General features: G+C 66.6%; 62 protein-coding genes, 1 tRNA gene and 1 other RNA gene (1 of these 64 running past the window's edge). 28 read left to right on the top strand and 36 right to left on the bottom strand.

All coding sequences use genetic code 11. The annotated features are described in order from the left end of the window. The 23 genes from VOI27_RS07005 to VOI27_RS06895 all read right to left on the bottom strand — a co-directional run. Window positions 1–1,522: the 5' portion of a hypothetical protein gene (locus VOI27_RS07005; protein WP_323764601.1), read on the bottom strand. 296 nt of this gene lie to the left of the window's left edge; 1,522 of the gene's 1,818 nt are visible here — the first part of the coding sequence; the start codon lies at window positions 1,520–1,522; its stop codon lies beyond the left edge, outside the window. Between the two features lie 14 nt (window positions 1,523–1,536). After that, complete coding sequence (locus VOI27_RS07000; RefSeq protein WP_323764600.1) at window positions 1,537–3,789, bottom strand: hypothetical protein; 2,253 nt, start codon at window positions 3,787–3,789, stop codon at window positions 1,537–1,539. Beyond that, window positions 3,767–4,201 (bottom strand): DUF6950 family protein, encoded by a 435-nt coding sequence (locus VOI27_RS06995; RefSeq protein WP_323764599.1) that lies wholly within the window; start codon window positions 4,199–4,201, stop codon window positions 3,767–3,769. Before VOI27_RS06995 ends, VOI27_RS07000 begins: the two co-directional genes overlap by 23 nt. Continuing rightward, on the bottom strand, window positions 4,198–4,788 hold the full coding sequence (locus VOI27_RS06990) for a hypothetical protein (protein ID WP_323764598.1): 591 nt from the start codon (window positions 4,786–4,788) through the stop codon (window positions 4,198–4,200). The genes VOI27_RS06995 and VOI27_RS06990 overlap by 4 nt, the downstream gene beginning before the upstream one ends. Beyond that, window positions 4,785–5,474 (bottom strand): hypothetical protein, encoded by a 690-nt coding sequence (locus VOI27_RS06985; protein WP_323764597.1) that lies wholly within the window; start codon window positions 5,472–5,474, stop codon window positions 4,785–4,787. The genes VOI27_RS06990 and VOI27_RS06985 overlap by 4 nt, the downstream gene beginning before the upstream one ends. Beyond that, window positions 5,474–7,834, bottom strand: a complete 2,361-nt coding sequence (locus tag VOI27_RS06980; RefSeq protein ID WP_323764596.1) for a hypothetical protein — start codon at window positions 7,832–7,834, stop codon at window positions 5,474–5,476. The genes VOI27_RS06985 and VOI27_RS06980 overlap by 1 nt, the downstream gene beginning before the upstream one ends. Window positions 7,835–7,975: 141 nt before the next feature. Further along, window positions 7,976–8,470: a hypothetical protein gene (locus VOI27_RS06975; RefSeq protein ID WP_323764595.1), complete on the bottom strand. Its 495-nt coding sequence runs from the start codon at window positions 8,468–8,470 to the stop codon at window positions 7,976–7,978. Beyond that, the gene (locus VOI27_RS06970; protein WP_323764594.1) at window positions 8,467–8,859 is read right to left on the bottom strand and encodes a hypothetical protein; all 393 of its coding nucleotides are present in this window, start codon (window positions 8,857–8,859) and stop codon (window positions 8,467–8,469) included. The genes VOI27_RS06975 and VOI27_RS06970 overlap by 4 nt, the downstream gene beginning before the upstream one ends. Window positions 8,860–8,891: 32 nt before the next feature. Then, complete coding sequence (locus tag VOI27_RS06965) at window positions 8,892–9,311, bottom strand: hypothetical protein (RefSeq protein WP_323764593.1); 420 nt, start codon at window positions 9,309–9,311, stop codon at window positions 8,892–8,894. Next, a complete protein-coding gene (locus VOI27_RS06960) occupies window positions 9,283–9,480 on the bottom strand; it encodes a hypothetical protein (protein WP_323764592.1) in 198 nt (65 codons plus the stop codon). Before VOI27_RS06960 ends, VOI27_RS06965 begins: the two co-directional genes overlap by 29 nt. After that, entirely contained in the window at window positions 9,480–9,812 is a 333-nt protein-coding gene (locus VOI27_RS06955; RefSeq protein WP_323764591.1) for a hypothetical protein, read from the bottom strand. The genes VOI27_RS06960 and VOI27_RS06955 overlap by 1 nt, the downstream gene beginning before the upstream one ends. Further along, window positions 9,812–10,138 (bottom strand): DUF2190 family protein, encoded by a 327-nt coding sequence (locus tag VOI27_RS06950; RefSeq protein ID WP_323764590.1) that lies wholly within the window; start codon window positions 10,136–10,138, stop codon window positions 9,812–9,814. Before VOI27_RS06950 ends, VOI27_RS06955 begins: the two co-directional genes overlap by 1 nt. Before the next feature lie 95 nt (window positions 10,139–10,233). Then, complete coding sequence (locus VOI27_RS06945) at window positions 10,234–12,357, bottom strand: head maturation protease, ClpP-related (RefSeq protein ID WP_323764589.1); 2,124 nt, start codon at window positions 12,355–12,357, stop codon at window positions 10,234–10,236. Next, on the bottom strand, window positions 12,344–13,807 hold the full coding sequence (locus VOI27_RS06940) for a phage portal protein (RefSeq protein WP_323764588.1): 1,464 nt from the start codon (window positions 13,805–13,807) through the stop codon (window positions 12,344–12,346). The genes VOI27_RS06945 and VOI27_RS06940 overlap by 14 nt, the downstream gene beginning before the upstream one ends. Window positions 13,808–13,812: 5 nt before the next feature. Next, window positions 13,813–14,016 (bottom strand): phage head-tail joining protein, encoded by a 204-nt coding sequence (locus VOI27_RS06935; RefSeq protein WP_323764587.1) that lies wholly within the window; start codon window positions 14,014–14,016, stop codon window positions 13,813–13,815. A 10-nt stretch (window positions 14,017–14,026) separates the two neighbouring features. Then, window positions 14,027–16,168: a terminase gpA endonuclease subunit gene (locus VOI27_RS06930; protein WP_323764586.1), complete on the bottom strand. Its 2,142-nt coding sequence runs from the start codon at window positions 16,166–16,168 to the stop codon at window positions 14,027–14,029. Window positions 16,169–16,172: 4 nt separating this feature from the next. Next, window positions 16,173–16,826, bottom strand: coding sequence for a terminase small subunit (locus tag VOI27_RS06925; protein ID WP_323764585.1), 654 nt, complete (start codon window positions 16,824–16,826; stop codon window positions 16,173–16,175). Window positions 16,827–16,952: 126 nt separating this feature from the next. Then, window positions 16,953–17,567, bottom strand: coding sequence for a hypothetical protein (locus VOI27_RS06920; RefSeq protein ID WP_323764584.1), 615 nt, complete (start codon window positions 17,565–17,567; stop codon window positions 16,953–16,955). Between the two features lie 127 nt (window positions 17,568–17,694). Next, window positions 17,695–18,348 carry a hypothetical protein gene (locus VOI27_RS06915; protein WP_323764583.1) on the bottom strand — a complete coding sequence of 218 codons (654 nt, stop codon included), beginning with the start codon at window positions 18,346–18,348 and terminating at the stop codon, window positions 17,695–17,697. Beyond that, window positions 18,345–18,935, bottom strand: coding sequence for a hypothetical protein (locus VOI27_RS06910; protein ID WP_323764582.1), 591 nt, complete (start codon window positions 18,933–18,935; stop codon window positions 18,345–18,347). The genes VOI27_RS06915 and VOI27_RS06910 overlap by 4 nt, the downstream gene beginning before the upstream one ends. Continuing rightward, window positions 18,928–19,680, bottom strand: a complete 753-nt coding sequence (locus tag VOI27_RS06905; RefSeq protein ID WP_323764581.1) for a hypothetical protein — start codon at window positions 19,678–19,680, stop codon at window positions 18,928–18,930. The genes VOI27_RS06910 and VOI27_RS06905 overlap by 8 nt, the downstream gene beginning before the upstream one ends. Window positions 19,681–19,786: 106 nt before the next feature. After that, window positions 19,787–19,927, bottom strand: a complete 141-nt coding sequence (locus VOI27_RS06900) for a hypothetical protein (RefSeq protein WP_323764580.1) — start codon at window positions 19,925–19,927, stop codon at window positions 19,787–19,789. Further along, the gene (locus tag VOI27_RS06895; protein WP_323764579.1) at window positions 19,924–20,259 is read right to left on the bottom strand and encodes a hypothetical protein; all 336 of its coding nucleotides are present in this window, start codon (window positions 20,257–20,259) and stop codon (window positions 19,924–19,926) included. The genes VOI27_RS06900 and VOI27_RS06895 overlap by 4 nt, the downstream gene beginning before the upstream one ends. A gap of 436 nt (window positions 20,260–20,695) precedes the next feature. On the opposite strand from VOI27_RS06895, the gene VOI27_RS06890 reads away from it, so the two are divergent. The 6 genes from VOI27_RS06890 to VOI27_RS06865 all read left to right on the top strand — a co-directional run bounded on the left by VOI27_RS06890 (window position 20,696) and on the right by VOI27_RS06865 (window position 23,580). After that, window positions 20,696–21,052, top strand: coding sequence for a helix-turn-helix transcriptional regulator (locus tag VOI27_RS06890; RefSeq protein ID WP_323764578.1), 357 nt, complete (start codon window positions 20,696–20,698; stop codon window positions 21,050–21,052). A gap of 210 nt (window positions 21,053–21,262) precedes the next feature. Then, window positions 21,263–21,505 carry a hypothetical protein gene (locus VOI27_RS06885; RefSeq protein WP_323764577.1) on the top strand — a complete coding sequence of 81 codons (243 nt, stop codon included), beginning with the start codon at window positions 21,263–21,265 and terminating at the stop codon, window positions 21,503–21,505. Beyond that, the gene (locus VOI27_RS06880; protein WP_323764576.1) at window positions 21,502–22,089 is read left to right on the top strand and encodes a hypothetical protein; all 588 of its coding nucleotides are present in this window, start codon (window positions 21,502–21,504) and stop codon (window positions 22,087–22,089) included. Before VOI27_RS06885 ends, VOI27_RS06880 begins: the two co-directional genes overlap by 4 nt. Further along, on the top strand, window positions 22,086–22,325 hold the full coding sequence (locus VOI27_RS06875) for a hypothetical protein (protein WP_323764575.1): 240 nt from the start codon (window positions 22,086–22,088) through the stop codon (window positions 22,323–22,325). The genes VOI27_RS06880 and VOI27_RS06875 overlap by 4 nt, the downstream gene beginning before the upstream one ends. A 2-nt stretch (window positions 22,326–22,327) precedes the next feature. Beyond that, window positions 22,328–22,540 carry a helix-turn-helix domain-containing protein gene (locus tag VOI27_RS06870; protein WP_323764574.1) on the top strand — a complete coding sequence of 71 codons (213 nt, stop codon included), beginning with the start codon at window positions 22,328–22,330 and terminating at the stop codon, window positions 22,538–22,540. Beyond that, the gene (locus tag VOI27_RS06865) at window positions 22,537–23,580 is read left to right on the top strand and encodes a tyrosine-type recombinase/integrase (RefSeq protein WP_323764573.1); all 1,044 of its coding nucleotides are present in this window, start codon (window positions 22,537–22,539) and stop codon (window positions 23,578–23,580) included. The genes VOI27_RS06870 and VOI27_RS06865 overlap by 4 nt, the downstream gene beginning before the upstream one ends. 93 nt (window positions 23,581–23,673) lie before the next feature. Here VOI27_RS06865 and VOI27_RS06860 read toward each other — a convergent pair. Then, window positions 23,674–23,759, bottom strand: a tRNA-Leu gene (locus VOI27_RS06860). A 100-nt stretch (window positions 23,760–23,859) separates the two neighbouring features. Here VOI27_RS06860 and VOI27_RS06855 point away from each other — a divergent pair. Together VOI27_RS06855 and VOI27_RS06850 are read left to right on the top strand one after the other, a co-directional pair. After that, window positions 23,860–24,438, top strand: coding sequence for a YqaA family protein (locus VOI27_RS06855; protein WP_323764572.1), 579 nt, complete (start codon window positions 23,860–23,862; stop codon window positions 24,436–24,438). Then, entirely contained in the window at window positions 24,435–24,911 is a 477-nt protein-coding gene (locus VOI27_RS06850; RefSeq protein ID WP_323764571.1) for a disulfide bond formation protein B, read from the top strand. The genes VOI27_RS06855 and VOI27_RS06850 overlap by 4 nt, the downstream gene beginning before the upstream one ends. Here the strand turns inward: VOI27_RS06850 and VOI27_RS06845 are convergent. Then, window positions 24,908–25,333: an Lrp/AsnC family transcriptional regulator gene (locus VOI27_RS06845; RefSeq protein WP_323764570.1), complete on the bottom strand. Its 426-nt coding sequence runs from the start codon at window positions 25,331–25,333 to the stop codon at window positions 24,908–24,910. The genes VOI27_RS06850 and VOI27_RS06845 overlap by 4 nt on opposite strands. Window positions 25,334–25,451: 118 nt before the next feature. On the opposite strand from VOI27_RS06845, the gene rocF reads away from it, so the two are divergent. Both rocF and VOI27_RS06835 read left to right on the top strand, forming a co-directional pair. Next, complete coding sequence (rocF, locus tag VOI27_RS06840; protein WP_323764569.1) at window positions 25,452–26,378, top strand: arginase; 927 nt, start codon at window positions 25,452–25,454, stop codon at window positions 26,376–26,378. Further along, window positions 26,378–27,454: an ornithine cyclodeaminase gene (locus tag VOI27_RS06835; protein ID WP_323764568.1), complete on the top strand. Its 1,077-nt coding sequence runs from the start codon at window positions 26,378–26,380 to the stop codon at window positions 27,452–27,454. Before rocF ends, VOI27_RS06835 begins: the two co-directional genes overlap by 1 nt. A gap of 79 nt (window positions 27,455–27,533) precedes the next feature. Here the strand turns inward: VOI27_RS06835 and VOI27_RS06830 are convergent, their stop codons facing one another. From VOI27_RS06830 to purC, 7 genes are all read right to left on the bottom strand, one after another. After that, the gene (locus tag VOI27_RS06830) at window positions 27,534–28,313 is read right to left on the bottom strand and encodes an aminotransferase class IV (RefSeq protein ID WP_323764567.1); all 780 of its coding nucleotides are present in this window, start codon (window positions 28,311–28,313) and stop codon (window positions 27,534–27,536) included. Beyond that, window positions 28,271–29,392 carry an aminodeoxychorismate synthase component I gene (locus VOI27_RS06825; RefSeq protein ID WP_323764566.1) on the bottom strand — a complete coding sequence of 374 codons (1,122 nt, stop codon included), beginning with the start codon at window positions 29,390–29,392 and terminating at the stop codon, window positions 28,271–28,273. The genes VOI27_RS06830 and VOI27_RS06825 overlap by 43 nt, the downstream gene beginning before the upstream one ends. 54 nt (window positions 29,393–29,446) lie before the next feature. Then, window positions 29,447–30,784 (bottom strand): sigma-54 dependent transcriptional regulator, encoded by a 1,338-nt coding sequence (locus VOI27_RS06820; protein ID WP_323764565.1) that lies wholly within the window; start codon window positions 30,782–30,784, stop codon window positions 29,447–29,449. Between the two features lie 25 nt (window positions 30,785–30,809). Then, a complete protein-coding gene (locus VOI27_RS06815; RefSeq protein ID WP_416374648.1) occupies window positions 30,810–32,594 on the bottom strand; it encodes a sensor histidine kinase in 1,785 nt (594 codons plus the stop codon). Between the two features lie 52 nt (window positions 32,595–32,646). Beyond that, window positions 32,647–33,321 carry a phosphoribosylformylglycinamidine synthase subunit PurQ gene (gene purQ / locus VOI27_RS06810; protein WP_323764564.1) on the bottom strand — a complete coding sequence of 225 codons (675 nt, stop codon included), beginning with the start codon at window positions 33,319–33,321 and terminating at the stop codon, window positions 32,647–32,649. Between the two features lie 45 nt (window positions 33,322–33,366). Next, window positions 33,367–33,597 carry a phosphoribosylformylglycinamidine synthase subunit PurS gene (purS, locus tag VOI27_RS06805; protein ID WP_323764563.1) on the bottom strand — a complete coding sequence of 77 codons (231 nt, stop codon included), beginning with the start codon at window positions 33,595–33,597 and terminating at the stop codon, window positions 33,367–33,369. 75 nt (window positions 33,598–33,672) lie between these two features. Next, window positions 33,673–34,434 carry a phosphoribosylaminoimidazolesuccinocarboxamide synthase gene (gene purC, locus VOI27_RS06800; RefSeq protein ID WP_323764562.1) on the bottom strand — a complete coding sequence of 254 codons (762 nt, stop codon included), beginning with the start codon at window positions 34,432–34,434 and terminating at the stop codon, window positions 33,673–33,675. 161 nt (window positions 34,435–34,595) lie between these two features. Here purC and VOI27_RS06795 point away from each other — a divergent pair, with 161 nt between their 5' ends. Both VOI27_RS06795 and bmt read left to right on the top strand, forming a co-directional pair. Further along, window positions 34,596–34,910, top strand: a complete 315-nt coding sequence (locus VOI27_RS06795; protein ID WP_323764561.1) for a DUF1476 domain-containing protein — start codon at window positions 34,596–34,598, stop codon at window positions 34,908–34,910. A 220-nt stretch (window positions 34,911–35,130) separates the two neighbouring features. Then, window positions 35,131–36,147: a betaine--homocysteine S-methyltransferase gene (bmt, locus tag VOI27_RS06790; RefSeq protein ID WP_323764560.1), complete on the top strand. Its 1,017-nt coding sequence runs from the start codon at window positions 35,131–35,133 to the stop codon at window positions 36,145–36,147. A gap of 92 nt (window positions 36,148–36,239) precedes the next feature. Here the strand turns inward: bmt and VOI27_RS06785 are convergent, their stop codons facing one another. After that, window positions 36,240–37,316: a PA0069 family radical SAM protein gene (locus VOI27_RS06785; protein ID WP_416374650.1), complete on the bottom strand. Its 1,077-nt coding sequence runs from the start codon at window positions 37,314–37,316 to the stop codon at window positions 36,240–36,242. A gap of 187 nt (window positions 37,317–37,503) precedes the next feature. On the opposite strand from VOI27_RS06785, the gene VOI27_RS06780 reads away from it, so the two are divergent. After that, window positions 37,504–38,205: a B12-binding domain-containing protein gene (locus VOI27_RS06780; protein ID WP_323764559.1), complete on the top strand. Its 702-nt coding sequence runs from the start codon at window positions 37,504–37,506 to the stop codon at window positions 38,203–38,205. Then, window positions 38,202–38,840: a DUF1638 domain-containing protein gene (locus VOI27_RS06775; RefSeq protein WP_323764558.1), complete on the top strand. Its 639-nt coding sequence runs from the start codon at window positions 38,202–38,204 to the stop codon at window positions 38,838–38,840. The genes VOI27_RS06780 and VOI27_RS06775 overlap by 4 nt, the downstream gene beginning before the upstream one ends. 224 nt (window positions 38,841–39,064) lie before the next feature. Here the strand turns inward: VOI27_RS06775 and aroB are convergent, their stop codons facing one another. After that, complete coding sequence (aroB, locus tag VOI27_RS06770) at window positions 39,065–40,177, bottom strand: 3-dehydroquinate synthase (RefSeq protein WP_323764557.1); 1,113 nt, start codon at window positions 40,175–40,177, stop codon at window positions 39,065–39,067. Then, a complete protein-coding gene (locus tag VOI27_RS06765) occupies window positions 40,177–40,722 on the bottom strand; it encodes a shikimate kinase (protein WP_323764556.1) in 546 nt (181 codons plus the stop codon). Before VOI27_RS06765 ends, aroB begins: the two co-directional genes overlap by 1 nt. A gap of 143 nt (window positions 40,723–40,865) precedes the next feature. Between VOI27_RS06765 and VOI27_RS06760 the strand changes: the two genes are divergently transcribed. The 8 genes from VOI27_RS06760 (at window position 40,866) to VOI27_RS06725 (ending at window position 47,123) form a co-directional block, all read left to right on the top strand. Then, on the top strand, window positions 40,866–41,015 hold the full coding sequence (locus VOI27_RS06760) for a hypothetical protein (RefSeq protein WP_323764555.1): 150 nt from the start codon (window positions 40,866–40,868) through the stop codon (window positions 41,013–41,015). Beyond that, the gene (locus tag VOI27_RS06755) at window positions 41,005–42,561 is read left to right on the top strand and encodes a hypothetical protein (protein WP_323764554.1); all 1,557 of its coding nucleotides are present in this window, start codon (window positions 41,005–41,007) and stop codon (window positions 42,559–42,561) included. The genes VOI27_RS06760 and VOI27_RS06755 overlap by 11 nt, the downstream gene beginning before the upstream one ends. Before the next feature lie 5 nt (window positions 42,562–42,566). After that, entirely contained in the window at window positions 42,567–43,490 is a 924-nt protein-coding gene (locus VOI27_RS06750; RefSeq protein ID WP_323764553.1) for a site-specific tyrosine recombinase XerD, read from the top strand. 96 nt (window positions 43,491–43,586) lie between these two features. Continuing rightward, the gene (locus VOI27_RS06745) at window positions 43,587–44,897 is read left to right on the top strand and encodes an HlyC/CorC family transporter (protein WP_323764552.1); all 1,311 of its coding nucleotides are present in this window, start codon (window positions 43,587–43,589) and stop codon (window positions 44,895–44,897) included. A 90-nt stretch (window positions 44,898–44,987) separates the two neighbouring features. Then, complete coding sequence (locus tag VOI27_RS06740) at window positions 44,988–45,242, top strand: hypothetical protein (protein WP_323764551.1); 255 nt, start codon at window positions 44,988–44,990, stop codon at window positions 45,240–45,242. A 292-nt stretch (window positions 45,243–45,534) separates the two neighbouring features. After that, complete coding sequence (locus VOI27_RS06735; protein WP_323764550.1) at window positions 45,535–46,062, top strand: phage tail protein; 528 nt, start codon at window positions 45,535–45,537, stop codon at window positions 46,060–46,062. A 39-nt stretch (window positions 46,063–46,101) separates the two neighbouring features. Further along, window positions 46,102–46,563, top strand: coding sequence for a hypothetical protein (locus VOI27_RS06730; RefSeq protein ID WP_323764549.1), 462 nt, complete (start codon window positions 46,102–46,104; stop codon window positions 46,561–46,563). A gap of 56 nt (window positions 46,564–46,619) precedes the next feature. Then, window positions 46,620–47,123 carry a GNAT family N-acetyltransferase gene (locus tag VOI27_RS06725; protein WP_323764548.1) on the top strand — a complete coding sequence of 168 codons (504 nt, stop codon included), beginning with the start codon at window positions 46,620–46,622 and terminating at the stop codon, window positions 47,121–47,123. 7 nt (window positions 47,124–47,130) lie between these two features. Here the strand turns inward: VOI27_RS06725 and VOI27_RS06720 are convergent, their stop codons facing one another. Beyond that, window positions 47,131–47,463: a DUF6916 family protein gene (locus VOI27_RS06720; RefSeq protein ID WP_323764547.1), complete on the bottom strand. Its 333-nt coding sequence runs from the start codon at window positions 47,461–47,463 to the stop codon at window positions 47,131–47,133. Window positions 47,464–47,894: 431 nt separating this feature from the next. Here VOI27_RS06720 and VOI27_RS06715 point away from each other — a divergent pair, with 431 nt between their 5' ends. From VOI27_RS06715 to VOI27_RS06690, 6 genes are all read left to right on the top strand, one after another. Then, on the top strand, window positions 47,895–48,563 hold the full coding sequence (locus VOI27_RS06715) for a Hint domain-containing protein (RefSeq protein ID WP_323764546.1): 669 nt from the start codon (window positions 47,895–47,897) through the stop codon (window positions 48,561–48,563). 106 nt (window positions 48,564–48,669) lie between these two features. Further along, the gene (locus VOI27_RS06710; RefSeq protein WP_323764545.1) at window positions 48,670–49,551 is read left to right on the top strand and encodes a DMT family transporter; all 882 of its coding nucleotides are present in this window, start codon (window positions 48,670–48,672) and stop codon (window positions 49,549–49,551) included. Continuing rightward, window positions 49,544–49,894: a transfer-messenger RNA gene (ssrA, locus tag VOI27_RS06705) on the top strand. The genes VOI27_RS06710 and ssrA overlap by 8 nt, the downstream gene beginning before the upstream one ends. Before the next feature lie 432 nt (window positions 49,895–50,326). Next, entirely contained in the window at window positions 50,327–51,157 is an 831-nt protein-coding gene (locus VOI27_RS06700; protein WP_323764544.1) for a sulfurtransferase/chromate resistance protein, read from the top strand. After that, entirely contained in the window at window positions 51,154–52,410 is a 1,257-nt protein-coding gene (gene chrA / locus VOI27_RS06695; RefSeq protein WP_323764543.1) for a chromate efflux transporter, read from the top strand. The genes VOI27_RS06700 and chrA overlap by 4 nt, the downstream gene beginning before the upstream one ends. A 73-nt stretch (window positions 52,411–52,483) precedes the next feature. Then, window positions 52,484–52,951, top strand: coding sequence for an SspB family protein (locus tag VOI27_RS06690; RefSeq protein ID WP_323764542.1), 468 nt, complete (start codon window positions 52,484–52,486; stop codon window positions 52,949–52,951). The last annotated feature ends 112 nt before the right edge of the window (window positions 52,952–53,063 follow it).

Here is a 53,063-nt window from a genome sequence, read left to right as displayed (position 1 = left end):
GGGTGAAATCCGCCGCGGTGCCGGGCATCCAGACCACCACGTGCTTGTTCGGATAGCTGGCGAACCAGCGCCGGAAGACCAGGCTGTACTCGTCGAAGAAGTGAGCGCGGATCACGTCGATGCCACAGTCGCGGATGTCGTTGGTGCCGTAGCCGATCACCAGCATGTCGGGCGTGGCCAGGCCGTGGCGGGAAACATAGTTGGCGAAGTCCAGCACGTAGCCGTTGCGCTGATCCGCCGCTGGCTCGCCCGAAGCCGCCCGGATCATCGTGTTGTAGAGCCGCTTGTTGTCGACGGTCTCGCTGTCGTAGGTGGCCTCCGACCCCGGTGCCAGAGGCGAGACCCGCCCGGTGAAGAGATAGGTCAGGTCGGCCAGGGCATGGCCGGGCTTGCCCTCGCCGGAGGTGGCCGCCAGCGCCGTGACACCATCGGTCGGATCGGTTTCGGCTTCGCCGGTCAGCGTGCCGATGAAGCTCGGCACATAGCCCCATGCGTCGAGCCAGTAATCGAGCATCGCCCCGGCCCCCCGGTGGGTAATGCTGTCGCCCACCAGAAGCACCGCCGGGGCGTTGCCGGTGCCGGGCGACTGCGGCGCGGTATGGACGGTGACGCTCTGCTCGCCGTAGCGGGCGGCGCAGGTGGTCGCGCGCAGGCTCACGGTCGCCGAGACGCCCAGACCGGAGAGATCGCAGCGCAGCATCTCCTGGCCCTCCAGCTGCAGGCCGGTGGCGCCGTTGAGCAGCATCCGGGCCTCGGTGTCGCGGTCCTCGAGCAGCCCGTCGCGGTGCAGCCCGAACTCCACCCCGGTGACCCCGAAGAGGCGCTGCGGCAGCAGCGGGGCGGCCAGTCCGGGCGCCGGCGTCCGGTCGTCGTACTGGAACCCGCGCAGGTCGGTGATCAGGGTGCGGTCACCACCGCGCTCAGCCACCATCCCCGCCCCGACGATCCGGTCCTCGTTGGCGCGGAAGAAGGCAAAGCCGTTCTCGTCGGAAGCGATCAACTCGGCCTTGCCGCTGGCATCGTCCTCGACCTGTTCCATTGCAGTGATCTCGAGTGCAGCGCGCTGCGCGGCCGCATCGGCGGCCAGAAGCAGCGCCCGGCCGGCGGCGCTGCTGTCGTCGATGTCGGCAGCTTCAAGCGTAACCGGTCCGGACTTGCCGCCGATCGACAGGACACCGACATCGATCCGGATGCGGTTCCAGGTACTCCCGTCGGAGACCACGTAATCGCCGACCGCCCAACCGCTGATGCCGTCGAGCGCGGTACTGCCCGCGGTCCCGACCCAGTAGAGGTGACCGCTGTTGCCGACCGCGGCCGCCGGAATGGCCGGGCTGTTGGCGGCGGCATCCCAAACGCCCTGCCAGTCAAGTGCGCCGGTGACCAGGCTCAGGTCGGCGGTGCTGGCGGCAAGGGCCAGGATCTCCTCAAGCAGGGCCACGATCCGCTCGGGGTCCGGCTGATGGTCGGATTGCACGGGGTTGCCGCGCCACACCGCGCGCGGTGTTTCGGTGGTTTCCAGCATCTCTCTGCCTCTTCCTAAACTGTGTCGATTGTCTCTGGCCCCGAGACCGGCCCGGCCACGCCGGAGGCGTTGATCGGCACGATCCAGTAGGCGTGATGGCCCGCCGTGACGGTGCTGTCTTCCCAGCTGTCGACCTGCCCGGGCAGCCCGTATTCCAACCGCACCAGGCTGGCATCGGCGACGTCGTAGGAGCCGGGCGCGCTGGCATAATCGGCGCGCAGGATCCGCGTCGCGTAGTAAGGCGCATCGTTCGGCGCCTCGAAGCTGACGGTGACATCGCCACCGGTCTCGCTCAGGGCAAAGCTGCCGAAAACATGCGCGCCCGGCGGCATGGTGTCGGCGATGGCCACCACCTCGACCGGCGTCAGCGGCCGCCATTCTCCGACCCTGTTGGAGCGGTGCCGGCACCGGATTTCCGCTTGGTAGGTGGCGCCGTCGATCAACCCGGTCTGCAGGAAGCTGCCGGTGCCAGAGGGCAGCGTGACCAGCTGCCAGTCGCCGCCCTGCTCGCGCAGGCGCAGATCCGGGCTCAGGCTGCTGTCCGGCGCGGTCCAGGACCAGTTGATCTGCGCCACGCCACCGGTGCCGCTGACCGCGGTGCCGGTGAGATCGTCGATCGTGTCGATCGGATCATCGCCCTCGACGTCGGCCGCATTGTAGCTCGGCCGCGCCGGCTCTTCCGTGGCCGACACGAACTGACGATCTTCCGAGGCGATCGAGATCAGCTCGACCGTGAAGCTGTTGCCGCCGGCCAGGCGCTCGACCTTGGCCACCTCGCAGACCACCGCCTCGCCCAGCACCGGGTGTGAAACGGTGACGAAGCGATGCGCCAACCCGGCGGTGCCGCCGGCGTCATTCTCGCGGCCGCCGATCAGCTCATAACCGATCAGCCCGATGGTGCCCGAGATCTTGAACCGCGCCCGCTCGGCCCGGGCCAGAGGCTTGAGCACCCGAAGCACCTGGTTGTGGCTGTCGATCGGGTAGAGCGCCAGCTGCTGGGCATTGCGCGCCGCCTCGGCATCGACCACCCAACCCGCCGAGGGTGTCTCGCGATAGCCGTTGTCGGGCTCTCGGTACTCGGCGAAGTACTCGGTCCTGGGGTTGAGGCCATGGTTGCCGTCGACCACCTGGCAGCTGAAGAAGTCGCGCGCCTCGAGCGCCAGGGTCGGAGCCATCCAGCGCCCGGCGTAGAAATCGACCTTTCCGTCGGGCCGCTGCCAGAGATAGCCATCGGCTGCGCCGAGAAATTGCGCGATGACGGTCTGGAAGTCTTGATCGTCGGTGAAGACGTGATTGAAGGTCCAGCGCTTCTGCGTTCCGCCGTCGCCATTGGTGACCAGCGCGTCGCAGATGTCCGCTTCGACCGCCACCCGGTCCCAGTCGACATCCAGCCCCCAGACATTCACCAGCTCATGCGCGAGGCAGAGCGCCCAGTTCTGCGACCAGCCGGCCTCGTCGCTGCGCGGATCGTAGATCGCGTTCCAGCCGCGCCAGATGCCGGTGTAGACCGCCTCGCGCCCGGAGGGGTAGACCTCGAGGAAATCCTCCTGCGGCACCTCGCGGCAATAGTAGGCCACGCCGCTGTGACCGGCAAAGTCATGCGCCGCGGTGAACTCGGTGAAGGTCGAGACGAGGATCGGATCGGCCACCTGCCCCGGCCCGCCAGTGAAGGGCCGGATGCTGACCCGGCTGCGCGGCGGATCGTCGAACTTGTAAGGCTTGGTGATGACCTCGTGATCCAGCATCACGCCATCGAAGGCCGACCCCTTGGCCAAGGTCACCTCGCGCAGGTCGAGGAAGTGGGTCTGCGGCCCTTCGCAGGGATGCGCGGCGACTGTGATCACCATGTGCTTAAGCTTGTCGCGGATGCCTGAGCGGAAGGCCATCACGCCGCCCTTCTTGACCTCGCCATAGACCCGCTCGAAGGGCGCGATCGGCTGCACGTAGTTGGCGAACTGCGACGACGGGCGCGGGATTTCCGGCTGCGGCGTGAGCAGGTTGACCACCGCCGAGAGCGCCAGGGACAGCAACACCCGCCCTGCGAGCGAACCAAAGAGGAACCCGCCCACCGCGGCACCGGCCGCCGCGGCCCCGCCGAGCGCCGTTGCCACCGCACCACCGGCGGCCCCGTAAAAGCCGGCGGCCGCGAGGAAGCCCTGGAAGAACATCGTGACGGGCTCGGCCGCGGCTTGGGTGGGCGTGGTGAGCGCCGTGGTGCAGACCAGCGCCATCGCCAGGGCGCGTTTACGCAACCGCTTGATCGGCATAGCCAACTCCCCATGCTGCCATCACGTTGGCCGGACGCGCCGCCAGAACGCCGGGATCGGCGCGGCAGGCAAAGAGATGCGGCGCGACACAGATGCCGGCGGTGGGCAGGATGCGCCCGCCCTGCCCCGGATGTTTGAACAGCGCCACGTCGCCCCGCCCCGGCACGGCCACCCGCGACAGCCCGGCGCGGCGCTCTAGGTAGTCCACGGCCAGCGGCAGCGGATCGGTGAAGAAGCGATAGGCCTTCTGCGCGCTGGTGAAATCCTCGTAGGTCAGGCGCAGGTCGGCGGCGAGATCGGGACCGCCCAGCACCGCGCTCACCCAGTCGAGCGGCGCCAGGATGCAATCGTCCTGCCCCCAGACATGCGGCCGCGCGGCCCAGCGCTGCAACGTCAGGCTCAGCAGGTTCATGATCCAAAGACCTTTTCTTCGCGCGGCTCGGTCGGGATGAACTCGTAGCTCGGGTTCGGCGCGCCCAGTTGCCGGCCGTGATCGGTGGTGTTGTAGACCCGCCGGGCCGCGCCACCGCGCACCCGGAAGGCGCCCTCGAGATGCAGGGTGATCGAGCGGTTGAGCGCGTCGGGTGCATTGAAGGTCAGGTGATCCATCACCTCTTCGGCCACCTGCTGCGGCGCGAACTGCGGCGCGTAGAGCTCGGAGATCGCGTTGAGCGGCTGCACGTAACGGCGCAGCGCGTAGCCTTTGACATAATCTGCACCCAGCTCGCGCAGCTTGCCGATCAGGTCGACATCATCTGGCGGGTCCTCGACATAGCCCAGCGTAATGCTCGAGGCCTTGGCGGTGCCTCCGAGACCGAAGCCCAGCGCCTCGTCGCGCACCATTTCGGAGCCGATCCACTGATTGCCGTCGACGTCGGTAAAGATGCCCTCGCTGTGCAGCAGGAAACGGTGAGTGCCGTCGGGCGTCTCGGCCTCGACCAGGTGCAGCAGTCCGGCGACGGGTTCGCGGGGGTCATAGCCGTCAGGAAAGAAGCTCATCGGCCGAGGTACTCCCGGAACGAGAGGCGCACCCGCGAGACAAGGTCGAGACCATAGCTCGGGTTGCCCATCTGCTGTTCTGCCGCCTCGAAGATGCCCCTTGCCTGCATCTGCACCAGCCCGCCCTCAGGCAGATCAGTGCGCAGCGGCAGCTGGATGCGGATCGTGCATTCGGTGCCTGAGGTGGTCAGGATCGCTGTCACCAAGAACGGTCTGTCGTCATGGCTGAGGATCTGGCCGACGCGGGGAAGGGCACCGGCCGAAGCCGTGTCGATCGTGATCTCGGGCGCGCCCGCCGCGAAATCTGCCGTTGCCTGCGCCACCGGGTCATAGGCAAAGCCGTGGCCATGGGAGAAGGACTCGCCGGTCGAAAAAGGCACGCCGGCAGGGGCGATGCCGGCGTCCTCGACCGCCTGGCGATAGTCATAGCCCACCGGGTCGACCATCGGCACACGATAAAGCCCGACCAGCCCCTGCGCCTCGGCGCGGATCGCGCGCCAGGCGCGCAGCCGATCGCCCTCCAGGACAACACGGGGGCTGCCAATCCAGCGCGGAAACCGGTTGATCACCGCGGTCGAGACGCCATCGGCGCTGTCACGCAGGCCTTGCCCCCGCCAGTCGATGTCCCAGTCGACCTCGAGCAGACGCAGAAGCCCGCGCGGCACGTCGACGATCTCGCGCTGCATCAGGAGGTGCCCCGCAGCTGCTGTTCGGACAGGTTCGCCCCCATGGTCGCCTGCTGCTGCTGCGCCGCCACCCCGGTGATCTGCACCGACTGGCGCGCCGAGGTCTGCAGGATGGTCCCGACCAGGTGCTCGCCGAGGTCGACCCGAATCCGGCCCGGCCGGGCCTCGGCCGCGGGCCGGCGAGTCTCGACCGCGCGCACCCCGAGCACGCCGCCGGGCCCGCGCTTTAGCGGCAGGATCGCCTCGGGGCCCCGCTCGCCCATGACGCCCAGCTGGTTGCGAGCCATGCCGAAGGCTGTCGGATTGCCGACAACGCCGCCCTTTGCAAAGGCCGTGATCTGACGGCCGCCAGCGAAAGCACCGCCCTTGGCGAAGCCGAAGAAACTGGCCACGACCCCGCCCAGCCCGCCGCTGCCACCGCGCGAACCGCCAGAGAAGATCATGTCGAAGAGCCGCTTGATATTTGCATCGAGCGCCATGCCGACCAGTTGCTTGGCCAGGTCACCGAGCGCCTGCTTGGCCGATTTGGTACCGTCCAGAATGGATTTGAACGCGCCCGAGAACACCGGCGCGAACTTCTGCGACGCCTGCTCGCCAACGCTCACCATCGCACCGGCCACCCCACGCACCGCGGCGGTGGCCTTGTCGCCACTATGCTCGATCCCGAGCGCCAGGCCGTCGACGATGTCCGAACCGATGCCCATGAAGACCCGCGACGGCGAATGGCTGTCCACCGCCTCGCGCGTGCCTCTGGCCGCCCGGCGCCCGAGGTTGCGCCCGGCGCTGGCCGCTTTCTCGCTGTCGCCGAGGATGCCGCTGACCAACCCGCTGACGATGTCCTTGCCGTATTGCACCATCCGCCCCGGCCAGGCGCTGACCTCGGTCTTGATCGCCTCCCAGATCGTGACGAAAGCATCGGTCACCTCGCCCGAGAGCGACGAAAACCACGCGCCGATGCCGGACCAGGCATCCTTGATCAGGGCATCGACGCCATAGGTGGTCTGCAGGAGCGTCTTGATCTGCTCCCATTTGAGCGTGATCGAACCCAGGACCGCATTCCACTGGGTGGTGAACCAGGTGCCGACGTTGTGCCAGAGCGAATGCAGGATCGTCGCCGCGGAATACCCCGAAAAGGTCTGCCTGATCCGATCCCAGTGCTCTGTCACCCCGCTCTTGATCGCACCCCATTTCTGCGCGAACCAGCCGGTGATGCCCTCCCAGTGGCTGTAGATCAGGCCGAGCGGGGTGTAGCGGAGGAATACCGATTTGATTGCCTCCCAGGCACCGGTCAGTGTCGCGCGCACCGCGGCCCACTTCCCGGCGAACCAGGCCGAAATGCCCTCCCAGTTTCGATAGATGAGATAGGCGCCGCCCGCGATCACGGCGATCGCAAGGCCGATGGGGTTGGCCGTCAGCGCCGCCCCCAGTCCGCCGATCGCCGTGGCCAGCGTCCCCACGCCCATCGCGGCCACCCCCAGGACAGCGACCACCGGACCAATAGCCGCCGCCAGCCCGCCGAAGACCACGATGTTGCGCTTGGTTTCCGGCGAGAGACCGGCGAAGGCCGCCACCGCTTTCTTTACCTGATCCGCCAGCGGGTCGAGGAACGGCACGATCTCGGCCCCCAGCTCTTCCTTGATGTCGCCGATGGCATTGCTCAGCTGCTCCCACTTGCCCATCGGGGTCTGGGCAATGGCGGCGGCCTGTCCCTTGAACTGGGTCTCCAGTTCCTTGAGGATCAGCGCCTGCGCCCCGGCCACGTCACCCGTCGTCACGAGCTGCTTGATCACCTCCTTCTGGCTGTCGCTGAACTGTACCCCGGACCGCGACAGCGCGGAGATACCCTTGACCGGATCGTTCAGCGCCTTGCCGACAAGGACCGAGGCGCTCTTGAGGTCCATCTTCAACAGCGTCGCCATGTCCAGCACGTTGGCCTGCGCCCGGTCGAAGACCTCGCCCTGCACCTTGGTGAAGGTCAGGAGCGGCGCGGTCACATTGGCGAGGATATCCTCGTCGCCGAAGGTCGTGACATTCTGCAGCGCGCCGGCCATGCCCTTGAGCTGATCCTCGGTATAGCCCGCCGCGCCGCCGGTCGAGCGGATCGCCTGCGCCACCTTGGCCTCGGCCTCGGCCTGGGTCTGATAGAGCTGCAGGGACTGCTTGCCCAGCAGGGTGAGCGGCGCCGTGACACCCGCTGACATCCCGGCGCCGATGTTGCGCATGGCCCGACCGGTGCGGCGGGCGTAATCGTTGACCCCGGCCAGCGCACCGCGCACGCCCTTCAGGTCATTGCGCATCTTGTCGAAGGCGGGACCAGACCGGTTGTTGCCCAGGATGTCGAATTTCAACAGGTTAAGCATGCCGCTCGGCCTCCTCGTCCTGCAACAGGAGGAACCCGACCATCAGGTCGAATTCCTCGGCGGTCAGCTGCAGGATTTCATGGGGGAATTTCTTGAACTCATGGGCCACCCGGAAGAACGAGATCGCCTCCGGGTCGCCCCTCAGGCGTTTTTTGACGCAGGGGCCAGCGAGACGGCTTGCAGCACCCCGCGAAGTGCGACCAGGAGATCACCCTCGGACGCCCTGGCCAGCACCTTCTTCAGGGCGGGCGCGTCGCCCACCGCCGAAACGAGGGCATCGCGCAGCGCCTCGGCCTCGACCTCGCCGAACTCGGCCTCGATATCACCGGAAAGCGCGGTGCCGCCGCTTTCAGCCGAGATCCGCATCAGCACCGCGAAATCGACCTGGTTCAGCGCCGCGCGCATCTGCGGCGTGTTCTCGAAGAACGGCTGACCATCCTCGGTGCGCGCCATGCGGATCAACCCGCTGATCATCAGCTCGCTGTCATCGTTGGGATTGACGCCGCGGCGGATGGCCTGCCGGTCGGCGACGGTCAGCGGCGGGAAACGCAGCGTCCAGCCATATTCCGGAACCTCGACCGCGACCATCTTCCGGGCGGCATGCACCCGGTTCAATTGCTCGAGAATGTGGCTCATGCGCTCACCGTCGCTTCGCTCAGCGCGCCCTTGCCCTTGCAGGAATACTCCCGCACCGTCTCGCCGTCATGCGAGGTCGAGATCTTGTGGCTCAGCACGCTGGCGCTGCCCGAGAGATAGGTCTTCCCGACGGCGTCGCCCTCGGTATAGCCCGAGAAGGTGATCACGTCGCCGGCGCGCAGGGTCTGGTTTGCGGTGCCGTCGTGGTCGAGCCGGAACTGCATCGACAGCGACCAGTTCTTCTGCGTCGTGTCGTGATCTTCCCAGGTGTCGCCTGCGGCGGTGAGATCGGTATCGCCGATGCCCTCCTCGATGTCGAAGCTCACCAGGCCGTCGATCACGTCGCTGCCGCTCTTGACCACGGCATTCTTGCCGGAGTGTCGTCCCATGTCCTGTCCTTTCGTGGATTGCCAGGGGTTGATCAGGGCTGCCCCTCGACGGTGTAGCGCACCACCTGGAACAGCATGTCGATGTCGCCCAGGCGCTTGGCGCCGGGCAGCGAGAGGGGCAGATCGGTGCTGAGGAGCCCGAACTCGGGATAGGCGTTGGCCTGCAGGTAGCCGATCACCTGGTCCTCGACGGTCGCGCTGATCGCGTCCATCTCGTCCTCGATCGCCTCACCGCCCGCGATCCGCAGGGCGATCACCAGATCGACGGTCTTGTTGACGGCCAAGCCGGTGCTCTGCGCCACGGTCTCGCGCGGCGTGAACACCCCCCAGGCCGGCAGCTGGCTCTCGTCGGGCCTGTGCGCCCAGGCCTTGAACTGGGTCCAGCCAGCGAAATCCGCATGGGCTGCCAGCGCGGCCCGCAGATCATCGCGGAGCTTTTTTCGCGGATGCACCGCCATCCTCCGCTCCATCCTCGACATGCGCTACCTTCACGCCGCACCAGTCGCGCCACTGCTGTGGCGTCGCCTCGAAGACCTCGCCGCGCCGGCGCGCCGGCGATGTGGCACTGGCCGGAATGTGCATCAGGGCCCGCACGCGGCGGGTGTTGGCATCTTTCGCCATCAGGGGAACTCCTCCAGGTCGAAATAGACAAAGCCGTCCGCGGCCGGCGAGCCGCCGGACTGCGCGGCAAGCAGGCGAAAACGGCGCGCATCGGCGAGGACCACCTGGTCGCCGGCAACAGGACCGGTGACGAAGCCCGCCGCAACGTCCCGCGGCACCGCGAGATAGGCGCGCAGCGTTAGCACGTCATTGCCGCGATCATCCGGCGCCTCCTCAGGGTCCTCACGGAAGATCGCGCGGACCTCCGTCTCGACATCAGCACCGTCGATATGGGTGACCGGCGCCCCGTGGACGCCGGTCAGGATATCAGACATGCCGTCGAACAGGCTCATCAGCGGACCGCACCGTCCAGCAGCACCCGGCCGGTCGCAGACGGGTTGGCCGCCGCGCTCTCGGCAAGACCGATCAGCGTGTTCCCCGATGCGGTGGTGGTGCATTCGCTGCCGGTCCAGTAGACCTTCGCGCCGACCGTCCAGGCCTGAGCCGAGGTCTTCGGCAGGATGAAGACGCCGCGCCGGACGAGGACGACATCCGCGCCGGTCACGGCATCCTCCTGGACAACACCGAACAGGCTGCCGATCAGAAGGCCATCGCCTGCGGATACGTCCGAGGGCGTGATGACGGTGACATGCTCACCGGGGGCAATGAAGTTTTTCATGGGAAGGTCTCCGTTGCATGCGCCTGCACCGGAATGGTCAGGGCAAGGGGCCGGGCACTCACGCTGCCCGGCCAGTCAATTCAAGGCACGCTGGATCAGGCGCCGGCGTTCTTGTAGGCGCCGCGGAACTCCGAGGCGGCCGCGCCGAAGATGTGGCGGGCGTTCATCTTGACGACATCGGGGTTCATGCCCTCGATCGTGCGCACGGTCGGGGCCTCGTAGCCCTCGAGATAGGCCACGCTGACCGGCGGCAGGTCGGAGCTCACCAGATACCAGGCAGTGTCCGACCCGCCCGCGGCGGCCCCGAGATGCGGCACGGTGTAAGGCGTGATCGAGTTGCGGAAGGGGTTGCTGTCGGCGATCTTCGCCGGGGTGATGTCGGCGACGAACTGCTGTGCGGCCACCTCCTTGGCCGGGGCCACCAGCAGCCGGTCCGGCACGATCTGCAGGAAATCGTCGCTGCCGGCTGCCGCGCCGTAGGCTTTCTGCTCCCACATCGCCTTGCGCGCCGCGCCGACCGTGGTGACGCTGATCGCGCCGCCCGACCCCGCCAGGTTGCCGTGATCGGCGTGAAACAGCGCGGTGCCATCGGATTTCAGCGTGGCATTGCTGCGGATCAGCCCCCAGACCATGCTCGCCTCCATCACCCGCGAGGCGATCGCAAATTCCCGCGGGATGCCGGTGAAGGCGCCCATGTCGTCGTTGATCACCGCCTCGAAGGTCAGGGTGATGTCCCGGCCGCGACGCTCGACAGTCAGACCCTCGGCCTCGTCGGCCAGCACCGCGCTCTCGTATTCGCCGTTTTCCTTCACCGGCTTGAGCTGGAAATCACCGCCGAAGCGCACCGCATGCAGTTCGCGGAAGTCGCTGGCCTGCATCGGCGCGCCGGTGACGATGTTCCAGTTTGCGCCGCGGCGGTCGTATTCGCGCATGAGCGAACGGTTCATCACCTCGGTGGTGATATAGGCGAAGTCGCTCACCCCGTGCGCCCCGCCCATCATCCGGGTCGACATCATGCCGCGCTGGATCGCATCGGTCTCGTTGTAACCGCGACCCGGGCCCGCGAGCTCCAGCGCCATGCGACGCAGACGCATGCCGCGGAACGCCGCGCCGGGCCCCTCGTAATCGCGCATCAGGGCGCAGATCATGCCCTCCATGCGGGTTTCGCCTGCGTCGCGGCGCACATGCACGCGCTGCCCGTCCGAGGCCTCGTCCCCGGCCTGCGGTGTCGGTGCCATCATAGACATCAGGCGATTGCCCGCCTCGGCGGCCGTCACGCCTTCGTCAATCACCTTATCGACCTGTGCCTGGCTCAACTGGCCGGCCGTGACGAACGCCGCCGACATGCTGCGGATGTCGCGCTGGCGGGCACGTTCGGCCTCGGTGGCACGTACGGTGATCGCCTCGGCATCGGGCGCCTGCATCGTGACGGACGGCGTCTGCGGCGCCTCCTGATCAGCGACCGGCGGGGTTGTGACCACCGGGTTTTCGTCGTCTTGGGGCATGTCTGCCTCCTCTGTTGCGGCCATGGCGGCCTGTGAGTGACCAACGGTCGCGGTCCGTGACACCGGCCCCGAACGGGACGCGGCATTGAATTGCGCGGCGCAGCGGCGCAGCGCGGAAAGCGTGTCTCGGTGAGCCGCCATCGCGGCGGCGCGGGCCGGAGGTGACGTGTCAGTCGCAGCCTGCCCGGCAAGCGCATCGGCAAATCCCGCCTCGACAGCCTCCTCGCCCCCCATCCAGGTGGTCGCGGCCATCATCGCAAGGACGGCCTCGCGCGGCTGGCCCGACCGGGCGGCGTAGACCCCGGCATAGGTAGCAGACATGGTTTCCAGCACCTCGGCCTCGGCGCGGTGGTCGCCGGCGGTGCCGCAGAGGCAGGAGCTCGGATCGTGGATCATGAGCAGCGACCCCGCGGTCATCTCGATCCGCCCCGCGCCCATGATCAGGAGCGAGGCCGCCGAGGCCGCGAGCCCGGTCACCTCGACTCGAACCTCGCCGGGATGCGCCGCCAGGGCCGCGCGCATGGCCTCGCCCTCGAAGGGATCGCCGCCCGAGGAATTGATCCGCACCGTCACATCGCCGGGAAATTGCGCCAGCGCCTCGCGCAGCATACGGGCGGAAAAACACCCGCCCTCCATGAACTCGCACCAATCGTGCGGCATGATCATGCCATCGAGCACGATCTCGCCATTCAGGATCAGGTCACTGCCGTTCATCGGCGCTCTCCTCGTTGTCGTCGGTTGTCTCAGCCCCGGCGGGCACGCTCGCCCGCGTGCCCTTCGGCACGGTGATGCGGCTGGCGTCTTCGGCGCGCTCGCGGGCGATCACATCGGGGTCGAGCCCGCGCTCGCGCTGTTTGCGCTGCAGGCTGGTCAGCCCGCCCTCGATCTCGGCCAGGGCCATGTCGATTTCCTTGGGGTCGAGCATCGGGCGCCCCGGCGCAGTCCAGGCGATGCGGTCAGGCACCGGCGGCAGACCGCGCGCCTTCTCGACCAGCCGCCAGGCGTCACAGGTCCAGCGGCCCAGGCCTTCGCAGAACTGGGCGATGATCAGCACCTGCTGCCAGACCTGGACGGCCCGGTCCATGTCCATGCGGCCCATGCGCCCGGAGATGAAGGACACCTTGCTGAGATCGCCGAAACTCTCGTAGGTCAGGCCGAGGCCTGCGGCGACGCTGCGCACCGCCTCCCGCATGAAGTCGCCGTAGCCGTCGACCTTCGGCGGCTCCGAGGCGGTCATCTTCTGGCCCGACTTGAGGCCCACCACCGCGCCCGGCGCGACCTCTTCCAGCGCCGCGCCGTCGTAGACGTTGCCGTCCTCGTCGGCCTCGATGAAGAAGGCCAGCAGCGCCGCGATCTTCTGCTTGAGGATCTGCGCCTCTTGGTAGTCGCTGATTTCGCCCAGCGTCATCATCACCGGCGCCAGCCAGGGCACGCCGCGCATCTGGCCGGGACGGTCGATCCGGCGAATGTGCAGGATCTCCGACGCCGGGACGCGGCGGCTTTTCAGCTCGCCGGCAAGCGGCCCCAGCACGTCACCGGGATGGTGGTCGTAGAGGTGATAGGCAACGGTCCGGCCTGTCGGCCCGTACTCGATGCCATCGACCACCTCGTTGCGCCCGTGGCTGGTCAAAGTCTCGTCGAGGTGATCGACCTCCAGAAGCTGCACCTGGAACGGCAGCTTCAGATCGGGCTCATACTTCAGATCGCGCAGCCGGCGGCGCACCAGCACCTCGCCATCGGTGAAGACAGCGTTCATCACCTGCCGCTGCAACCCCGGCAGGTAGCTCACCCCGTAGGCATCGATTGCCGGCAGCAGATGGTCGCGGATCACCGTCATTGCCTCTTCCGTACGATCCGAGGCGTCAGCCGGCATTTCCACCGAGGGCAGGATGCCAGCGCCCACCACGTTGCCGGTGATCACGTCCCGGGCGCGCGCGGCCAATGGACGGTTGCGCACGAAGTCCCGGCTGAGGAACCGCAGCCGCGACCGGCTGGCGCCTGCCGCGCTGTCTGCATCGGTGGCGGGTGCCCGCCACCCTTGGGTGCGCCGTCCGCGGCTGGCCGCGTCATAGTTCATCAGGGTGGTGGCCTTGGCGCGGGCTCGCACCCGTGCCAGGGCGCGTCTGGGCGCCAGGCGTAGGAGAACGCGGTCGAAAAGGTCCATGGCGCTCACAGGCCCCGGCTGCACTTGGGATAGCTGACCGTCACCCCCTGCACCGCCGCCCCGGCGATCTCGGCCTGCATGATGGCAAGCTGCTTGCGCATCTCGGCGGCCGAGTTGAACTCGACTTCCTCGTTGCCGAACTTGGTCTTGCGTACGCCTTTTGCCAGCGCCGATTTCAGCGCCGTGACATCTGCCTCGGTATAGGCCATTTGCAGTCCTCTATGACAGGTAGCCGATCCGTCGCGGCGCGCGCGCCTGCGGTTCGGGCTTTTTCCTGGCGGTCCCCAGAGGCACCGCGTTGATGTTCTCGCCGCCACCGATGGCCCAGGGCGGCGGGGCCTGCGGATCGATCCGCAAGAGCCCCTTGTGCTCGGCCAAGGCGCGGGCCTGAACCGACAGGTCCATGCCCTCGTTGCGCTGCTTGCCGGCTTTCTTGTCCCAGCCATCGGGCAGCCGCTCTTCCGCGACGTATTCGTCGAGCTGGGCCTCGTTGCCCGCCATCCAGTCCGGCAGGTACATCGCGCCGGCTGCCCCCGCCTCGGCCTTCAGCATGGCCGAAGCCAGGGTGTCCTTGAGCCGGTCGACCCCCATCGTCAGAAGCTTGATCTTGCGCGCCGCCTTGCCGCCCGAGCCGCGCTCGGGCTCGGCGTAGCGGATGCGCGGCACCTTCCAGCCGCCCTGCCCCCGGCTCAACCGCCACTTGCTGCCCTCGCCCGCCCGGCGACGGGCCAGCAGGAATTTCTCGGCATTGTCGCTGACCCCCGGCGCGCCCTGGAAATCCACCACCACGCCGATCGGGCGCAGCCCGTAGTCGCGCCCGGAAACCGGGATCACCCGGTCAGCCAGCGGCTCCAATACCGCCCAGTCTTCCTCGTAGCGCGGCGGCTGGATACGGCGGGTGTTGCCATCCACGTCCGGATCGGCGCCGGGTGCATCGGCGGGCGGCTGCATCAGGTCGAACCGGTCGATCACCACCGAGCTTCCATCCGCCCCGAAGCCGGTGACCTGGACCGGGAACCAGGTGTTCTGCACGTCCACCGACACCACGACGAAGCGCACCCAATCGGGCGCCATGCCTTTGGCAACCGGCTGCGCCTGGTCGCGCAGGAATTGCACGCTCAGCCCGTCATCCTTGCCCAGGCTCGGGCGCAGGTAGGGCACACCGACATCGGTGTAGTAGAACCGCGACAGCTGGATGTCCTCGCCCAGTTCCTCGAGCTGCCGCTGCGCCTCGATCCGTCGCGACACCAGGTCGGACCAGTTGGCAAAGGTCGCGGCCGCGCCATCCAATGCCCAGCTGGCGATCTCGGTGCCCCGGATCGCGCTGTCGCCCATCGGCACCAGGTCCCCGCCCTGCTCCGCCTCGTGCAGCCAGCCGCCCCGCCCGCGATGCGCCTGCCGGTTGAACTCGGTCTTGTGATGCGGTCCGATCAGCGCGCCGCAGGCCTGGCACTCCATTTCAGCCGTCTCGCCCGCCGCCCGAGGCGAAAGCGTCTCGTCATAGTGCAGATGCGCAAAGGCCGGCTGGAACAGCGCGTCGCAGTCGCGGCATTGCCAGTACCAGCGGCCGCGCGTGCCGCGATTGTAGAGCGGTACGATCCCGAACCGCACCGGCGGGAACTCATGCGGCGCGGCCTTGTCTGGTTGCCAGTCTGCCCTGATCACCGGCCAGGCCGGCGTGCTCTCGGCAAAGACGAAGCCCCGGCTCAGGAAGGTCTTGATCCGCTGCATCCCCATGTCGAACGGCGATCCCTCGGGCGCTTCCTTGCGCACGCCCAGCTCCGGCGGGAAGTGGTCATAATCCGTCATCGCCACCAACCGGTACTTGGCCGAGGACAGCCATTGCGGTGTCGGATAGCCTAGGTTCAGCCGCATGCCCCGGAACCGTTTGCGGCTGAAGGTGTCGTCGTCGCGGGCGCGTCCCAGCCTGTCGCGCACCTCGGGGCTGTTCCGGATCACCGGGTTCAGCGATTCCTCGACCCAGCGGTCGCGACTGGGCCGATCCATGTGGATCACCAGCACCGGGGCCGGATCACAGACCACAGGATGCAGCGCCGTGGTGATCAGCGCCATGGTCTTGCCGGACTGCGACGGCCCGACGAAGGCGCCGCCCTTGTAGAGCCGCGACTGCACCGTGTTGACCGGCTCGATCATGTAGGGCGTCACGTCCGGATCGAAGTTCTGCCAGACGCCGCGTGTCTCGACCCGCACATAGCGCGCCGCGGCTTCGATCGGTGCCATGCGGCTCGGCGCATCGAGCAGCGGCATGGCATCGGCCAGAAGGTCGCGCGCCTGGGCAAAGGGCGGCAGCGGCGGCAGATCGCAGACCTGCCCCAGCGCCCGATCGGCCATCTCCACCATGCGCTCAGCCCTGCGACGCGTCGCCGGTGCCGGCCAGCGGGATCAGCTCGGCCGGCATCAGGTCACGCTGCACCATCTGATGCCGCATCTCTTCCAGGACGCCGTCGAAGTAGCGCTGCGCCTTGTCCACCTGGCCGGGCGACAGGCTGAATTCCTGCTCGAGCCAGTCGGGCGCGGTCAGCATCGCATTGCGCGCAGTGGCCAGAACGTGTTCCAGCATTTCGACCACTTGGTGCGTCCGCACCAGCTCGCCCCGCTGCTGGGCCGCCTTGTTGCGGATCAGCTCGGCCTCCGACCATTCGCGCACTTCCTTCGGCGAGAGACGCGCGCCTTCGGTCGGCGTTTCCTCGTTAAGAAACAGCATGGCCTTCTGCTCGGCCTTGCTTTCCAAAGCCCGGCGCGCGGCGGTATCAGAAGCCTCCTTCCACTTGCGCCAGGCATAGCAATGGCTGAAGCGCAGCTTGTAGGATTGACCGTTGCCGCCGCGCTGCTGCACCGGCATGCCCTGGTCGATCCAGCGGCTGACCGTGACGGTCGATGTGGCCATCGCCTTGGCCATCAGATCGAGGTTGAACACCTCGTCCTCGACCCCCTCGGGCAGCGGATAGGCGGCAAGATCAAGCACCTCCCCGCTCTCGAGTGTGATCACGTCAGACACGTTCCAACCTCCTGAAAATCCTCAACAACAAGAACCGAAAACCCACGCCGCCAAAACCACCCCACACCCAAACCCACCGGGGTGCGAATTACCCGTGTGCGGCGCGGGGGTTAGAAGGACCCGAGGCTATTTCGCGGTGCGGATTGCCTCGGCCAGCCGCCGGGAGAAATGGGCCTGCGCCACGGCCGTCGCCTTCTTCTGCGCCCGGCCCTGGAAATCCCAGCGTTTGCGATATGAGGCACTCGCCTCGAAGGCCACCAGCATCTTGGGGCTGCCACCCCGCTTGCCGCGCGGCCGTTGGTAAATACCCGGCGGCAGATGCCGCGATCTGCCAGAGCTTCGGCTCGCCGCGAAAACATCCGGTTTGGCCGCCGCGCGCTTCACCGCGCCCCTGGCCATGTTGCCGTACTTGTTGCGCCGCATCTTGACCGGCACCACAAGAGCCCGCCCTTTCGGGCGCCGCACACCACCTTTGGCCTGCAGCCCGAGATAGCCGGCCTGGACCGACTTCACCCCCACCTGCGCCGCCAGCCGTGACTTCGACGCCCGCCGCAGATAGAGCCCGCGCTTGGTGAAGGGCGTTGGTCGGTCGAAGGTCTCTTCGATCCCGCGCGCTTCATCCTCTTTCACATCCGCAGCCACGTCGTTCAGCGTCATGGCCGCGGCGAAAGGCAACTGCCTGCGGCCAAGATCCGACAGCAGCCGTTCGGCCGCGTGGAAGTCCGCCTCGATCGTGAACATGCCCTGGCCTCCGCCGCCCCCCGCGCCGCATGACGCAGCAGACCAAACGCAAAGCGCCCGGAGCGGGGTTTCCGGCTCCGGGCGCAGTTCGGTTCGCAGGCAATATGTCAACGGGGCTAGGATTTCGTCAACAGTTTTTTGCGCGGCCGGCCCGCCATGGCGTGCGCAAGGGCATCGCGTCAGTGACCTCGTGAGCGGTCAGGTTGTTGTAAATCCTGAAGGTTTCCCGAACCTCCCAGAGCGCGTCCCACCAGCGGAGGTAGTCGCGGCGCGCGCCGGCGATCTCGTCCGCACTCGGCCGGATGACCACCGGACAGCACATCACCGTGTCATGGACCACCACGCCCTTGCGGTTGCGCCGCGGCTGCGGCGGCCAGTCGCGCGCCTCTTCCGAGCGCGCCCGAACCCCGTGCCGGTTGGTATGGGTCTCGACCGGAAAGACCCGCGGCCGCGCATCCGGCATCCAGTCCGGCACCCGACCGACCCGGGCCAGTTCGGCGAACCAGAGCGCCATGCGCAGCCCACCCCGCGCCTCTGGCAGATGCGCCAAGGCATCGGCCACCAGGTCGGCGTCATGGTGCGGCAGCGAATGGCCGCCACCGTCGACGCGCCCGACCTCGAGCTGGGCCATGACGTAGCCGGTGCCACTGAGGGTGCGCGGCCCGCTGCCCGTCTCGATGCGGGCGCATTCCGCCCGGAAGGCCCATTGCACCAGGTCCCAGATCCCGATCGGCTTGCGCGCATCCGCCGCCGCCAGACGCTGCGTCGCTTGCCCGCTCATGCTGCGTGCCCCTGCCGCTCGGCCCCCACCAGCGCCTCGGCGCGCTCGGTCAGCCGGTCGTACCAGGCGATCATCTGCGCATCGTCGGGATAGGCCCGGTCCCTCGTCACCCGCTCCTGCGCCTCAGTGTAGGCGCGCTGCAGCTCGGCGGTCCGAGCGGCCACCTCGCGGCGGTCCTTCGGAGTGTAGGGCGGGCGGATGTTGCGCTCGATGAAGAGCATCGTGGCGACCAGCGTGCCCTCTTCCCGGGCCTTGGCCCCTTCGATCGACGCGAACCAGCTCGCGCATTCCGGCCAGGTTTCGATCGGTCGCGGCCGGGCCGCCTGGGCGAAGAACACCACCGTGGCGCGCGCCGGCCAGAAGCAGCGCTTGGCACCGTCGCCATGCGCCGAGAGGCAGGCGCGCAGTCGCTCGAGTTCTTCGTCGCTGAGATAGCCCAGCCAGTCGGCCAGCCAGTCGAGGTAGCTGCGTTGCTTCTTCTCGTCGGTGCCCTTCGGGAAGCGAAAGCCCATGCCGCCATAGCCGCTGGCCAGCGGCTCGATCAGCAGGCGGCGCACCCGGCCGCGTTTCGTCTCGACGTCAGACATCTGCACGATCCCCGTTCTCAGCCTGTGACCAGCCCGCCTCGATCACCTCCGCATCGGTCAGCATCCCGGCTGCGAGGATGTGATCGCGGATCCAGGGTCGCACCTCGAACAGCTCGTCGCGACGGCCGCCGCGAAAGGCGGCGACAGCGCGCTCGGCGGTGCGATGAACTTGGGGATTTTCGGAGAGCTTCGGCGCGGCCTGCGCGCCCCTATGGTTAAAATATGGTTTAGCATTATTATAGGGCTGGTCAGATTTGACCCCCTTTCGGGACAGATTTGACCCCCTTTCGACTTCCAGCGGGTCAGATTTGACCCCCTTTTCAGGGTGAGATTTGACCCCCTTTCCGGTCAGATTTGACCCCCTTTTTTTCGGGTCCTGTGACGGGTAGAGCGGCACCACTTTGGCACGGCGGAAGAACCGGTATTCGGAAGCAGAGCCTCGGTTCGAACCGGCCCGGCGATCAATCCACCCCCCGTTCTCCAGCTCTTTAATTCCACGACTGGTGGTTTTGCTTGAATGGCCGGTAAACTCGCGGATCCGATCATAGGATGCGGTGCAGGTCGCGGTCACATGGTTGGCAATGTCCAACACCAGAACATGCGCGATCCTGCAGGCCCGATCGCTCAGGTCGGCGTCCGCGCGCACGGCCGCGAGCCACTGGAAACGCTCTTTTCCCCATGTCTGATCTGATATCAGCCGGGAAGCGCTACTGTTTGACAAGGCAATATCCTGCTCTGGCTGCATAATGCCGCCCCTCTTTCGGTGCCTGGAGCGCCCGTGTTTTCACGTGACGCGATGGATGCGGGGATCGTTGCCCGCGGGCCTGCCTCAGACCACGCCGTGGCCGCGCTCAGGGCGGCGCGCGGGGTGCCTGCTGGGCCAGCCAGTCCGCCAGCGCGGACAGTTCACAAGGCGCGAAAGTAATCGAGACGCCGAGCGCCGCCATCCGGCGCGCCCGCGCCTCGAGGGCGAGGATTGCGCAGGGGGTCATGGCACTCGCCCCCGCAACGCCGCCTTGACCACAGCGGCAAACTTTTCGTCGACGACCACCATCACGGCGACCTTGTCGGGCGCTGGTCGATTGAGCCCGTCGAGCCAGTTCTGCGCCGTGCGCTCATGCACGTTGAAGCGATAGCCCAACTCGCGCGCCGTGAGACCGGTGCCACGCAGGTGCTTGGCCATCAGGTCAGGGAACTGGCGCTGGAAGTGGTAGAGATCGAGACCCTGGAAAACCCTTTCGTAAGACGTACCGGCCGAGGGTGCGTTAGCGTCTGGGGATGCTGCGCGATCTTGACCCACAGAAGAGACCGAAGGCCAGGTCATTCACGGCCCTCCCAAGTTTTACATTTGGGCACAAGGCGGGATTCAGCAAGGTTCCAAACGGTGGAACGCATCCGCACTGCATGGCAGCGGGTGACGACTTCGAACCCGCTATTCATGCGGCATCCTCCTCGCGCAATGACGCGCCCTCAGGCTCTGGTACGAGAGGCTTGAAACCGAAGATATCAGGCGCCGGCGCCATGACCTTCTTTTCCCACGCCAGTTCGCAGAGCGCTCTGTACCAGCGCGGCGGCAAGCGATCCGCAGAAGCATGTGCGTGCATGGTCTTTGAGCTGACACCGATCCGCTTTGCAACTGCACGGTATCCGCCAAGCTCGTCGACAAATTCTCTCGGAGTCCTGTCCATACCCCAAGTCATAGGTCTGAAATTATCAGACTGTCAAGCCAAGCAATCTTAAATGTTCAGAACGGGCAAGAGATGACGTACAACGGCACTATGAAGATTGAAGACATCGAAGCTCTTGCGCTCGTCAACGACAATTCAGACGACGCTGTCGGTCACCGCTTGGAGGCTGCCCGGAGAGCTGCAGGCTACCAAACCGCGAAAGCCCTGGCAGATGCGATGGGCATTTCCTACAAGACCTATCACTCACAGGAAGCCAAGGGCCGGCCGACCAGAGGCACCATGAATTTTCTCTACAAAAATCATAGGATTGACTACAATTTCATCTTGAACGGTGATGTCTATCATCTTCCTGGGGCCGTGCGCGACGCAATAGAAATGGCTCTCCTCTTCTTAGACATGTTCGAGGAGAGAAGCAGTAATTCAGATTGAGACCCACGCGCCGGACCACCCTAAGAATCACTCGGTAGCATACTCGCATACTTGGTCTCCAATGCGCCAAATGTTCTGCATTTGATCTCGCTCGGTCAACCCTTAATTGACCGCGCCAGGGATCCTTCCGTCTGAATATATCAGATTTTCGCGCTTTACAATCTGACAATTTCAGACATAACCTGCTCCCATCAACCGATGGAGGCTTCGATGCACGCAACAGCTCCCTGCCGACAGTCCCCAGCAGACCCGCACCTGCCGCTCGCACCCGAAGAGATGATCACCGACCAGTGCCTGCGCGACCTGGCCCATGGCGGCCCCGAACGCCAGACGGGCGAGATCAGCGCCACCGACACCGCGATCCTGGTCACCATCCTCCCCGACCTTTGCGGCGAGCTGCTGGCCCGAAGACTGGCCATGCGCAGCGCGTCCGGTGAGGAGGCCGTGGCATGAGCGCCGAAATTTGCCCGCGCCGGCTCTCCGGCACGCTCGACCTGCTCGAGCGCATCGATCCGGAAAACCGCCTGTCGCAATTCGCGAGCCTCTGCCGTGACAACGGCCTCTGGTCGATCCCCGAGACGCCGCCGCAGGGCGCAAAGGCCTACAGCCCGGTGCTCTTCGAGGTCAGCTTGTTCGGCGTTTTCGCCGCCGCGCGCGACGTGGCCGAGCTGGTGCCGAACTGGTGCCGCGCCGCCAGCAACACCCTGCGCGCCTTTGCCGAGACCTCGGATGGCCAGAACGGATTTGCCGGCGGCGGCCCGGTGCTGTTCTGCCGGACGCCGGGTGCGCAGCTCGAGCGCGGCGTGATTCGCGCGCTGCATGCCCACCGCCCCGAGGCCAAGGTCAGCGATGCGGCTGGCAAGCCGCTGCGCCTGCGCTTCGATCTCATCCACTCCGATCCCGACATGCCGACTGCCACTCACGGACGGCATCCGGCCCCGCCTGGCGCTGCTCCCACGCCGGGCGGGGCTAAGGCGGCTGACATCGAGGAAGATGGCTTTATCACGCTCTGGCCGCCGCTGAGGCAAGGCAGATGAGCTTCGTCTCTCGCACCCTGCCCGCCCTACCGCGGGACGTCACCGCCCGCCGCCTTGCTGCCGCCCGCGCCGCTCTGGCCGCGCCGGCGGATCACGATGACGCGGTGCTCTACGAGGCGTGCTGGATCGTCGGCGCCTACAGCATGGACCAGCCCGAGATCGCCGGTGCCGCTGCCCTGGCCGCGCGCCTGGCCGACAAGATGGGCGACGCTGCCTTCCCCCCCCGGGAGGGCTGACCATGCCCGTCGATCTCACCCCGCTTGCCGTGCGCGAAAAGACCGCCGCGCAGATGCTGGACCTCAAGCCGGCGGATTTCCGGCGGTTGGTCGAGGAAGGTGCTTTGCCGGGACCGGCCAGGATCGGTGACGTGATCCTCTGGCGTGTGGCCGATCTCGAGGCGATCCTTTCCGGCTCCGCCGCCGACCCCGGCAACCAGGAATTCGAGATGTGAAGAAGCCCGCGATCGCCAAGCCGCGTCTGACGTGGAAGCTGAACCACCGCAAGACCGCCTGGGTGCCCTTCTACCGCGTGACGTGGACCGAGGGCGGCAAACGCCGCGAACGCGCGATCCTGCTGGACTGGCAAGGCGACGCGCAGAAGCTGGACCAGCTCTACTGGGCCTGCCGATCGGGGCGGCACGCGGCGCAGAAGCCCAAGGTCGAACACAGCTGGCGGGCCTGCATCATCGCCTGGCGCTCGGATCCCAAGGTCCAGGGCCGGCTGGCCGACAGCACCAAGCGGAGCTACCGGCGGGCGATGGACCGCATCATGCAGAAGAACGGCGACAAGGACATGCGCCGCACCACGAAGGAGGCGCTCTACCGCGCACATCTGGCCATGAGCGCGACCCCGAGAGAGGCGGATCGCATGCTGCAGACCGTGTCGATCCTCTGGGGCTACGCGGCCAACAGCCTGTTCTGGCCGATGCCGCCCAACCCGGCCAGCGGGATCGAGCATTTCGGCAAGCAACGGGAATACGAGCCCTGGCCCGACTGGATGATCGCGGCGCTGGCGGAGGCGCCCGAGGATGTGCAGACCGCGGCGCAGCTGATCCGCGGCACCGGCCAGAGACCGGGCGCGGCCATCGGCATGCGCCGCGACCAGTTCCGCGGCGAATACATGACCGTGAGCGACGAAAAGGGGAAACAGGAGCTCGAGGTCTATTGCCCGCCGAGCCTGGCCGGTTTCGTCGCCGAGCTGCCGGGACGCGGAGACTATATCCTGGGCAAGACCCCGACCGAGCCGCTCTCCTATGACGCGGTCGAACGGAAGTTCCGGGCCTGGCGCACGGGGCTCGGTGCAAAGGCGCGTCCGTACACGCTGCACGGCCTGCGCAAGCTCGCGATCGTCGAACTGGCAGAGGCCGGCGCCTCCGATGCAGAGATCCAGGCGGTGACTGGCCAAAGCGCCGAAATGGTGGCCTACTACCGGAAAAAGGCCAGTCGGAAACGCCTGAGCAAGGCCGCACAGCAGCGCCTGGACAGAACATGAACGAAACAGGACTGTGGGAGTCGCCTGTGGGAGTGATTGCTCCCGGCCCGATTTTCGATTTCCCGGCGCTCCGGGAAAACCGTTAGAAATCAGTGGTACCCAAGGTCGGACTCGAACCGACAAGGCCGTTAAGCCGGGGGATTTTGAATCCCCTGCGTCTACCATTCCGCCACTTGGGCACACCCGTTCGAATACCGTCCAAAGCCGCCCTCGTCCAGAGGGCAAATCGCGGTTTTCTGTGCTCTTGACCCCGTTCGCGGCGCATGCTCTGAGGCAGGCATGTTGCACACGCTCTATGCCCGCACCCTGGCCATGGCCGAACACAAAAACGCCCTCTGGGTGCTTGCCGCCGTGTCCTTTGTGGAAAGTTCGGTCTTTCCGATCCCGCCAGATGTGCTGATGATTCCGATGATCATCGCCCGGCCCTCTCGCGCCTGGCTCATCGCGCTGGTGGCGCTGGTGTCCTCGGTGCTGGGCGGTCTGCTGGGCTATGCCATCGGCGCCTTCTTCTACGACACGCTGGGCGCACCGATCCTCGATGCGCTGGGCAAAGGCCACGCCATGGAAGAGTTCAACACGCGGTTCAACGATTTCGGCTTCTGGGCGGTGCTGATCGCCGGCATCACGCCCTTCCCGTACAAGGTCATCACCATCATGTCGGGCTGGACCGGCATGCCGCTGATGACCTTCATGGTCACCTCGGTCATCGCCCGCGGCATCCGATTTTTCCTGGTTGCAGGCCTGCTTTATTCCTTCGGCGCGCCGATCCGCGATTTCATCGAGAAACGCCTCGGCCTGGCCTTGACGCTCTTCATGGCGCTGCTGATCGGCGGCTTTGTCCTGGTGAGGTACCTATGACCCGCGCAGCCTTCGTCCTTCTGGCCGCCACCGGCTCCTTTGCGCTGCTGGCCGGTGCCTTCCTGTTTCAGGCGCTGGGCTGGGCGCCCTGCGCCATGTGCCTCTGGCAACGCTGGCCGCATGCCGCCGCGGTGGTGATCGGCGCGCTGGCGCTGGCCCTGCCCGGTCGTCTCGCCGCGGGCCGCGTCCTGCCGCTGCTCGGTGCGCTCGCGGCCGCCACAACCGCCGGCATCGCGGTCTTTCACAGCGGCGTCGAGCGGAAATGGTGGCAGGGCCCGGCCAGCTGCACCGGCAGCGGCGAAGACCTCAGCAGCCTTGCCGGCGGCGCCCTGCTGCCCGGCGGTTCCGACGCGCCGGCGCTGGTGCTCTGCGACAGTCTCACGCCGTTCCTCTTCGGCCTGACCATGGCCAACTGGAACGCGCTGCTCTCTGCGCTGCTGGTGCTGGTCTGGCTCAGGGCGGCCCGGGCCTAGCCCGACTTCCGGGTCGCGAGCAGCAGGCTGGTCTCGGAGGTCGCCACCCCTTCGAAACGGCGGATCCGGGCCAGTACCGCGTCGAAGGCCTCGAGCGTCTCGGTGCCGATCTCGGCGATCACGTCCCAGCGGCCGTTGGTCGAATGCAGCGCCCGCACCTCGGCCAGCCCCTGCAGCTGGCGCAGGATGCGGTCGGTGCCGCGGCCCTCGATGCCGATCATCATCAGCCCGCGCACCGGGTCGCGCGCCGCGTCGCCCTTGAGCACCACGGTAAAGCCCAGCACCTCGCCACGCGCCTGCAGCCGTTCGATCCGCGCCCTGACGGTGGTGCGCGACAGGCCAAGACGCGCCGCCAGATCCGACAGCGAGGCGCGCGCGTCATGGCGCAGCGCGGCGATGAGCCTCTGATCGGTGGCGTCCATTTCGACCGCTTTCCTTTCCGTTTTGCGCTAAAGCTCACCGATCCGGGCAGTTTGAGCGCTGCACTCCGTCCGTTCTATCCGTCATAGTGGCCTTGGATCAAGTCATGGGGAGCCTTGCATGAAACCGAAAACCTGCCTGCTGATCGGCGCACCGATGGACAGTGGCGCGCGCCGCGACGGCTGCCTGATGGGGCCGGACGCCTTTCGCACCGCCGGCCTGGCCCGCGCGCTGCGCGATCTCGGCCTCAAGGTGATCGACGACGGCAACCTGTCGCCGGCCAGCCACGCGCCGGACGACGTCAGCGACCGGCTGCACAAGCCGCAGGAAACCATTGCCTGGACCTACCGCCTGATGCGCGAGGCGGAACAGGCGATGAGCCGCGGCCTGCCGATCTTTCTCGGCGGCGACCACGCGATTTCGCTCGGCACCGTGCCAGGTGTGGCGGCGCATGCGGCCGCGAAAGGCCGGCCGCAGTTCGTGCTCTGGCTCGATGCACACAGCGACTTCCACACCGCCGAGACCACCACCTCGGGCAACCTGCACGGCACGCCGCTGGCCTATGCCACCGGCCGCAAGGGATTTGCCGGGTTCCCCAAGGTGACCGCGCCGGTGCCCGAAGCGAACATCTGCATCATCGGGTTGCGCTCGGTCGATGCGGCGGAAAAGGCGATGCTGCAGGACAGCGGCATCCACTACCACGACATGCGCGAGATCGACGAGACCGGCATCGCCACGCCGCTCTCGGCCTTCCTCTCGCGCGTCGAGGAGGCCGATGGCGCGCTGCATGTCTCGCTCGACGTCGATTTCCTCGACCCGTCGATCGCCCCTGCGGTGGGCACCACCGTCCCCGGCGGCGCGACGATCCGCGAGGGCCACCTGGCAATGGAGCTGATCTGCGACAGCGGCCGGATGACCTCGATGGACCTGGTCGAGCTCAACCCCTTTCTCGATGAACGCGGCCGCACCGCGCAGGCGATGGTCGACCTCGCCGCCTCGGCTCTGGGCCGACGCGTGTTCGACCGCCCGACCCGGTCCTACATCTGATGGCCGGCCCCGTGACACCGCTGAGCCCGGCAGAGCTCGCCCCCTCTGACAAGGCGCTGGTGCCCTTCGTCTCGGTCGACAACATGATGCGGCTGATCCACCATGTCGGCATCGAGCCGATGCTGCGCGAGCTGGCCGGCTATATCGAGGATGATTTCCGCCGCTGGGAGCTGTTTGACAAGACGCCGCGCGTCGCCTCGCATTCCGATGTCGGGGTGATCGAGCTGATGCCGACCTCGGATGGCGAGGCCTATGGCTTCAAATACGTCAACGGCCACCCCAAGAACACCCGCGAGGGGCTGCAGACCGTGACCGCCTTCGGCCTCCTGGCGGATGTCTACACCGGCTACCCTGTGCTGTTGACCGAGATGACGCTGCTGACCGCGATGCGCACCGCGGCGACCTCGGCGATGGCGGCGAAGTACCTGGCGCCCAAGGGCGCGCGCTGCATGGCGATGATCGGCAATGGCGCCCAGGCCGAATTCCAGACCCTGGCGATGAAGGCGCTGCTGGGGATTGACACGGTGCGGCTGTTCGACATCGATGCCCGGGCCACCGAAAAGGTGGCGCGCAATCTGGCCGGATCGGGGCTGACGGTGGTTTCCTGCGCCTCGGCCGAAGAGGCGATCGAGGGGGCGCAGATCCTGACGACCTGCACCGCCGACAAGCAGAATGCGACGATCCTGACCGACAACATGGTGGGCGCGGGGGTGCACATCAACGCCATCGGCGGCGATTGCCCGGGCAAGACCGAGCTGCACCGCGATATCGTCGCGCGGGCCGAGATGTTCTTGGAATACCCCGAGCAGACCCGGATCGAAGGCGAATTGCAGCAGATGCCCGAGGATCATCCCTTCACCGAGCTCTGGCAGGTGGTCAGCGGCACCGCACCGGGGCGGCGCGATGCTCAGCAGGTGACGCTGTTCGACAGCGTGGGGTTCGCGATCGAGGATTTCTCGGCCCTGCGCTTCGTTCGCGACCGAATCCGCGGGACGGCCTATTACGCCGATCTCGACTTGCTGGCAGACCCGGATGATCCGCGGGACCTGTTCGGCATGCTGATGCGGTCGGGCTAGCGGCTGGCGGGGCTTGGGGGCTCTGCCCCCGCCCGGCTGCGCCGGACTCCCCCGAGGGTATTTGTGAACAGAAGAAGGATCAGTCGGGCCAGGCGGTGACGCCTGTGACCTCGATCACGCCGCGGAGCGCATTGCACAGACGGATGCGGCGCGCGGCGCGCAGGTCGGCCGCGGTGAAGCTGGCGACCTTGATGGCGCCTGTGGCCAGCAACTCGGCGCGCATCACGCCGGGCAGCACACCGTCAGACAGCGGCGGGGTGATCCATTGGCCGGGGGTGGTCTCGATCATCAGGTTGGTGATCGTGCCTTCGCAGAGATGGCCTTTCTCGTTGAGGAACACCGCCTCATCAATGCCCTGCGGCAGCCCGGCACGGGTCCGGTCATAAAGCGCGCGATTGCTGGATTTGACCTTGAGCCAGGGATCGGCGCTCTGCAGTCTCTCTGGCGCGATGGCGATGCGCCAGCCAGAGGCGGGTTCAGGCGCGGGAGCCATCGTGTGGTCGAAACGGCCGCTCGAATCCAATGTTATCCGTAGGCATAGAGGGGTTTCTTCAGGCCCTGCGCGAGCGGGTTGAGGCGATGCATGAAGGGCTTCATGTTCTGCACCAAGGGCTTCATGTGTCACTTGAAGGTGTTCATGTGGCGCGCGAGGTTCTTCATGCGCCGCTTGAAGTGTCTCAAGTGGAGAATTCACAATATCGTCGAAGGCTCTGGCATCAAACGGAAATCCCATCGCCTTGGCCGAGAGGCACATGCGGTCTTTATGACGCCGCGCCAGCACGACGCCGCGGCCCGGTTGCCAGAGCATGGTCTCGATCAGACGGGTTCCGGCAGCAATGTCGCGAAACGGCTTTTCCACAAGGCCTCCTCGTATTCCATGTCGGCGCGGCTGTCCCAGACCAGACCGCCGCCGACGTTGAGCACCGCCCGGCCTGCCTCGACCAAGAGTGTGCGAATGGCGACGTTGAACTCGGCCCGCCCGTCTGGCGCCGCCCAGCCGATGGCGCCGCAATAGACCTCTCGTGGTGCCTGTTCCAGCGCGCGGATGATCTCCATGGCGCGGATCTTTGGCGCGCCGGTGATCGAGCCGCAGGGAAACAGCGCGCGGAAGATATCGCCCAGCGTCACCTCCGGGCGGAGCTGCGCCTCGATCTGGCTGACCATCTGGTGCAGGGTCTCGTAGGTCTCGACCTTGAAGAGCTCCGGCACCGCGACCGAGCCCGGCATCGCCAGCCGCGACAAGTCGTTGCGCAAAAGGTCAACGATCATCAGGTTTTCCGCGAGAGTCTTCTCGTCCTGCGTGAGCCCGTCGCGCAAATCGCGGTCCTGCTCTGGCGTCTCGCCGCGCGGGGCCGTGCCCTTCATCGGACGGGTGGCGATGCGACCCTCGGCGTCGACGCGGAAGAACAGCTCCGGCGCGCGCGACAGCACTGCGGGCCGGCCCGGGTCGAGGATCAGCGCACCATGGCGCACCGCCTGACGGGCCGAGAGCGCGGCATAGAGGGCCTCGGGGCTGCCCTGCACCTCGGCGCGCAGCGGAAAGGTCAGGTTGGCCTGATAGATGTCGCCCGCGCCGATCCAGCCATGCACCCTGTCGAACGCCCCGGCGTAGCGCTCGGCATCCCAATCGGGGCGCAAGGCAGAGAGTGTGGCGCGGCCGCCGGTGAGCGGCCCGGCCTTGGCGGGCGCGGTGAAGGCGCCAAAAGAGATGAGCGGCACCCGGCGGCCCTCTGGCATCAGCGCCAAGAGCTTCGGCTCGAGCGCATAGCCCAGCTCGTAGCTGGCAAAGCCGGCGAGCCAGAGCCCCTCGGCCTGCGCCGCAGCCAGCGCCTCGAGCGCGGCCGGCACCGTCTCGGGGCCCCAGGCCTCGATCCGCCGCAGGGGCGCGGCAAACTCGGTCGCGCCGCCCGCCGGCCCCTGGTCAAACCTGATCCTCATCTCTTGCCCTCGACCGTTCTGCGCTCGCGGTGGCATACCCCGTCCGGCCGCCTGTCAGCCGAGGTAATCCGACCGTTGCAGCCCGTATTTCGCCATCTTCTCGTTCAGCGTCCGCCGCGGCAGGCAGAGCTCGTCCATTACGCTGGAAATCGAGCCCTTGTGGCGGCGCATGGTGTTGTCGATCAGCATCCGTTCGAAGGCCTCGACATATTCCTTGAGCGGCTTGCCCTCGGTGGTCATCACCGGCTGCATCTCTTCGTGATCGCTCATCAACAGCGAGGCGATGGTGCCAGAGCCGCGGCGCGATTGCAGCACCGCGCGTTCGGCCATGTTGATCAGCTGGCGCACGTTGCCCGGCCAGGGCGCCTGCAGCAGCTGCGCCGCCTCCTGGGCCGAGACCTCAGGGGTTTCGCAGCCGTATTCATCGGCGAACTGTTCCGAGAGCCGGGTGAAGAGCGTCAGGATATCCTCGCCCCGCTGGCGCAGCGGCGGCACGGTAATGCGCAGCGCGGCCAGCCGGTAAAAGAGGTTCGGCTTGATCGCATCCTCGGGGGTGCGGTTCTGTTCCTGCATGTTGCAGATCGCCACGATGCGGGTCTCGGCCGGGGTGCCCTGTTCGTTGATCGCGTTCAGCAGGCGGGCTTGGTTGGCCTCTGAGAGCGACTCGATATCCTCGAGCACCAGGGTGCCGCCGCGCGCCTCTTCCATCGCCGGAAGACGCGCCTCATCGGGCTGGACCGGGCCGAACAGCCGCTGCGCCAGCGCGTCGTCCTCATAGGCGGCACAGCTGACCAGCACGAACCGCTTGCCGGCGCGCGAGCCCACCGCATGCAGCGCATGGGCCACCAGCGTCTTGCCGGTGCCGGTCTCACCATCGATCAGCACGTGGCCGTCGGCCTGGCCGAGATCGAGGATATCCTCGCGCAGACGCTCCATCACCGGGCTGGCGCCGATCAGCTTCTTCATCAGCTGGCCGCCATCCGAGAGCTCGCGCCGCAGCTGACGATTGTCGAGGGTCAGCCGGCGGGCGTTCACCGCCTTTTTCGCCAGATGGCTCATCTGGTCGGGCTGGAACGGTTTCTCGAGGAAATCGAACGCCCCCAGCCGCATCGCCTCGACCGCCATCGGCACATCGCCGTGACCGGTGATCATGATCACCGGCAGCGCGCTGTCGGTCGACATCAGCCGCTTGAGAAACTGCATCCCGTCCATGCCGGGCATGCGGATATCGCTGATCACGATGCCGGGATAGTCCGGGGTCAGCGCCTTGAGCGCCTCCTCGGCGCTGGCAAATGTCTCGGTGTCATAGCCCGAAAGTGCCAGCCACTGGCCGATCGACTGGCGCATGTCCTGTTCATCATCGACAATCGCGATCTTCATGAGCTTGGCCATGGTCTTACGCCCTTACCTTCATTTGTTACTCCGCGGCCTGATGGTCCGCGGTTTCGTTCAGGATCGGCAGCTGCATCTCGAACACAGCGCCGCTGTCCTCGCCGTTGCGCGCGGTCAGCCGTCCGCCCAGGTCGCTGACGATCCCCGAGGAAATCGCCAGCCCAAGCCCCACGCCTTCGCCCGGCTGCTTGGTGGTATAGAACGGCTCGAACAGCGCATCGAGATCCTCGATCCCGTGGCCGTTGTCGCGCACTGTCAGCGTGGCGGTCTCGCCGCCGGACAGGATGACTTCGATCTGCGGATCGCGCAGACCTTTGGTGGCATCTAATGCATTTCTCAGCAAATTCACCATCACCTGTTCCACACGCACCCGATCGGCCATCACCCGCACCGGCTGCGGCGGCAGCACGCGGGTCAGGTTGACGTGGCGCTGCTTGAGTTGCGGCTCCATCATCGCCAGCGCCGAGGAGAGGCTGTCGCCCATGTCGACCGGGCTCAGCATCTCGCCGCCCTTGCGGGCATAGCTCTTGAGCTGCCGGGTGATCGCGCCCATCCGGTCGAGCAGGTCATCGACCCTGGCAAAAGACGCAAGCGCCTCGTCCGGCCGGTTGCGGTTGATCAAGAGCCGCGCGCCGGCCAGGTAGGTCTTCATCGCCGCCAGGGGCTGGTTGAGCTCATGGCTCACCGCCGCCGACATCTCACCCAGTGCCGCCAGTTTCGAGCTCTGCGCCAGGGTCTGTTCGGCCACGGCGAGGGTTTTCTGCACCCGTTCCCGCTCGGCGATCTCGCGTTGCAGACGGGTGTTGAGTGCGCGCAGCTCGGCGGATTCCCGCTGAAACAGCGCCATCCGCAGCGCCGTCTTGCGGCTGAGGAAGTAGAAGGCCAGCGCGAAGAGCATGGCAAAGCCCATGATCTCGAGCGCCAGCACCGCATTCACCTTTTCGCGCACCGAGGCATAGGGGGTGAAGCTGACGATGCGCCAGCCGCGAAACGCGATCCGGCTCTCCATCCGCATCACCGCCTCGCCCTTGAGGTAGGCATCGGCCGGGACGTGGGTCCAGTCGGATGTGGCGCGGATGGCACGTTCGATGGCGCTGTCGGCAGGTTCACGGCGCAGCGCGTCGACCTCGGCCAGCCCGCGCCAGCGCGGCTCGGTCGCAAGGATGATCACCCCCTCGCTGTCGGTCACCAGAACCGCGTCGGCAATCCCCACCCAGGCGCGTTCGAATTTCTGCAGGTCGACCTCGACGACGATCACGCCGACCAGCTCGCCATTGCTCTCGATCCGCCGGCTGTAGGCAAAGCGAAAGCCGCCAGCCTCGCGCGGGAGGGTCGAGAACACGGTGGAATTGGAGCGCAGGGCGCCAATGAAATAGGGCTCCTGCCGGTGGGTGGAGCCGAGAATGTTGCGGTCGGTGGCGGCGACGGCGCGGCCGCCACTGTCGAGCAGCATGAGCGAGGCGGCGCCGATCTCGTCGACGAAGGAAATCAGCCGCTGGGTGGATTGCGAGTAATCCGCCGAATTCAGCGCCCCGATCAGCGCCGGGTCGCGCGCCAGAAGCTGTGGCACGATGGAATTGCGCCGCAACTCCGACAGCACGTTGCCGGAATAGAGCGCGAGCCGCAGTTCGGCCCGGTTGCGGGTGGTTTCGGTAAAGCGGTCGGTCAGCAGGCGGTTGGTGAACCACACCGTGGTGACCGCCATCAGCAGCAGCGAAAACAACGCCAGACGCACCCGCCAGGACAGCGGGTTGCTGCGACGCAACAGGCCTTCGCCCGAACGGGCGCTTCTGCGGTTTTCAGCTTTCATCGCCCGACTTTACGCCGCCGCGGCCGCCCGCTCAAGCAACAGAGCCGCGATCTCAGGCGACCACCCGGTCAAGCGCCGCGGCGAGGGCCCGGAACACCGGCGTGCCGTCGGTATTGCCATGCGCCTCTTCGGCGGCGCGCTCGGGGTGCGGCATCATCCCCAGCACCCGGCGGTTCTCCGACAGGATACCGGCAATGTCGCGCGCCGAGCCATTGGGATTGTCACCATAGCGGAAGGCCACGCGATCCTCGCCCTCGAGCCGGTCGAGCGTGGCGTCATCGGCGAAGTAGTTGCCATCGTGATGGGCGATGGGGATCAGGATTTCCTGTCCCTTTTCATAGCCTTGCGTAAAGACGCTATCCTCGGTTCCGACCACCAGCGGCACCGGGCGACAGATGTACTTGAGCCGGGCATTGCGCAGCAGTGCGCCGGGCAGCAGGCCGGTCTCGGTCAGCACCTGAAAGCCGTTACAGACGCCAAAGACATAGCCACCGGCCTTGGCATGCTGTTTCAACTCGCGGCAGATCGGCGAATTGGCGGCGATCGCGCCGCAGCGCAGGTAATCGCCATAGGAAAACCCGCCCGGCACGCCAACGATGTCGACGCCCTCGGGCAGTGCGTGATCCTTGTGCCAGATCATCGAGACGTCGAACCCGGCCGACTCGAAGGCCTTGGCCATGTCGCGGTCGCAATTCGATCCGGGAAAGACGAGGACGGCGGCTTTCATGGGAACACTCCTGAAAAACTTCGGGCTTTCAATGGCTCACGCCACTCACTGCATCTCGATCTGGTAGCTTTCGATCACCGTGTTGGCGAGCAGCTTGTCACACATTTCGGCGACCTGCGCCTCGGTGGTGCCGGCGGCCAGCTCGAGGTCGATCACCTTGCCCTGGCGCACGCCTTCGACGCCGTCAAAGCCCAGCGCGCCAAGCGCGTGGCGCACCGCCTCGCCCTGAGGGTCCAGCACACCGGTTTTCAACATCACATGCACTCGTGCTTTCATGCCACTTGGTCCTTGTCGCCGCCCCGCAGGGGTCGTTGATTGATCTTCATGCGCCGCCTGAAAAGGCGGTCACACTTAGTTGATAAGCTTGGGTTTTTCCATCGGTGTCGCCTTGCGCGGCATGACGCCGAGACGGGTCGCCACTTCGGTATAGGCGTCGGTCAGACTGCCCAGATCGCGGCGGAACACGTCCTTGTCGAGCTTCTTGCCGGTCTCGATATCCCACAGACGGCAGCTGTCGGGGCTGATCTCGTCGGCGACGATCAGGCGCTGGAAGTCGCCGTCATAGACCCGGCCGATCTCGATCTTGAAGTCGACCAGCTTGATGCCGACGCCATACATCAGCCCCGAGAGGTAATCGTTCACCCGCAGCGCCAGGCTGAGGATATCGTCCATGTCCTGCGGGCTGGCCCAGCCGAAGGCGGCGATATGCTCTTCGGTGACCAGCGGATCACCCAGCTTGTCATCCTTGTAGCAGTATTCCACGATCGGACGCGGCAGGCGGGTGCCTTCCTCTATGCCCAGGCGCTGGCTCATCGATCCGGCGGCAAAGTTGCGCACGATCACCTCGAGCGGCACGATCTCGCAGGCCTTGACCAGCTGCTCGCGCATGTTGAGGCGCTTGATGAAGTGGGTCGGCACGCCGATCTCGTTGAGGCCGGTCATGAAGAACTCGCTGAGGCGGTTGTTGAGCACGCCCTTGCCGTCGACCACGTCCTTCTTCTGCGCGTTGAAGGCGGTGGCGTCATCCTTGAAGTATTGCACGATGGTGCCCGGTTCGGGGCCTTCATACAGAATCTTGGCCTTGCCTTCGTAAATCTTCTTGCGACGCGCCATCTCGCAGCCTTTCATGTCTTGCGCGGCCCAGGGCCGAGTCCCGCCGCGCGTGCGCCCTCTTACGCCATGCTCTGCATTGTCGCAAGCGGACCTCGGCTCTTGCGGTGCGGGCCGGGGATGGGCAATCTGGTTTCACGCATTCGGCACCAAAGGAGCTGCGCATGACCACTTTCGACGACCGAGAGAAAGCGTTCGAGAACAAGTACGCCCACGACGAGGAGATGAAATTCAAGGCCGAGGCGCGGCGCAACAAGCTGGTCGGCCTCTGGGCGGCGGGCCTGCTGGGCAAGACCGGCGACGAGGCCAATGCCTATGCGCTCGAGGTGGTGAAGGCGGATTTCGAGGAAGTCGGCCACGAGGACGTGGTGCGCAAGGTCTCGAAGGATCTCGAGGGCAAGGCCAGCGAGGACGAGGTCCGCGCCAAGATGTCCGAGAAGCTGGTCGAAGCCAAAGGCCAGATCGTCAAGGAAGCCTGAGCACCGTCCTCAGGGCACACACCGGGCCGCCCCGCCTGCGGGGCCGCCTGCCCCTGCGCGTTCCCTGCCCGCCTTCGCGCGCGCGACAGAGCGCGACAAGACCGGCCGGCCGGGCCGAAGCCGGCCTCAACCTCATAAACATCATGCAGATTATGAATTTGCGCACAGTCCCCGCCTGTGTCATCTGCCGCCCAACACGTGATACAGGAAGGCCCTCCCCATGACCGACGCGCTGAGCAAGCTTCTGCAAGACCGCGACTGGCTTCTCGCCGATGGTGCCACAGGCACCAACCTGTTCAACATGGGGCTGATGTCGGGCGACGCGCCCGAGCTGTGGAACGTCGACGAGCCCGAGAAAATCCGCGCGCTCTATCGCGGCGCGGTCGAGGCCGGTTCGGACATCTTCCTGACCAACAGCTTTGGCGGCAATGCCTCGCGGCTGAAACTGCATGACGCACAGGACCGCGTGGCCGAACTGAACCGCATCGCCGCCGAACTGGGCCGCGAAGTGGCCGATGCCGCCGGTCGCCCGGTGATCGTTGCCGGCTCGGTCGGCCCGACCGGCGACATCATGGAACCGGTGGGTACGCTGTCGCACGCCGAGGCGGTCGAGATGTTCCATGAACAGGCCGAAGGGCTGAAGGCCGGTGGCGCCGATGTGCTCTGGGTCGAGACGATTTCCGCCCCAGAGGAGTTTCGTGCTGCCGCCGAGGCCTTTGCGCTGGCCGGCATGCCCTGGTGCGGCACCATGAGTTTCGACACTGCCGGGCGCACGATGATGGGCGTCACCGCCTCCGACATGGTGCAGCTGGCGCAGGGCCTGCCGCACCCGCCGCTGGCCTTCGGCGCCAATTGCGGCACCGGAGCCTCCGACCTGCTGCGCACCACCCTGAGCTTTGCCGCCCAGGGCCCCGACCTGCCGCTGATCGCCAAGGGCAACGCCGGCATTCCGAAATACGTCGACGGCCACATTCATTATGACGGCACGCCGGAGCTGATGGGCGATTACGCGGTGATGGCCCGCGATGCCGGTGCGCGGATCATCGGCGGCTGCTGCGGCACCATGCCGGACCACCTGCGCGCCATGCGCACGGCGCTGGAAACCCGCCCCAAGGGCCCGCGCCCGACGCTGGAGCAGATTGTCGAAAGCATCGGCGGCTTCAGCTCCGACACCGACGGCTCCGGCGAGAACGCGGTCGCGGCCCCCACGCGCAACCGGCGGCGCCGGCGCGGCTGAGCCCCGACGGGCCCGGCATCACACTCAACCTCGGATCGGCCACGCCCATGGCATGCCTCCCCTGTGCACGCACCTGCCGCCCCCGGGCGGTCTCAGAACAGCGACAGCTGGTCGCCCGCCTGCCCCGGCGGCGCGAAGAGATCGCAGCGCAGCGGTGCCACACGGCGGTCGAGGCCGAGGGCGCGCGCCTTGCGGCGGAACCGTGCGGCGATGATCTCGGCATAGGCGCCCTCGCCGCGCATCCGGTGGCCCCAGCGGGCGTCGTAATCCTTGCCGCCATGCATCTCGCGCAGCCGCGCCATGACGCGGGCGGCGCGGTCCGGGTAATGCTCGGCCAGCCAGGCCTGCCACAGCGGCGAGACCTCGCGCGGCAGCCGCAGCATGATCCAGCTCGCCGCATCGGCGCCCGCCGCGGCGCCGGCCTCGAGGATCTGTTCCAGCTCGGGATCGGTCAGCGCCGGCACCACCGGCGAGACCATGAGCCGCACCGGAATGCCGGCCTCGCTGAGCCGTCGGATGGTCGCCAGCCGTCGCTTTGGCGCCGGCACCCGCGGCTCCATCCGGCGCGACAGGCCGGCATCGAGCGAGGTGACCGACAGGCCGACGCGCGCCAGCCCCTTGGCGGCCATCGGCGCCAGGATATCGATGTCACGCTCGACCAGCGTGCCCTTGGTGACGATTGCCACCGGGTGATTGCAGGCCGAGAGCACCTCGAGACAGGCGCGCATCAGGCCGCGGTCGCGCTCGAGCGGCTGGTAGGGATCGGTGTTGGTGCCGATCGCCAGCGGCGCAACACGATACTTGTGCGCCCGCAGCTCGCGGGTCAGCACCTCGGCGGCATTGGGCCGCGCCACCAGCCGGGTCTCGAAATCGAGGCCGGGCGAGAGCCCGAGGTAGGCGTGGCTGGGCCGCGCAAAGCAGTAGATGCAGCCGTGTTCGCAGCCCCGGTAGGGGTTGATCGAGCGGTCGAACGGCAGATCGGGCGAGCGGTTGTAGGTGATCAGGCTGCGCGCCCGCTCCTCGCGGACCTCGGTGCGCAGCACCGGCAGCTCTTCTTCGATCTCCCAGCCGTCATGCGCCGCAACCCGTTCGTGCCGCTCGAACCGGCCGGTTTCGTTGCGGCTGGCACCGCGGCCCGGGCGCTGGCGGGCGTCGATCTCAAAGGGCATGTCTTCCATGGCCGAAACATAGAACGAACGCGGTACATTTGCAATCCATCCGCGCGGCAGCCCCGGCCCGTCCCGGCTTGCGTCGGTGACAGGGCCGGCCATGTCGCAATCCGCCAACATGAGCTGCGGCAGACTGGCCATAGCTGAAACAAACCGGGCCTCCCGGCCCAAGCAAGGGAATCACGCAATGTCTGATGAAGAAGACGACATCATCCTTTCCGAACTCGACAACGAAGAGCTTGTCCAGCAGATGCACGACGACCTCTACGACGGTCTGCGGGAAGAGATCGAGGAAGGCGTGAACATCCTGCTCGGCCGCGGCTGGCAGCCCTACGAGGTGCTGACCACGGCGCTGGTCGGCGGCATGACCATCGTCGGCAAGGACTTCCGCGACGGTATTCTATTTGTCCCGGAGGTGCTTCTGGCGGCCAACGCGATGAAGGGCGGGATGGCGATCCTCAAGCCGCTCCTGGCAGAAACCGGCGCGCCGCGCATGGGCAAGATGGTGATCGGCACGGTCAAGGGCGACATCCACGACATCGGCAAGAACCTGGTGTCGATGATGATGGAGGGCGCAGGCTTCGAGGTGGTCGATCTCGGCATCAACAACCCGGTCGAGAGCTATCTCGACGCCGCCAAGGCCGAGGGCGCCGATATCGTCGGCATGTCGGCGCTGCTGACCACCACGATGCCCTACATGAAGGTGGTGATCGACACGATGATCGAGATGGGCATTCGCGACGATTACATCGTGCTGGTCGGCGGCGCGCCGCTGAACGAAGAGTTCGGCCGCGCGATCGGCGCCGACGCCTATTGCCGCGATGCCGCCGTCGCGGTCGAGACCGCCAAGACGCTGGTCTCGCGCCGCCACAACCAGATGGCCGGGTGAGCGGCGCGCCCGACGATACCACCCTGACCGAGGCCGGTCTCGCGCCGCGCGGTCAGGGCCGCATCCTGCTGATCGCCTGCGGTGCGCTGGCGCGCGAGATCCTCGATCTCAAGGCCGCCAACGGCTGGGACCACCTCGATCTGGCCTGCCTGCCGGCCAAGCTGCACAACACCCCCGACCGGATCACCGAGGCGGTGCGCGCCGCGGTGGCGAAGCACCGCGCACGCTATGACCGGCTGTTTGTGGTCTATGCCGATTGCGGCACCGGCGGCCAGCTGCAGGCGGCCTGTGCCGAGATGGGGGTCGCGATGGTGGCCGGACCGCATTGCTACAGCTTCTTCGAGGGCAACGCCGCGTTTGCCGCCCGCGACGAGTTCACCGCCTTCTACCTGACCGATTTCCTGGTGCGCCAGTTCGATGCCTTCGTCTGGCAGCCCTTGGGCCTCGACCGTCACCCCGAGCTGCGCGACATGTACTTCGGCAATTACGAAAAGCTGGTCTACCAGGCCCAGACCGACGATCCCGCGCTGACCGAAAAGGCCCGCGCCTGCGCCGACCGCCTTGGCCTGCGGTTCGAGCGCCGCCTCACCGGCTACGGCGATCTCGCGCCAACCCTGGCCAGCCTCACCGCGTGAGTCGGCCGCGGGTCAAGGTTGCGCAGCACCCGCGCAGCGGGCCGAAGGACCTTGACGCGCGGGCGACTCACACCACACTCGACAAGGCGCGTTCAGGGCAGACCTGCCCCTGAACCGCTTCTCAGCAGAAATTCCCCGCTCGCTCCTCACGACGCCCTGTCGGTGAAATCGTCACCTCGCCCCGCATGGAAACCAGCGCGCGGTAGCGCACATTTTCCAGCCCCTCAGCGCCCCGAGAGACCGTCACGCAGCACAGCCAGCACCGCGTCCTGCGGCACCTCCGAGGTCACGAAGGCCCCGCCGATGCCGCGCGCCAGAATGAAGCGCAGCTGGCCGTCGACCACCTTCTTGTCCTGCCCCATCAGCTCCAGCAGCGCCTCCGCCGACGGCAGATCGCCGGGGATGTCGGCCAGATCGCATTTCATCCCCATCGCCTTGAGATGCGCGCGCACCCGGCTCGGGTCTTCCTGCGCACAGAGCCCCAGCCGCGACGACAGCTCGAAGGCCAGCGTGCAGCCCACCGCCACGCCCTCGCCGTGCAGCAGCCGGTCGGAATAGCCGGTCGCCGCCTCCAGCGCATGGCAGAAGGTATGCCCGAGGTTCAGGAGCGCGCGGTCGCCCTGCTCGGTCTCGTCGCGCACCACGATCTCGGCCTTCATCTCGCAGGAGCGGCGCACCGCGTGGATCCGCGCCGCCGCATCGCCCGCCGCCATCGCCGGGCCGTTGACCTCCAGCCAGTCGAAGAACGCCGCATCGCCCAAAAGCCCGTATTTCACCACCTCGCCATAGCCGGCAAGGAAGTCGCGCGCCGGCAACGTCGCCAGCACATCGGTATCGGCCAGCACCAGCGACGGTTGGTGAAAGGCACCGATCAGGTTCTTGCCCTGCGGCGCGTTGATGCCGGTCTTGCCGCCCACCGAACTGTCGACCTGCGCCAGCAGCGACGTCGGCACCTGCACGAAGCGTACGCCGCGGCGCAGCACGGCGGCCGCAAACCCCGCCAGATCGCCGATCACCCCGCCGCCAAGCGCGACCACCACGTCACGGCGCTCGATCTTCTGGTCGAGCAGCCATTCGACGGTGCGGGAAAACTGCGGCCAGGCCTTGGTGCCCTCGCCCGGCGGCAGCGCCAGCGAGACCATCTCGATGCCCGCCTGCGCCAGACCGGCGCGCAGCCCCTCGAGATGCGCGGCGGCCACGTTCTCGTCGGTCAGCACCGCCACCCGGGCGCGCGCCAGCAGGGGCGCGATCTCGGCCCCGGCGCGGGCCAGCAGCCCGCCGCCGATGCGGATGTCATAGGCGCGCTCGCCCAGGGGCACATGGACCGTCTCGCTCATCACTTCTTCTCCAACACGTCGGGGCGCGCCTCGAGCTCCTCGATCACCCGGCGCGCCATCTGGTCGATCGAATAGGATTTGTCGGCCGCCACATGCACCTCGGCCTTGGCATAATCCGGCACCCGCGCGTCAAACAGCGCCTTCAGCGTGGCATAGGGATCGGCGGTGCGCAGCAGCGGCCGGGTGTCCTTGTGGCGCACCCGGCTCCAGAGCAGGTCAAGATCGGCATCGAGCCAGACCGCGACGCCCTTCTCGGCGATCATCCGCCGATTGTTGGCCGCAAGAAAGGCACCGCCGCCGGTCGAGAGCACGCAGCGCTCGGTTTCCAGAAGCCGGCCGATCACCTCGGTCTCGCGGGCGCGAAAGAACGGCTCGCCGTCGCGGGCAAAGATCTCGGCGATGCTCATATGCGCCGCGTCGACGATCTCGGCGTCACTGTCGAGGAAGGAGACGCCGAGGCGCTGCGCCACGGCACGGCCCACGGCGGTCTTGCCGGCGCCCATCATGCCGACCATCACGATGGTTTTCTTCACCCGCCACTGCATGATCTTGCCGATTTCGGCCTCAATTGCTCAAAAGTTTGTATCTCGGACGTGAATGACGTGAACTTGCAAAAAAGGCCAGATATAAGAAGAAAAAAACCACCCCGAAGCGGGTTCATTGAAGACCAAGGCAGAGGCAGCACCCGATGGGCCGATTGATCAAGTATCTCTTTTATCTGGCGGTTCTCGCGGGCATCGCCCTGGTGGGCTATGCCTATGTCGGCCCGTTCTTCGGCGCCGACTTCTCGCCGCCGGCCGAAGAGATTCGCAAACCGGTGGTGCTTGATGCGGGCTGACGGCGCAGCTCTTGCGGTGGCTGTGGTGCTGGCGCTGTCGGCCCCGCTGGCGGCGCAGGATCCGCTCTCGGCGATCGACTGGCTCGACCGCCAGCCGCCAGAGAACTCCGATTTCGGGCTGGTGCCGGATGCCGCGGCACTGACCCCGCAGAAGAAAGAGCCCCCTGTCACCCGCGATGCCAGCCGTCCAGAGGTCAGCGTGCAGCCGCTCGATGCGCCGACCGTCGATGCGGTGGGGCTGTTGCCGCCGCATGTCACCGGCTTTCCGCAGACCCTCTGGCAGGCCAGCGACACCGCGCAGCTGTCGGACCTGCTGATCGCCCAGAACGTCGACGGCCAGCCGGCGATGCAGTCGCTGCTGTTTGCCCTGCTGCTGGCCGAGGCGCTGCCGCCAGAGCCCTCTGACGGCAGTTTCCTGGTGGCGCGGATCGACCGGCTGATCGCCATGGGCGCGATCGCCCAGGCGGCCGAACTGCTGGCGCTGACCGATGCCAAGTCCGACCCGGCGCTCTTTGCCCGCGTGCTCGACCTGTCGCTGCTCGCCGGGCCCGGCGTCGCGGCCTGCGAAGTGCTGGCGCAGCAGCCGCATCTCGCCCCCGGCACCGATTACCGGGTCTATTGCCTGGCGCAGTCCGGCAACTGGGATCTGGCGCTGACCACGCTGGTGGCGGCCGAGGCGCTGGGGGACATCGGCCCGTCGCAGGTCAACCTGCTGCTCGGGTTTCTCGATCCCGAGCTGGCCGAGGATCTCTCGGTGCCGCCGCCGGCGCTACGGATGAGCCCGCTGGAATACCGCCTGCACGAGGCCCTGGGTGAGCCGGTGCCGACCCACACCCTGCCCCGTGCCTTTGCCAATGCCGACCTGCCCGGCGACAGCGGCTGGAAGGCGCAGATCGAGGCCGCCGAGCGGCTGGTGCGCGCCGGGGCGATCTCGGAACAGCGGCTGTTTGCCTTCTACACCGCCAACACCCCCTCGGCCTCTGGCGGGGTCTGGGACCGGGCGGCGGCGGTGCAACGCTTTGAGCGCGCGCTTGGCGAGGGCGATCCGACGGCAATCGACCGGACGCTGCGCACGGTCTGGTCGGCGATGGCCGAGGCCGGGCTTTCGACCGCGTTTGCCAAGGGCTATGGCGCCAAGCTGGCCAGCATCGAGCTGACCGGCACCGCAGCCGCGCTGCAGATGCAGGCAGCGCTCCTGTCGCCGTCCTACGAGATGCTGTCGCGGCGGCTGACCCCGCGCAGCCTGAGCCAGAAATTCGCCGTCGCCCTGGCCCAGGGCCGGCCGGAACAGGCCACCGCCCCCGATGCCCGCGCCCGCGCCATTGCCGAGGGCTTCGTCAACCCGCCGCCGGCGCATCTGCAGGCACTGCTCAATGCCGGCCGCCTGGGCGAGGTGATCCTGCGGGCGATGTCGCTGGCCTATCAGGGGCATCTCGGCGACGACAAGGCGCTGGCCGAGGCGCTCTCGACCTTCCGCGCCGTCGGGCTCGAGGATACCGCGCGGCGCGCGGCGCTGCAGTCGCTCTTGCTGACAGCCGAGGGCTGAGAGCGATGGACGACGCCCATATTTCCGCCTTTCTCGAAGCGCAGGCGGCCGAGCTCGGTGCGGCGCACAATACCCTGTTGGCCTACGGCCGTGACCTGCGCGACGTGGCGCAATGGCTGGCCGCCAAAGACGCCAGCTTCGAGACCGCGCAGCGCGACGACATCGAGCGCTACCTGATCGATTGCGAGGCCCAGGGGCTGGCCCGCTCGACCCGGGCGCGGCGGCTGTCGGCGATCAAGCAGCTCTATCGCTTCGGCTTCGAGGAAGGCTGGCGGATGGACAACCCGGCGATCCAGATCGCCGGTCCCGGCAAGGAAAAACGCCTGCCCAGAACGCTGTCGATCGACGATGTCGAGCGGTTGTTGCAGGCCGCCGAGAGCCATGGCCGAACCGCCGCCGAGCGCGCCCGCAACTACTGTCTGATGCAGGTGCTCTATGCCACCGGGCTGCGCGTCACCGAGCTGGTCTCGCTGCCGGTGGCGGCGGTGCGCGGCGATCCGCGGCTGATCCTGGTGCGTGGCAAGGGCGGCAAGGAGCGCATGGTGCCGCTGTCGCCGCCGGCGCGCGAGGCGCTGATCGCCTGGCTGGCGATCCGCGATGCCGCCGAGGAGGCGGCGCGCCTCAAGGGCAAGCCCGCCTCGGCCTTCCTGTTTCCCTCGCGCGGCAAGGGCGGTCACCTGACGCGGCACTGGTTCTTCAACCTGATCAAGGCGCTGGCGGTGGATGCCGGGCTGTCGCCGGCCGAGATCACGCCGCACACCCTGCGCCACGCCTTTGCCACCCACCTGCTGCAGAACGGCGCCGACCTCAGGGCGATCCAGACGCTGCTGGGCCACGCCGACGTGGCCACCACCGAGAACTACACCCATGTGCTCGAGGAACGGCTGCGCGAGCTGGTGCTCGAGCATCACCCGCTGGCGCGCGACTGACATGCAGGCGCTCTCGGACCACCGGGCCAGCCCGGCCCTTGAAACTGGCGCCGCCCGGCGGCATACCCCGCGCAATCGCAACGAAAGTCAGACGTAATGGACCCCTCACCCAGCCTGCTCGACGGCGCCTTCTGGATCACCACGTCCGCCATCCTGCTGCTTCTCGTGCTCTCGGGCTTTTTCTCGGGCTCGGAAACCGCGCTGACTGCCGCCTCGCGCGGCAAGCTGCGTGCCCAGGCCGACAAGGGCAACCGCGGCGCCGACCGCGCGCTCAAGATCACCGAGGACAACGAGCGGCTGATCGGCTCGGTGCTGCTCGGCAACAACCTGGTCAATATCCTCGCCACCTCGCTGGCCACGGCGCTGTTCACCCGGCTGTTCGGCGAAAGCGGCGTGGCGATGGCGACGCTGATCATGACGCTCTTGGTGCTGATCTTTGCCGAGGTGCTGCCCAAGACATTCGCGATCACCAATGCCGAACGCGCCGCCGCCTTTGTCGCGGTGCCGATCGCCATGGTGATCCGGGTGTTCTCACCGGTGGTCTCGGCGGTGCGCATTCTGGTGCGCGGCATCCTCAGCCTGTTCGGCGTCAAGACCGACCCCGACAGCCACATCCTCGCGGTGCGCGAGGAGATCGCCGGCGCGCTGCACCTCGGCCATTCCGAGGGCGTGGTCGAGAAGGAGGACCGCGACCGCATCCTCGGCGCGCTCGACCTCAGCGAACGCACGGTCGAGGAGATCATGCTGCACCGCTCGGGCATCGAGATGATCGACGCCGACACCCCGCCGCGCGATATCCTGACCCAATGTCTCGAGAGCCCGCACACCCGGCTGCCGGTGTTCAAACACGACCCCGAGAACATCATCGGCGTGGTCCATGCCAAAGACCTGCTGCGCGCGATGTACAAGCTGGTCGACGGCACCGAGGAGCAGACCGCGGTGCTTGAGAGCTTCGACATCACCTCGGTGGCGATGAAGCCCTATTTCGTGCCGGACACCACCTCGCTTGATGACCAGATGCGCCAGTTCCTGCGCCGCCGCACGCATTTCGCCCTGGTGGTGGATGAATACGGCTCGCTCGAGGGGCTGATCACGCTCGAGGACATTCTCGAGGAGATCGTCGGCGAGATCACCGACGAGTTCGACCCCGACGCCGAACATTCGGTGCGTCGCGGCGAGGACGGCCATTACCATGTCGACGGCGCGATGACGATCCGCGACCTCAACCGCGCCACCGATTGGAACCTGCCCGATCTCGAGGCCAACACCGTCGCCGGTCTGGTGATCCACGAGGCGCAGATCATCCCGGCGGTGGGTCAGGTGTTCTCGTTCCACGGCTTCCGCTTCGAGGTCACGGGCCGCAAGGACAACCGCGTCACCCGGCTCAAGATCCGACCGCTGAGCTGACGCACCGGGCCTTCGACACGAAAGCGTGAACATCCAGCCGCAGCCTGGCGCCGTATCTCCTTTACCCAACGGAACATGGAGGAGATTACAATGGAACAGCAACTCAAGACCGCCTGGAACGGTGTTATGGATGCGCGCAGCAACCCGCTGCGCCGCTCGACACTGATGACCGCGCATATGGTGATGCAGGTTCTGGCCTGGATGTGGAGCGCGATCTTCTCGGTCGCGCTGGGTAGCTATTTCGTGTTCGGCATCACCGTCGTCGGGCACATGCTGGTGGTGGCCGGGCTGGTGATCACCGTGGCGGTCTTTCGTCAGGCCGAACTGGACGGAGAGCGCGACTGACAGCGGCCCCACCCCGGGCACCGCAATCGGGTGCTCGGGGCCAAGCCGGCCAAGTGAAAGCCATCGAAAAACGGGCATCAACGATGGCTAAATAACGGCCGCAGACCTTCCCTTGGTCGGTGCGCGAGGTGTGATCGTTAAGATTTGATTAATGCTTGACCGCCGGTTGTTTCATCGTCAGGCTGACAATCGGCGCCAAGGTGGAAATTTATCCCAATCGCCAATAATTCAGCGGAACCGGAGGCTTACTCGCAGAGGGTACCCCGCTGCGAGACATTCGAAAGGACATTTGATGGCAGAGCCATTTATTGGCCAGATCTACCTGGTGGGTTACACCTTCGCGCAGCGCGGTTTCGCGTTATGTAACGGGCAGCTTGTTGCGATCTCCCAGAACACGGCGTTGTTTTCGCTGCTCGGGACGATCTATGGCGGCGATGGTCGAACCACTTTCGGTCTGCCGGACTTGCGGGGCCGAGCGCCGATCGGCTTCGGCCAGGGCCCCGGCCTGGACGACTACCGGATAGGTGAAAGAGGCGGGTCGGAGACTACGACCCTCCTCACGTCACAAATCCCGAGCCATGCCCACACGGCCACCATGCACGCCGAACTCGGCGCACCCAATCAGAGCAACCCCCAAGGCAACTTGATGGGGTTGACGAATATCTATCTTGAGCCGACCCCCGCGCCCAACCGAACCCTGGCCGCGGAATCTATCGTGGTACAAAATACCGGCGGAGGTCAGCCATTCAACAACTTGCCGCCGTATATCGCCATGAACTACGAGATCGCTTTAACCGGCATCTTCCCGTCGCGGAGCTGATGCGCCGGCCTGCAGTGTATTTCGGTCAAGGAGAACCGGATGAGTTCCAATAACGATATCAGCCGGCGCGGGTTCGTGGTGACGCAGGTTGCCGGAGCCGCAACCCTAGCCGCCCTGCCCGCCGGCACCACGTTCGCCGCCGTGGCGCCGACGCCCGCCGCCGTGCCTCACGCCGGCCCGTTCAACTGGCACAGTTCCGGTGCCGAGGAGCTGACCGCCCACCTTGGCCGCCGATTCCGCTTTCGGGCCGAGGATGGCCAGACCGCCGTGCTGAAACTGGTCGCGGTCGAACCGGTGAACAGCGGCCCGCACCGCCCCGCCGACCTGCCCCGCAAGAGCGGCGTGATCGCGGTCTTCGACGGTCTCGACAAGGGGCCGCTGGTGGATGCCGGCAGCCGCACCTATCGCGTTTCGGCCGCCCGCATCGGCTCGGCCGATCTGATGGCCACACCGGTCCGCAAACGCGACGGCTCGGACGTCATCGAGATCGTGTTGAACTGACCCTGACCGGAGGCGCGCGCCTCGCGCCCCCGCCGCAACAGACCGGACCTCCGCCCATGCTCGACCGACCTCGCGGCAAGGTGGCCTTTCGCATCATCCACGATGCCGACCGGCCCTTCCTCGAATACCTCTATGCCACCACGCGGGCCTGGGAATTCGAGCTGACTGTCTGGGCCGAGGAGGAAAAGACGCGCTTTCTCAAGCAGCAGTTCGAGGCGCAGGACCTGTCCTACCAGCGCGCCTATCCCAAGGCCAACCGTCACATCATCACCCTCGACGGCGTCGATATCGGCCGGCTCTATCTCGACCGCCAGAACGAGGTTCTCTACATCATCGAGTTATCCCTGCTGCCGCAACACCGCGGGCGCGGCATCGGCACCGATATCCTGCGCAGCCTGCTCAACGAGGCGCATGGCGGCAAGGTGCCGGTGCGGCTCAAGGTCGAGCGCCTCAACCCTGCGCAGCGGCTCTATTTGCGTCACGACTTCGTGCAGACCGGCGTGACCGGGCATCACCTGGAGCTGGAGTGGCGTCCGAAACTGGGCCCGAGAGAAATCTGACCCTGGCTCAGTTGAAGACCACCTCATACAACATGCAGGTGCGGTCCTGCCGGAACGGCGAGATCAGCAGCGTCATGGCGCCAAGCTTTGGATGACGCAACTCGACCAACTGGCTGTCGAGCACCGGCTCGCGCGGTCCCTCGAACGTCAGGGCAAAGGCCTTGCGGGGCGGGATCAGACGCCCGTCGAATTCGACCTCTGAGTCGCGCACCATCGACCCGTGAAAGCGCTTTACATTGTCGAGAACGAGCCGCACCGGCGCCTCGGCCCCGACTTCGAACCCATCGCCGACAAAGGGATCGAAGTCTTCCGGCAGCGCGGTGGCGATATCGATCTGCATGACACTCTCCTGTGAGCCAATTTTCGCCGGCACGCTACCGCAGGGCGAATGAAGAGTGAATGATTAGTTAGGGTTCGCAGTTTTTTTCGGATCGTGTGATCGCGGCCACATTTTGTCTCGACCGGTCGTTACCGATCGCCTAACGTTCATCAAGAGTCATTGAACAAGAGGAAATTAAGATGGCATCATATACAGGTGATATTCACCTATATTTTGACGGCAACCTAACCCTTGCCAATTTTGACAACAACGAGACAATCTCTGACGGCAACGGTGCCGCTGACACTGTGTTTTCGGTCGGCGAACAGGTAAACGATGGCGCCGGAAATCTCTTCACTGACCCGAACCCAAATGGCCTGGGCACCTATGTCGGAAACATCGATATCAACGGGACCCTCTATCCAATCTTCGCAGAAGGCGATGCCAGTTCGTTGAACCAAGCGGGCGAGACCTACTACCTCGCAACCCCGGCCAGCTTCAATCCGGCAAACCTGCCTGCCGACCTGTCGACGGCAACTGCATCGTCAACCACCGAATGCTTTGTCACCGGCACCCGCATCGCGACCCCCGCGGGCGAGGCACGGGTCGAAGACCTGAAGACCGGCGACGAGATCCTCACCGCCGCGAGCGACACCATTGCCGTCAAGTGGATCGGCGTGCAGCGCGTCTTCACCGCCTTCCGCCCGCCCGAACGCCTGCGCCCTGTCCGGGTCAGCGCCGGTGCGCTCGGCGGTGGGCTGCCCAAGCGTGACCTGCGGCTGACCGCCGATCACGGTCTGGTGGTCGACAGTTTGCTGATCAATGCCGGCGCCTTGGTCAATGGCAGCACCATCGATTGGGCCTCCACCGAAGAGATGGGCGAATTCTACACCGTCTATCACATCGAAACCGAGGCCCATGACGTGATTCTGGCCGAGGGGACCCCGGCCGAGACCTATATCGACTATATCGGCCGCAGCCATTTCCACAATTACGGCGAGTATCTCGAGCTTTACGGCGAAGAGCGCACGATTGCCGAAATGGACCTGCCGCGGATCTCGGCACCACGTCTGGTGCCGGCGTCGATCCGGGCACGGCTGGCGGCGGCTCAGGCCGCCTGAGCGTCAAGGCCTTATTGAAACGTCCCGGTCCCGTCGCTCGGCGGGGCCGTTTTCATTTCGGGTCGCGGGACATTTCGCGCCTCTCATTGCTCGGACCTGCGCCTTAATGCTGAACAGCGGCCCCCTCCTGATGACCGCCTCGATGGCGCTGTTCGCTCTTGAGGACATGTTCCTGAAATCCGCCATGCAGGAGATCGGCGTTGGCCTGGCGCTCTGCATCTTCGGGCTGGGCGGCATGGTGATCTTTCTGATCTGGGCGCATCTGCGCGGACAGCGGCTGTTTCACCCGGCGATCGTCACCAAGCCCTTGCTGCTGCGCTCGACATCAGAGGTGCTGGGGCGGCTGTTCTATACCCTGGCCTTTGCGCTGGCGCCGCTATCGCTGGTTTCGGCGGTGCTGCAGGCAACGCCGCTCGTCGTGGCGCTCGGCGCGGTGGTGTTTTTCGGCGAGGTGGTCGGCTGGCGGCGCTGGATGGCGATCGGGCTGGGCTTTGTCGGCGTGCTGATGATCCTGCGGCCGGGCACCGAGGCCTTCAGCGCCACCAGCATCTTTGCCGTTTTGGGCATGCTGGGCTTTGCCGGCCGCGATCTGGCAACCCGGGCCAGCCCGCCGTCGATGTCGAACGTGCAGCTCGGGGTCTATGGCTTCGTGATGCTGGTGGTGGCCGGGGTGATCATGATCGCGGTGACCGGCGTCGGCCCCTTGCCGGGGGCGCGGGCGTCGCTGGATCTGGCGCTGGCGGTCGCAGTGGGGGTGCTGGCCTATACCGCCCTCACCGCCGCGATGCGGGTCGGTGAGGTCTCTCTCACCGTGCCCTTCCGTTACACCAGGCTGATCTTTGCCATGATCCTCGGCATCGCGGTCTTCGGCGAGCGCCCCGACCTGATGACCTGGGCCGGCAGTGCGGTGATCGTCGGCAGCGGGCTTTACACGCTCTATCGCGGGCAGCGCAAAAAACCTTGTCGTTCCGGGCTCTCGCCCCCTTAACATCCCCGGCCGACCGCCCTATATTCAGCCTTGTCCTTCGGGACTATGGACATAAACGCGCTCGTAATAAGCGGATCGGACCCGGGGGCGGTACCCGGCGGCTCCACCAAACCTCCCTCATTTGGGGATCATGGGGCCGAAACAGGATCGACGAACGTCTAAAGGGGTTAGCTTTGTCCCGGTGAGTTACCACCGTTATCGGTACACTTAAGCTAGTTGCAAATGACAACAAAGCTCCGATGGCGATGGCTGCGTAAGCAGTCCGAACTGTCGAAATCTTAAGTCCTAGAGCTTAGCGGCCCTAGGCGGGGTTCGCAGGTACCTGGCAACAGAAACCTGCACTTTCCCTCTCTGACTTATGTGCCACCGCGTCCCGGACCTGATCCGGGACCTCTAACCTCTTTGGGCCAGTGACTGGCTTCCAACACTCCTTCACACCAGTCCCGAGCCGCGCATCGACGGGCCGGGGTGCGGCGATCCCACGGTGCTGTCGGGCACTTTATGCCAGCAAAGCCCGTACGACCTTAGACCAGGGTGCTTGTGGCTGCCAAATCGCCGTGCCTGGGGGCGGCGTCATGCTGAGGGCATGCCTCCGGCATGACGACGCGCGAACGCCACGGCCTCGGTAACGCGCTGGTGACAGCCGAAGCCGTTTGACAGCCCCCTCTCCAAGGCGCATCATCCCGCCATGGGGCCCAGACAGCGACTGCCCCGTGAGGCCAAGGCCCAAAGTCGCATCCCTCTGCCGGCGCTGCCCGGCCCGAAAAGATGCTTCATGCCCGCCCCCAATGAAATCACCCCCTCGCAACTCGCCCGGCTGATCGGCACGCCTGACTGCCCCGAGATCATCGACATCTGCCTGCCCGAGGATTTCGCCGCAGACCCCCGGCTGATCCCCGGCGCCAGCCGCCACAGCCATGACGACCTGAAAGGCCTCGCCCGCAGCCTTGAGGGCAGACGCGCGGTGATCACCTGCCAGAAAGGCCGCAAGCTCAGCCAGGGCGCCGCCGCCTGGCTGGCGTCCGAAGGCATCGCGGCGGACTATCTCGCCGGCGGCATGTACGGCTGGCACGACATGCCCGGCAGCCTGAGCCTGCCCGCCGCCGCGATCCCGGCGCGACACGAGGGCGCCACGCTCTGGGTCACCCGGCACCGCCCCAAGATCGACCGCATCGCCTGTCCCTGGCTGATCCGCCGCTTCGTCGACCGCAAGGCCCGCATCCTCTATGTCGCACCGGACGAGGTCGCCGGCGTCGCCGACCGTTTCGGCGCCACGCCCTTCGATGTCGAGGGCGTGTTCTGGAGCCACCGCGGAGACGACTGCACCTTCGACACCATGCTGGCCGAGTTCCACCTCGCCTCCGAGCCGCTGACGCGGCTCGCGCAGGTGATCCGCGGCGCCGACACCAACCGGCACGATCTGCATCCGGCCGCCGCCGGGCTGCTGGCGATATCTGTCGGACTGTCACGCCAGTTTCGCAATGATCAGGCACAGTTGGCGGCAGGTCTTTCGCTCTATGACGCCCTGTACCGCTGGGCGCGGGACGGCTATGACGAGGGCCACGACTGGCCCGCGGCGCGGGCGCAAGAGGCAGGCACGGCATGACCCCCACCACATCCGAGATGTTCAGCGCCTTCGGGCGGATCGGACTTCTGTCCTTTGGCGGCCCGGCGGCGCAGATCGCGGTGATGCACCGCGAGCTGGTCGACGACCGCAAATGGCTCACCGAAGAGCAGTTCCTGCGCGCGCTGAGCTTCTGCATGATGCTGCCGGGGCCAGAGGCGATGCAGCTTGCCACCTATGCCGGCTGGCGGCTGCGCGGCACCTTTGGCGGGGTGCTGGCCGGGCTGCTCTTTGTCCTGCCCGGCGCCTTGGTGATCACCGCGCTGGCGGCGATCTACATCCGCTACGGCGAGGTGCCGCTGGTGCAGACGCTGTTTCTCGGCGTCAAGGCCACGGTGATCGTGATCGTGGCGCAGGCGCTGACCCGGCTGTCGCGCAAGGCGCTGAAGGGCGCGGGCGACCTGATGCTGGCGGTGGCGGCCTTCATGGCGCTCTTTGCCTTCCAGCTGCCGTTTCCGCTGATCATCGCGCTGGCGGCGCTGGTCGGGGCCCTGCGCGCGCCGGCCCGCTCAGAGGCACCGCTGCCGCCGCGCCATGGCCGCGCGCCCTGGCTGGCGGTACCGATCTGGGGCGGGCTCTGGCTCTTGCCGCTGGGGGTGCTCTGGGCGCTGAACCTGCCCTTCCTGCTCGACCTGGCGCTGTTCTTCGGCAAGCTGGCGCTGGTGACCTTTGGCGGCGCTTATGCGGTGCTGGCCTATATGACCCAGGAGGTGGTGCAGGCGCAGGGCTGGATCACCACCGCCGAGATGATCGACGCACTGGGCCTGGCCGAGACCACCCCCGGCCCGCTGATCCTGGTGACGCAGTTTGTCGGCCACCTCGCGGGCTTCAACGAGACCGGCTGGACGGGCTTTGCCCTGGCCGGCGCGCTGACCCTGTGGATGACCTTCACGCCGTGCTTTCTGTGGATCTTCGCCGGCGCGCCCTATCTCGAGCAGATCACCGCCCGGCCCCGCATCGGCGCGGCGCTCTCGGCGGTGACGGCGGCGGTGGTGGGCGTGATCGCCAACCTCTCGGTCTGGTTCGCCATCGGCGTGCTGTTTGCACGCTCCGTCACATGGGACGCGGAGCCGATGACCCTGACCCTGCCGGTGCCTGCGAGCCTCGATCTGACGGCGCTCTTGCTGACGGCGGTGGCGGCGGTTCTGATCTTCGCGCTGCGGCTCTCGGTGCCGCTCACGCTGCTTGTGACGGCAGGTGCGGCGGCGGCTCTGAGCCTTCTGGCCGGAATGTGACAAAGCCGGCGTGAGCCTCTTTTGTTTCGCCTCGAATCCCGTATGATCCGAGGAAGAATTTCGGGGATCCTTCATGAAGACCAGTATCGACTACGGCAACCTGATGCATCGCGCCATGCGCGGCCTGATCCGCGAAGTGCTTGAGGATGTGGCAGAACACGGGCTGCCCGGCGATCACCACTTCTTCATCACCTTCGACACCACCCACGCGGATGTCGAGCTGGCACAATGGCTGACCGAACGCTACCCCACCGACATGACGGTGGTGATGCAGCATTGGTACGAAAACCTCGATGTCGGCGAAGAGGGCTTCTCGGTGACGCTGAATTTCGGCGATGCGCCGGAGCCGCTTTACATCCCCTACGACGCGATCAAGACCTTCGTCGACCCTTCGGTGGAATTCGGCCTGCGCTTCGAGACCCAGGAAGAGGAAGAGCCGCCGCTCGCCGCCCTCACCGAGGAGGAGGACAGCGCCGAGGAGGACACCGACGGTGACAAGCATGACGCCGAGGTGGTGAGCCTCGACAGCTTCCGCAAGTGACCCCGTCCCGGACCCCGATCCGGGACCTCCTTCGCTGATGACCGGGAGGCCCCGGATCAGGTCCGGGGCGCGGGTGCCATACTGGCCAGTGGCGGGAGACATGAGCAAAATC

Source organism: Marinovum sp., assembly GCF_034669705.1.
In the GTDB taxonomy this organism is placed as follows: Bacteria; Pseudomonadota; Alphaproteobacteria; order Rhodobacterales; family Rhodobacteraceae; genus Marinovum.
The sequence above is the reverse complement of the archived record's forward strand: the minus strand, read 5'-3'. Positions and strand labels throughout refer to the sequence as shown.

What these genes read in the sequence shown, in the direction of transcription:
- VOI27_RS06885 (WP_323764577.1), top strand. Translation starts at nt 21,263, where the DNA reads ATGCACGCAACAGCTCCCTGCCGACAGTCCCCAGCAGACCCGCACCTG.
- VOI27_RS06945 (WP_323764589.1), bottom strand. Translation starts at nt 12,357, where the DNA reads ATGAACGGCAGTGACCTGATCCTGAATGGCGAGATCGTGCTCGATGGC.
- VOI27_RS06835 (WP_323764568.1), top strand. Translation starts at nt 26,378, where the DNA reads ATGGCCGGCCCCGTGACACCGCTGAGCCCGGCAGAGCTCGCCCCCTCT.
- VOI27_RS06690 (WP_323764542.1), top strand. Translation starts at nt 52,484, where the DNA reads ATGAAGACCAGTATCGACTACGGCAACCTGATGCATCGCGCCATGCGC.
- VOI27_RS06890 (WP_323764578.1), top strand. Translation starts at nt 20,696, where the DNA reads ATGACGTACAACGGCACTATGAAGATTGAAGACATCGAAGCTCTTGCG.
- VOI27_RS06995 (WP_323764599.1), bottom strand. Translation starts at nt 4,201, where the DNA reads ATGAACCTGCTGAGCCTGACGTTGCAGCGCTGGGCCGCGCGGCCGCAT.
- VOI27_RS06985 (WP_323764597.1), bottom strand. Translation starts at nt 5,474, where the DNA reads ATGCAGCGCGAGATCGTCGACGTGCCGCGCGGGCTTCTGCGTCTGCTC.
- VOI27_RS06980 (WP_323764596.1), bottom strand. Translation starts at nt 7,834, where the DNA reads ATGCTTAACCTGTTGAAATTCGACATCCTGGGCAACAACCGGTCTGGT.
- VOI27_RS06780 (WP_323764559.1), top strand. Translation starts at nt 37,504, where the DNA reads ATGTCTGATGAAGAAGACGACATCATCCTTTCCGAACTCGACAACGAA.
- VOI27_RS06725 (WP_323764548.1), top strand. Translation starts at nt 46,620, where the DNA reads ATGCTCGACCGACCTCGCGGCAAGGTGGCCTTTCGCATCATCCACGAT.
- VOI27_RS06745 (WP_323764552.1), top strand. Translation starts at nt 43,587, where the DNA reads ATGGACCCCTCACCCAGCCTGCTCGACGGCGCCTTCTGGATCACCACG.
- VOI27_RS06970 (WP_323764594.1), bottom strand. Translation starts at nt 8,859, where the DNA reads ATGGGACGACACTCCGGCAAGAATGCCGTGGTCAAGAGCGGCAGCGAC.
- bmt (WP_323764560.1), top strand. Translation starts at nt 35,131, where the DNA reads ATGACCGACGCGCTGAGCAAGCTTCTGCAAGACCGCGACTGGCTTCTC.
- VOI27_RS06905 (WP_323764581.1), bottom strand. Translation starts at nt 19,680, where the DNA reads ATGCAGCCAGAGCAGGATATTGCCTTGTCAAACAGTAGCGCTTCCCGG.
- VOI27_RS06870 (WP_323764574.1), top strand. Translation starts at nt 22,328, where the DNA reads ATGCCCGTCGATCTCACCCCGCTTGCCGTGCGCGAAAAGACCGCCGCG.
- VOI27_RS06880 (WP_323764576.1), top strand. Translation starts at nt 21,502, where the DNA reads ATGAGCGCCGAAATTTGCCCGCGCCGGCTCTCCGGCACGCTCGACCTG.
- VOI27_RS06730 (WP_323764549.1), top strand. Translation starts at nt 46,102, where the DNA reads ATGAGTTCCAATAACGATATCAGCCGGCGCGGGTTCGTGGTGACGCAG.
- VOI27_RS06900 (WP_323764580.1), bottom strand. Translation starts at nt 19,927, where the DNA reads ATGACCCCCTGCGCAATCCTCGCCCTCGAGGCGCGGGCGCGCCGGATG.
- VOI27_RS06785 (WP_416374650.1), bottom strand. Translation starts at nt 37,316, where the DNA reads ATGCCCTTTGAGATCGACGCCCGCCAGCGCCCGGGCCGCGGTGCCAGC.
- VOI27_RS06815 (WP_416374648.1), bottom strand. Translation starts at nt 32,594, where the DNA reads ATGAAAGCTGAAAACCGCAGAAGCGCCCGTTCGGGCGAAGGCCTGTTG.
- VOI27_RS06960 (WP_323764592.1), bottom strand. Translation starts at nt 9,480, where the DNA reads ATGGCGAAAGATGCCAACACCCGCCGCGTGCGGGCCCTGATGCACATT.
- VOI27_RS06755 (WP_323764554.1), top strand. Translation starts at nt 41,005, where the DNA reads ATGCGGGCTGACGGCGCAGCTCTTGCGGTGGCTGTGGTGCTGGCGCTG.
- VOI27_RS06750 (WP_323764553.1), top strand. Translation starts at nt 42,567, where the DNA reads ATGGACGACGCCCATATTTCCGCCTTTCTCGAAGCGCAGGCGGCCGAG.
- VOI27_RS06855 (WP_323764572.1), top strand. Translation starts at nt 23,860, where the DNA reads ATGTTGCACACGCTCTATGCCCGCACCCTGGCCATGGCCGAACACAAA.
- VOI27_RS06820 (WP_323764565.1), bottom strand. Translation starts at nt 30,784, where the DNA reads ATGGCCAAGCTCATGAAGATCGCGATTGTCGATGATGAACAGGACATG.
- VOI27_RS06895 (WP_323764579.1), bottom strand. Translation starts at nt 20,259, where the DNA reads ATGACCTGGCCTTCGGTCTCTTCTGTGGGTCAAGATCGCGCAGCATCC.
- rocF (WP_323764569.1), top strand. Translation starts at nt 25,452, where the DNA reads ATGAAACCGAAAACCTGCCTGCTGATCGGCGCACCGATGGACAGTGGC.
- VOI27_RS06910 (WP_323764582.1), bottom strand. Translation starts at nt 18,935, where the DNA reads ATGTCTGACGTCGAGACGAAACGCGGCCGGGTGCGCCGCCTGCTGATC.
- VOI27_RS06825 (WP_323764566.1), bottom strand. Translation starts at nt 29,392, where the DNA reads ATGAGGATCAGGTTTGACCAGGGGCCGGCGGGCGGCGCGACCGAGTTT.
- VOI27_RS06740 (WP_323764551.1), top strand. Translation starts at nt 44,988, where the DNA reads ATGGAACAGCAACTCAAGACCGCCTGGAACGGTGTTATGGATGCGCGC.
- VOI27_RS07000 (WP_323764600.1), bottom strand. Translation starts at nt 3,789, where the DNA reads ATGCCGATCAAGCGGTTGCGTAAACGCGCCCTGGCGATGGCGCTGGTC.
- VOI27_RS06875 (WP_323764575.1), top strand. Translation starts at nt 22,086, where the DNA reads ATGAGCTTCGTCTCTCGCACCCTGCCCGCCCTACCGCGGGACGTCACC.
- VOI27_RS06920 (WP_323764584.1), bottom strand. Translation starts at nt 17,567, where the DNA reads ATGTTCACGATCGAGGCGGACTTCCACGCGGCCGAACGGCTGCTGTCG.
- VOI27_RS06940 (WP_323764588.1), bottom strand. Translation starts at nt 13,807, where the DNA reads ATGGACCTTTTCGACCGCGTTCTCCTACGCCTGGCGCCCAGACGCGCC.
- VOI27_RS06975 (WP_323764595.1), bottom strand. Translation starts at nt 8,470, where the DNA reads ATGAGCCACATTCTCGAGCAATTGAACCGGGTGCATGCCGCCCGGAAG.
- VOI27_RS06850 (WP_323764571.1), top strand. Translation starts at nt 24,435, where the DNA reads ATGACCCGCGCAGCCTTCGTCCTTCTGGCCGCCACCGGCTCCTTTGCG.
- VOI27_RS06950 (WP_323764590.1), bottom strand. Translation starts at nt 10,138, where the DNA reads ATGAAAAACTTCATTGCCCCCGGTGAGCATGTCACCGTCATCACGCCC.
- VOI27_RS06710 (WP_323764545.1), top strand. Translation starts at nt 48,670, where the DNA reads ATGCTGAACAGCGGCCCCCTCCTGATGACCGCCTCGATGGCGCTGTTC.
- VOI27_RS06760 (WP_323764555.1), top strand. Translation starts at nt 40,866, where the DNA reads ATGGGCCGATTGATCAAGTATCTCTTTTATCTGGCGGTTCTCGCGGGC.
- purS (WP_323764563.1), bottom strand. Translation starts at nt 33,597, where the DNA reads ATGAAAGCACGAGTGCATGTGATGTTGAAAACCGGTGTGCTGGACCCT.
- VOI27_RS06915 (WP_323764583.1), bottom strand. Translation starts at nt 18,348, where the DNA reads ATGAGCGGGCAAGCGACGCAGCGTCTGGCGGCGGCGGATGCGCGCAAG.
- chrA (WP_323764543.1), top strand. Translation starts at nt 51,154, where the DNA reads ATGACCCCCACCACATCCGAGATGTTCAGCGCCTTCGGGCGGATCGGA.
- VOI27_RS06930 (WP_323764586.1), bottom strand. Translation starts at nt 16,168, where the DNA reads ATGGTGGAGATGGCCGATCGGGCGCTGGGGCAGGTCTGCGATCTGCCG.
- VOI27_RS06720 (WP_323764547.1), bottom strand. Translation starts at nt 47,463, where the DNA reads ATGCAGATCGATATCGCCACCGCGCTGCCGGAAGACTTCGATCCCTTT.
- VOI27_RS06935 (WP_323764587.1), bottom strand. Translation starts at nt 14,016, where the DNA reads ATGGCCTATACCGAGGCAGATGTCACGGCGCTGAAATCGGCGCTGGCA.
- aroB (WP_323764557.1), bottom strand. Translation starts at nt 40,177, where the DNA reads ATGAGCGAGACGGTCCATGTGCCCCTGGGCGAGCGCGCCTATGACATC.
- purC (WP_323764562.1), bottom strand. Translation starts at nt 34,434, where the DNA reads ATGGCGCGTCGCAAGAAGATTTACGAAGGCAAGGCCAAGATTCTGTAT.
- VOI27_RS06845 (WP_323764570.1), bottom strand. Translation starts at nt 25,333, where the DNA reads ATGGACGCCACCGATCAGAGGCTCATCGCCGCGCTGCGCCATGACGCG.
- VOI27_RS06700 (WP_323764544.1), top strand. Translation starts at nt 50,327, where the DNA reads ATGCCCGCCCCCAATGAAATCACCCCCTCGCAACTCGCCCGGCTGATC.
- VOI27_RS06735 (WP_323764550.1), top strand. Translation starts at nt 45,535, where the DNA reads ATGGCAGAGCCATTTATTGGCCAGATCTACCTGGTGGGTTACACCTTC.
- VOI27_RS06795 (WP_323764561.1), top strand. Translation starts at nt 34,596, where the DNA reads ATGACCACTTTCGACGACCGAGAGAAAGCGTTCGAGAACAAGTACGCC.
- VOI27_RS06990 (WP_323764598.1), bottom strand. Translation starts at nt 4,788, where the DNA reads ATGAGCTTCTTTCCTGACGGCTATGACCCCCGCGAACCCGTCGCCGGA.
- VOI27_RS06955 (WP_323764591.1), bottom strand. Translation starts at nt 9,812, where the DNA reads ATGAGCCTGTTCGACGGCATGTCTGATATCCTGACCGGCGTCCACGGG.
- purQ (WP_323764564.1), bottom strand. Translation starts at nt 33,321, where the DNA reads ATGAAAGCCGCCGTCCTCGTCTTTCCCGGATCGAATTGCGACCGCGAC.
- VOI27_RS06765 (WP_323764556.1), bottom strand. Translation starts at nt 40,722, where the DNA reads ATGCAGTGGCGGGTGAAGAAAACCATCGTGATGGTCGGCATGATGGGC.